Source organism: Pseudomonas sp. ML2-2023-6 (genome assembly GCF_037055265.1).
Classification (GTDB): Bacteria; Pseudomonadota; Gammaproteobacteria; order Pseudomonadales; family Pseudomonadaceae; genus Aquipseudomonas; species Aquipseudomonas kulmbachensis.
Genome location: NZ_CP146347.1, coordinates 2759459 through 2817129, shown reverse-complemented (window position 1 = coordinate 2817129; position 57671 = coordinate 2759459). Strand labels below are relative to the sequence as shown.

Genomic DNA, 57671 nt, shown 5'->3' with positions numbered 1-57671 from the left:
GCGTTTGAGTGCCGCAGCAGAAACCACCAACATCGCGGCCGAGGCATCGCAGGTCTGACTGGAAACGGCGGCAGTGATCGAAGGGAATTCAGCGGACACCGGTTCCAGCTCGGCCATTTTTGCCAGGCTGGTATGGCGCGGAGTTTCGTCATCCCACACCCCTTCACAGGGCACAATTTCATTAACGAAGCGGCGGCTGGCCATGGCATCCAGTGCCCGGCGATGGCTTTCCAGAGCGTACGCTTCCATCTGCTGGCGGCTGATATTCCAGTGATCGGCGATACGCTGAGCGGCATAGAACTGGTTCACTGGCTGGTCGCCAAAACGCGCTTTCCAGCCTTTGCTGCCCGAGAACGGATCGCTGAACCCCAGCGGTTGGCCGGCCAGCATCGCCGAGGAAATCGGGATCTGGGTCATGGTCTGAACACCGCCGACGGCGATCACATCCTGGGTACCACTCATCACCGCTTGCGCGGCAAAGTGCAGCGCCTGCTGCGATGAGCCGCACTGGCGGTCAATGGTGGTGCCGGGAACGTTGAGCGGCAAACCGGCGGCCAGCCAGCTGGTGCGGGCGATATCCCCTGCCTGAGAGCCGATGGCATCAACGCAGCCAAAGATCACGTCGTCGTATTCGTCGGCCGGGATCTGGTTACGCTCTACCAACGCCTTGAGCACATGGGCGCCCAGATCAATCGCATGGACATGGGCCAGACCACCCTTGCGCTTGCCGGTAGGGCTGCGCAACGCGTCCACAATATAGGCTTCGGGCATCAGTCAATCCTCAAACGTGTAGCCGGGGCCCAAAGGCGCCGCGCCACTCAATACATACTCGGCCACACGGGTCTTGTGCAGCGCACGGTCGCCCCAGGCGTTGTCCAGTGCCCAGGCGCGTTTCATAAACATTTGCAGGTCGACTTCCCAGGTGTAACCCATCGCGCCATGCACCTGAATGCCGTGGCGAGCCGCCAGCCAGCTGGCTTCGCAACTGGCCAGACGCGCTTGGGACACCCACACCCCGGCATTCGGTTCGTTGTGCGCCAAGGCATAAGCGGCGCGGTACAGCACCGGTTTGGCGAATTCCAGCTGAGTGGCGACGTCAGCCAGGTGATGCTTGACCGCCTGAAAACTGCCTATCGGCTTGCCGAACTGCTTGCGCTGGGCGGCGTAGTCCACCGACAGATCGAGCATGCGCTGAGCCAGCCCGAGCAGTTGCCCAGCTACCGACAGTGCGCCACGGTTGAGGGTCTGCGCCCACAGCTCGCGGCCCTGCTCGCCCTGCGCCACCAGGGTCGCAGCACTCGGTTGCCAGCTGACCTGCGCCAGACGGCGCGAGGCATCCAGGCTGCCGTGCCCTTGCACATCCACCTGGCTACGCGGTACGGCATGGACTTCATCGCCGTGGGCCAACAGCAACAGGTCGGCATGACCGGCGTCAGCCACCAGCGGATTGACCGGGTGGCCGATGGCGACCCGCAAGCTGCCATCGGCAATGCGCTCCAGCCATTCGCCGCGCTGGGCAACGCTGTGGGGCAAGCCGGCGATCAGGGCGCTGGCAACATAGGCGGTGTCGGCCAGCGAATCGGGAATGGCGTAGTAACCTAGCTCCTGGGTCATCAAGGCCCAGGCCACATCGTCCATGCCCAGGCCACCAAAGGCCTCAGGAATCGACAACGCGGTAAGGCCTTGCTCGGCAATCTTGTTACGCAAATCCGGAGAGCGGCCGACGTCGGTTTCCCAGATTTCACGAAGCATTTCCGGCGCGGCTTCGGTCATCAAAAAGCGGCTGATGGCTTCGCGAAAAGTTTGCTGGTCATCGGTAAAGGTAAAGTCCATCCCCGGCCTCACTTCGGCAGACCGAGCATGCGCTCGGCAATGATATTGCGCTGGATCTCGTTAGTACCGGCGTAGATGGGCCCGGCCTGAGCAAACAGAAAACCTTCCAGCCAGTCGTGGCCGTCTGCCGATTTACCGGTCAACTCGCCACTGGCACCCAGGATGCGCATGGCGGTTTCGTGCATGCGCAAATCGAGTTCCGACCAGATAATTTTGTTGGTGCTCGACTCGGCGCCAATCTGCGCTCCACGGCTCAGGCGGCCCACGGTGTGATAGGCGGACAAGGCGTAGGCTTGCGCATCCATCCAAGCCTTGCACACCGCGTCGCCCAAGCTCGGGTCACGGTCGGCACTGGCGCGGTTGGCCTGGTACAACTCCACCAACTTGCGCGCCGTGTACTGAAAGCGCGCCGGGGAGCGCAGTAGCAAACCACGCTCAAAACCGGCAGTGGCCATTGCCACATGCCAGCCCTGCCCTTCATCGCCGATGCGATTTTCCAGGGGAATGCGCACGTCATCGAAGAACACTTCGGCGAACGCATCCTTGCCGTTCAAGGCCTTGATCGGGCGCACTGTGACCCCCGGCGCGTTGAGCGGCACCATCACAAACGACAATCCGTGGTGACGGCTTGAAGCTGGATCGCTGCGAAACAGGCCAAACAACCAATCGGCAAAGATGGCTCGGGTCGACCAGGTTTTCTGGCCGTTGAGCAGGTAGCCGTCGCCATCGCGGGTGGCCTTGCTGGTGATCGCGGCCATGTCGGAACCAGCGTTGGGTTCGGACCAGCCTTGGGCCCACATGTCGGCGCTGGCCGCCATGCGTGGCAGAAAGCGTTTTTTCTGTGCCTCGGTGCCAAACTCCATCAGGGTCGGGCCGAGCAATAACTGGCCGTTCTGGTTGACCCGCATCGGCGCGCCAGCACCGTAATATTCTTCTTCGAAAATCAGCCACTCAATCAGATCGCAGCCGCGTCCACCCAACTCGGTGGGCCACATCACCATCGACAGGCGACTTTCGAACAACTTGGCTTCCCACTGGCGATGCTGTTCAAAGCCTTCGCGGGTGTCGTAGCTGGCCAGCGGCTCAGGCGGCAGGTTCGCCGCCAGCCATTGCCGGACCTCCTGACGGAAGGCCTTTTGCTTGGGCGAGTAAGTCAGTTCCATGGTCGGCTCCTCAGAACCTGGCGTCGCGTTTTTCAACGAACGCGCGGCGAGTTTCGGCGGAGTCCGCACTGGTATAGGCCTGCAGGGTAAAGCCCTGTTCCCAGCGGTATTTGTCTTCAAGGTTGCCGTCTTCGATGCCGTTCAACGCTTCTTTGGCGATGCGGATCATGGCCGGGCTTTTCGCTGCGATCTTGTGAGCGATTTGCAGCGCGGTTTCGCGCAGTTGCTCACGGGGCACCACGCGCTCGATAAAGCCGTACTGCTGCGCTTCAACTGCGCCAATCTTGTCGCCGGTAAAGAACAGATAGCGGACTTTTTGCACCGGAAACAAACGCTGCAAATGCGCACCGCCGCCCATGGCGCCACGGTCGACTTCCGGCAGGGCAAAGGTGGCGCAGTCGGAAGCCACGACAATATCGGCGGCACCGGTAATGCCAATCCCGCCACCCAGCACAAAGCCATGGACTGCGACGATGACCGGCACCGGGTTGCGATGCACAGCCTTGAAAGTGGCGTAGTTGCCCGCGTTGACCTTGACGATCAGTTCCGGGTGAGCGTCCAGTTCCTTGATATCGACACCTGCACAAAAGCCGCGGCCTTCGGCCCGGATCACGATCACTCGCACCTCAGGGTCCAGGCCAAGCGCTTCGAGGGTGTGCGCCAGGTCCAGCCACTCCTGGCTGTTGAGGGCATTGACTGGCGGCCTGTCGATCACCAGTTCAGCGACGCCTGCGTCGATACTGGTGTGAAATGCGGTATGAGTTGCGCTGTTCACATGTGCTCCCGGGTTGGCAAAGGCATGGGAGCAGTATGGGAACGCGCCGGGGGTGGCTCATCGTCCGTTGAGACTAAAGCTTGCAGGAGCTGCACCCCCCTGTAGCAGTTGACGAGTAGAACGAGGCTACGTCCGGCTGCGCAGCAGTCGCAAACCCGGTCAGCGCGATGTATCTGAAACACCCAAGCTGAATGGTTTTACGACTGCTACGCAGCCGGACGTAGCCTCGCTTCGCGAGTCAACTGCTACAGGGTAGCCAGTCTTGGTTATCCATCCCCATCCACAATGGCTCTGGCAGTGTTGTTGAGCAGATCATGTACGCGCTGGATCTCTACCGGGCTCCAATACCTCTGGTGCAATTGCAGCGCGTGACGCAGGTTGTGCATCGCCTCATGAATCTCTGCCGGCCGTTCCTGGCCCAACAACGAACGTCGGCTGACTTCAATACGCATATGCACACCATTAAGGGCGACCGCCTGTTGGCCGAGATATAAACGTCCCGTCCCGGTAATGCTGTAATTTTTTTTATCACCCTCAATAGCAACTTCTACCAGTTTCCCGGCCTCAAGAAAGGCCAAGGCCGGGTATATCACCCCGGGGCTGGGGCTGTAGGCGCCGTCGAACAACCCTTCAATTTGCTGGATCAGGTCATAGCCATGACGAGGATGTTCGCCAATCAACTCCAGCAATAACAATTTCAAATCACCTGATGCAAAAATCCGGGGGTTACGTGCAGCACGCTCACGGGCCGAGTTCCTGACCACAATAGTGGGTTTATCTGCGTCTGTAGCTTGAGAATAATGCTCGTTCATTTTTCTGACATCCCAAAGCGAAAAATAGAAACTTAAACCATAACTCAAATTGTGACTAAAACACCGTTGTACAACTACTGAAACAGATAAGAGCCAAAATAGAAAAGATACAACTTACAAACCAAATATGGACATAACTTATCACCCAAAATAACGCACAGCTCACACAGCGAGCAGAGATACATCTCACACAACACCTGAAAATATGGCTTACATAAAAATAGAAAAAGTACCCCTCCAGTTTGACCTTTAAAGTAGAAACAGCCAATCACGTGATAATCAGTCCTCGCAGTAGAAAACACAGCGCTACATGACGTAGGAAATCCCCTTCAAAACTGAAGGCATAAAACCACAAAACAAGTAGGACTTTGCTATGTTATTCATAATGCGATCAAGCAATACTTCTCCTCGCTTTGACAGCCCACCTACTTCACAAGATAACCAAGACAATCTTGCAGACGGCCAAGCATTCAACACATCGACAACCGGCCACTATAAAGTTCCGGCTCAGCACTGAAGGACTGGAATACCACGTCCTCAACACATATAAACAGGTAATAATCATGTTCAAGAAAGCAATCGCAACTTCCCTCGTCACCCTGGCTATCGGTTCTTCAAGTGCATGGGCTGCAAATGATGCCACCACCGCTATCAACATCACGGCTTCTATTCCAACCGAAGTGTTCCACGTCTTGCCGGTAAACCCTGACTTCGGCAGGGCCGAAGTGATGAACTACAACCTGCAAACAGGTCTGTTGTCTACCCTGCGCCAGTCATACAACATCAAGAACACCGCCGGTTCGATCAAGGCCTATATCGATGGCGGTCCAGTCGCGCTGTCCAATGGTACTGCCGCCAACAACATTGCACTGACCACCACCTTCAACGGTACAACACTGACTGCTGCTCCGCAGCAAGTACTCGCCAGCGGCACTATAGCCACTGCAGGCACCTCGGCTGATCTGGTAATCACTCCTGCAGCGCCTGGCAATGGCGTGTCGGGCGACTTCAGCGCCGCATACACCGTTGTATTCGACAACGTGCCAACCCTCTGATCCAGGCCTGTAATTGATGTAACGCAACAGGTATCGCGTTCGGTCAGTTCAGGCTGGCCGAACGCTTCTTACTACCTTTACTGCCTGCTATCGAGTATTTCGATTATGTTCCCGATGACTCCCATCGCGGCGGCGCTTGCCCTTCTGATTGGTACAACTGCAGTTGCAGCCTCTGAAACCAATGGCACCACGCCCCGTAGTTTATTGGCTCAGGCCAAAGGCTTGCCTGCGGACTTTGAAGAACACTTTTTCGATGTTCCATTGGCAGTGCAAGTCGAGCGCGATGGGCAACTATTGGGCGAAGCAATGATCGTACTTTCCCGTGACGATCGATTAACACTTATTGACTTTACCAACCACGACGGCAGCACCCTCCCGGTCGCCGAACGTGATACATGGTCTGACTACCTTAAACAGGGCGTCAAACTGGGCAACTGCTCTGCCAACTGCCCCGAACAATTGCTGGCAGTTCACTACAACCTTGAAAACTCTCTGGTCTCGCTGCTGACTGAAAACGCCGAGCGTGAAAACCAGCAGAGCATGTACTACGACCTGCCAGAAGACGGCAGCCGTGGCCTGATTGTGCGCAATCAACTGAATATCAACGGCGGCCAGGAAGAAAACCTCAACGGTCGCTTCGGCCTGGAAGCCAGCAGCAGCTTGGGTAATTGGACCCAAGGGATAAATCTGCAACTGTCACGTATTGGTGGCCCGGACGACACCAAGCTTTATCATGCAGTGCATGAGGCCTATACCCAACGTGAGTTCGAGGGCAGCTTTTTTCGCCTCGGTTATTTCACCCCCAGCTCCGAAGGCCTGACCCGCCAGGTTCGCACCTTCGGCGCCAGCCCCGATACCGCGTTGGGCGTGATGTACGGCAGCTCTGACAGCCTGGCCATCGACATGGCCAAACCCAGCATTTACCCCATCCACATCACGGCAAACCGTGAAGGTGCGGTAGAGATTTACCGCAATGGCCTGCTGATCAACACGCAACCCGTACAGGCTGGCCTGCAAAACATCGATACCCGCTCCCTGCCAGGCGGTATTTATGAAGTGGAAGTGCGCCTTGTCGAAGACGGCAAGACCACCAGTACCACTTCGGAACTGGTGTACAAGCCCAATAACTGGCGCAACCACGATCAGCGCTGGCGCTACAACCTGTTTGCCGGGCGTGAGACTAAACTTTTGAGCAACTTCGAAGATCAGTCCAAGGGGGACATGACTGGCGGAGCCTCGCTCAACTACCTGCTGCATCCACGCGTGGTGCTGGGCCTGTCCGGGCGTCAGGTCAAAGGCAATATGCAAGTGGGAACCTCCGTCGACTGGACGCTGGCCAACAACGCCAGCGTGTACGCCAACGTCTATCAAACCCAAAACTACGGCACCGGTGTCGATGTGAACGCGCTTTACAGCTACGGCACCGGCAGCCTGGTGTTCAATCACAACCGTAGCTGGCTCGACACACGTAACACCTACGAAACCCTGGCGGATGGTACGCGCCTGCGCAAACGCACTGCTTATGTTGGCCAGAACAGCAATTCGTCGATCTCGATGAACCACCGTCTCAGCCCCAAAAACAGCCTGAATGCCCGTCTTTCTTACGCGGATGGCTATACCAAGGGCCATGGTATTGACTTGGGTTGGGCGCAAACGACCCATTTGTTCGGCAGTGATGGCAACTGGCGGCTATCGGTCTTTGATCGACCTGCCAGCTCGAGCAGTGGTGCCAACCGTAACCGCGGGGTCGACTTATCTGTCAGCCTGGCACTTGGCGGTCCGGGCGAAAAATGGTCCGCCAGCCTCGGTTCACGCAGCTCCCGCGACGGTGGACGCGACAACAACGGCTCGCTGACCTATAACAAAACCTTGAAACATCACCTGCTGCAAAGCGTCTCGGCCACGGCAACCACCGACACTTACGGTGTCGGCTTGTCCGGCCGCGCGAGCGTCCAGACCAACACGCTCAATGGCGACGGCTTTGTGCAACGCTCCTCGTATAACGGCAAGTTCACCGGTGGCCTGAACCTGGACAGCACTGTCGCAGTCGGGGGCGGTAAAGCGGTGATGGCCAGTGAATACAGTGGTCGCGGCGCGGGCATGATTGTCGATGTGCAATCCGATGTCGACGGCATCACCTTGCGCGCCGATGACTTGAGTGGCAGCAGCACAATACTGCGACCGGGGCGCAACTTTATCCCGCTCACAGCGTATAAAAACAGCGCGGTAAGTTTCGACTTTGAAGGGACTGACGTCCCGGCTGCCACCATTCAACCCGCTCGCAGCCGCTACCACCTGAACAAGGGCGGCGTGGACTATCGCACCATCAGTGTGGTGCAAACCGTAACCGTACTCGGCCGTTTGCTCGACCCCAAAGGCGACCCACTCAAGGGCCATCACATCATCAACCACGCCAGCCGGGGCATTAGCGAAGTGGACGGGTTCTTCTCGATGGAAATGAATGCCCGCACACCAACCCTGGAAGTGCGCAAGGATGACCAGTTGCTGTGCCAGTTCCGGATTGACGCCAAGAACACCACAAAAGAGAAAGACGTTTTGCAAATCGGCGATTTACGTTGCCATCCCGATACGTTGGCAGACATGAAGAACAACCCGCAAATAGCCGGGTGAAAAAGCCAGAAAGCAAATCTATACACATTATTTACTGCACCTATATTCACAGTGAGATTAAACAATGAAACACATCTATTCAATTATTGGTCTTTGGCTGGTTTCACTCAGTGCCCTTGCGGGCCCCAACATTAATGTCGGCACCGTCTATGACTATATGGACGGCGATAAAAGCACCTATCTGAAGCGTGTATTCAATGGCGGCACCAGCACTGCATTTGTGCGGATCAAGATCATGGAGATTGTTTACAAGGCTGACGGTTCAAGTGAAGAAGTGCCACTAAAAACCCAGGCAGGCAGTGTGCGTGACGGTTTGATGGCCAGCCCGGCGCGCTTGATTGTGCCCGCAAAAGGCACCCAGGGTTCACGTTTGTTGTTTATGGGCAACCGCGATAAAGAGCGCTATTTTCGCGTACGTTTTGTCCCGGTAGTGCCTGAAAAAGAAGATGAATTTGCCTTGAACCAGGACCAAACCGACAACTACAAAAAGACCCTGTCTGCCGGGGTCAATATATTGGCGGGCTATGGCACGGTATTTTTTGTGCGCCCCAAGGCAACCCACATTGATACGCGTATCGAAGACAGCAAAGGCAAGTACTCGCTCAACAACAAAGGCAACACCGTGGTCGTGGCCGATGAATTCAAGGATTGCTCGGGCAAGGATTTACAAGACTGCAAGCCTGTCACCAAAAACCATATTTTGCCGGGTCGTACATTCAGTTTCATTAAAGAGCCCGGTCGCCATTATCGCTTTATGCTGATCGAAGCCGATAAACAAAAAAACATTGAGGTTAAAGGCTAATGCACCGTCCTGCCTGCAAAATCTCATACCTGGCTGTCGCGGCAAGCTTGGCACTCTGGATGCAGGCAGGATTTGCAGCACGCGAAGAACACACGTTTGAAGTCAGTGTCAGCATCCCGACTCTGGATTTCTATGTATTGCCCGTGGATCCGGGATTTCTGGAACGCGAGCAGCGAATGAACTGGGATCTGGGCCGCGAGTTTCTTCACCCCTTGCGCGCATCATTCGATGTGCGCAACGCCAGCGGCGGCATCGCCGCACGCTTGGGTCATGAGCCAGCGTTGTCCAATGGGCGCGATGAGATCGAACTTAGCGTGATTTTAAACAACCACCCGCTCACACCGATCAACACCGTAATCGTGCCCGAAAGCGAAGCAAGAAACGGTTCCAGAGTCCCATTGCGAATCGAGGCGATCAAGCCTCAAGACGGATTCAAGGCGGGTGAGTATTACGGCAGTGTGCAGATCATATTTGATGCTCTAGCTCCGGTACGTTAACAGAAAACCGCCAAATACTATGGCATCTGAACTGCCACGTAAAATCCGGGCAGCCTAAACAGCAAAGATACAAACAGACCTAAGTCGCGGTATTAAAGTGAACATAACACTGACTACCTCAAAAAATAGTGCTCGGCCTTGGCTGATGGGGAGCAACTGGGGTCACCCCTCCTTTGAACTGTGTATACAGCGGCGTTGGGTTTTACTCACCCAACAGTTATGGCTTCTTCTGGAAAACACCAGTCCAGGCACCTTGCCGAAAACAGGCTAAAATGGCTCGGCAGTTTCTCGTAAACAGTTGGGTGTTACGACAGAGCAGTTATTCAAGTCCACGCATTAGGTTGAAAACAAGCCGTCCACCTTGCACTTCGAAATCAAAAAACAGCATGTTGAAGAAATGTTGTCCGCGCAAGGCAAGTACAAAGGGCAATATCACCGTCGTCTGGGACTCCGAAGTCTGACGCGAAGTATTCATATGGACTAGTCCAGCTCAGGGATTGCACCCGCGCTGCACGCTTTCATGCTGGTGCCTCGATCCGTATGACTACGATGAGGCCTACATGGAGCTTGCCCTGACTGACGAGCAGCGAATGATTCAAACGTCTGCCGAGCGTTTTTTGACCCAGGTTGCCAGCTCCAGCGCCGTGCGCACGGCAATGGCCAGCGAGCGCGGGTACGACGCCGAGACATGGACGCGAATGGCTCAGGAGTTGTATTGGCCAGCACTGGCGATCCCCGAAGTGTATGGCGGGCTCGGGCTGGGCTTTGTCGAGGTCTGCCTGTTACAGGAACAATTGGGCCGACGTCTGCTGCCAAGCCCATTTTTTGCCACGTGCAGCCTGGCCACCCCTGCCCTGCTGCTTAGCCGCAATGAACCACTCAAGGAGCGCTGGCTGCCGTTGATCGCCGCTGGGGAAATTCGCGCCAGCCTGGCTTTCACCAGCGCGCCGCGCTGGGACGACAGCGGCGTGCAGGTGTATGCGCAAAGCCACTCAGGTGGGTATCGCCTCAACGGCGAGTATCGCTATGTAATTGACGGCGCCGACTGCGATCTGTTGATCATTGCCACCCGTACCCCGGGGAGCGTCGGTGAAGCCGGTATCCGTTTGTTTGCGATATCTGCCGACACACCCGGGATCCAGCGCCATTGGCAACCCACACTGGACCAGACTCGCCGCCTGGCCACCCTCACCTTGACCGACGTGGTCGTCTACGACGAACAGTTGCTCAGCGAGCCCGGACAGGGCTGGCCAATGCTGCGCGATGTGCTGCATATCGCCTGTATCGGCCTGGCGGCTGAACAGACCGGTGGCGCTCAGCAGTCGCTGGACATCACCTTGAGCTACATCAGCCAGCGCGAGCAGTTTGGCCGTCGCATTGCCAGCTTTCAGGCAATCAAGCATCGCTGTGCCGACCTGATGCTGGCAATCGAATGCGCCCGCTCAGCCAGTTACTACGCAGCCTGCATCGCCGACGAGTGCCTGAATATCGACGGTGATCCGAGTGCCCGGCAACAACTGGGTGAAGCTGGCGCCACGGCAAAAATTTTCGCCAGCGAAGGTTTTTTTCAGTGCGCGGCAGAATCCATCCAGCTGCATGGCGGCGTGGGTTTCACCTGGGAATACGACCCGCATCTGTACTTCAAGCGGGCACGGGCCAATGAGCAGATGCTCGGCACCCCGGCGTTTCATCGCGAACAATTGGCCAGACAGATTTTCGGAGAGCGCACATGAATATCGACTTTAGCGCGACAGACGAGCAGTTTCGCCAGCAGGTAGCCCAGTGGATGCACCAGCACCTGACGGGCGAGTTTGCCGCTCTGCGCTTTCGTGGTGGTCCGGGGGATGAAGACTTTTCTCCAGAGCTGCGTAAGCTCTGGGAGCAGCAACTGGCTCAAGGCCGTTGGATCGGTGCTGGCTGGGCTGCCGAGCATGGTGGTCGTGGCCTGAGTATCAACCAGCAAGTGATTTTCTTTGAGGAGTATGCCCGGGCGGGAGGTCCGGGACGCATGGGACATATTGGCGAAGGGCTGGTCGGGCCGACGATTGCCGCTTTCGGCACCCGAGAGCAGCAACTGCGTTTTTTGCCACCCATACTGGCCGGGCAACACTTCTGGTGCCAAGGCTACTCCGAGCCGGGGGCCGGCTCGGACCTGGCTAATATCAAGACTCGGGCCAACCTGGATGACGCCAGCGGACACTGGTTAATCAGCGGGCAAAAGGTCTGGACCTCGCTGGCCCATGAGTCGGACTGGTGCTTTGTGCTGGCACGGACCGAGCCGGGCAGTGTCGGCCATCGTGGCCTGTCGTTTCTGCTGGTCGAGATGGACCAGCCGGGTATCCGGGTACAACCGATCCGGCAATTGACCGGCACCAGTGAGTTCAACGAGGTGTTTTTTGATCAGGCACGCGCTTCGGCAGACAACCTGATCGGCCAACCCGGCGACGGCTGGAAAATCGCCATGGCGTTGCTCGGGTTTGAGCGTGGGGTGTCGACCCTGGGCCAGCAGATGCAGTTTCAGAATGAACTGGACGAAGTGGTGCGAATCGCCAAGACCAACGGCGCGGCGCAAGACCCAGTCCTGCGCCAACGCATCGCCCAGGCATGGAGCGGCTTGCGGGTGTTGCGCTACAACTCGTTGCGCATGTTGTCCGGCGTTCAGGATGGCAGCCTGCGCCCTGAAGCGACGATCTACAAACTGGCCTGGTCGACCTGGCATGTCGAGTTGGGCAAGCTGGCGATGGATGTGCTTGGGCCTGAAGCTGAATTGCTGGCAGGCGCGCCCTATGAGCTGACGCGGTTGCAGGCGCTGTTCCTGTTTACCCGGGCAGACACTATTTACGGCGGCAGCAATGAGATCCAGCGCAACATCATTGCCGAACGGGCACTGGGGATGCCGCGCGAAGCGCGTTAGAACTGCCTGACCAATCGCAGCCTCGCGCTGCTCGACAGCGGCTACAGCCGCTGTCGAGCAGCGCGAGGCTGCGTCCGGCTAGGTAACCCGGTCTACATCCGGGTCAGAACGTGTACTTGCCGTTAAACGACAGATAGTCCCGATCCGCCATGGTCCGCCCCTGGGCAATATCTGCCGAACTCAAATACGCCACGTAGGTCAGGCCCAACTGAAAGTTGCCCAGGTATTTGAAATCGCCGCCCAGTGTCAGGCGTTTTTCAGCACGGCCCAGCCCGGAATAGGCGCTGCCATCGATGTTCTGGGTCCAGGTGGCCTTGGTGGTCAAGTCCCAGCCGTTAAACACGTTAGGGTGATCGAAGTACGCACCGATCCCCAACAGGCTGGAGCCCCGGGTCTGGCCGTCATACACGTATTTGTTGAAGGTGCCGTCCGTGCCCGCGCCGCCACCGGTAATGGTCAGATCGTCCACACCCTGAATTCGCTGGTGCACCACTTCGGTCATCAACGTGGTCTGTTGCGCCATAAACGTCGGCCCGATCATATACACCGCGTTCAGGTTGCCTTGCCACACCTGGCCACGGGCCGGAGCGCCGTTGCTCAGGTAGACCGCCGCGCCGTCGCGATAGCTCAGGTCACCGGCAAACTGCACCGAATCACCCGCCTTGGTGGTGAAACTCACGCCGGTGAGCTTGATGTTGTCGAAGTAGCCCAGTTGGTAGCTTGGGCCATTGCCGTTGCCCCCCACTTTGCTCAGCGAGGAATAGTGGGTCTGCCCGGTAAAGTCGAAAAACAGCGACGGCACGCGGTCGTGGTAGCGGTAATGGAACAGGCCAATCTCGGTGTTTTGCGTCAGCCGGTAGCGGGTGCCAAGGCCCCACTCACCGCTGTTGCCGGGTTTGACCGAGCCGCCATAACCGACAGCTGCCGAGTCCGGCAGGTTGTTGACCACACCCGGAGCCAGACGAAAGAACTCGGCTCCGGGGCCAAAGGTGTCGCTGCCAAAGTAGTCACCCACCGGGTTTAGCTGGGTCTCTTCCCACTTGTATTGGTAGAACCCGAGCAAGGCCAGATCTTCGTTGACCGACCAGGAGCCCGATAGCTGCCCAACCGGCAGATAAGCATCCTTGGCTTCGGTTCCCGGCACGTTGAACTTGGTCGCGTCTACCGGTGCCTGGCCCTGGCTGATGTTGGGCCAGAACAGGCTCTCGCCCCACGCCACCAGATGCCGACCGGCCTTGAGCGACAGGTACTGGTCGTCATTGACGGTGAAGTCGCCATACACGTAGGCATCCAGCAACCGCGCCTTGCTCCCGCTGAGTTTGCGCGTGTCCTGGCTGAAGTCGTTGTAGCGTCCGGTTTTGTTCACCGTGTCTGGCGAGTCGTTGTCGTTGCGCTGGTGGTAGACCTCGTCATAGAAATGACTGCCGCGCACCACCGCGCCGAGGTTGTCGTGCTTGAGCATCAACTCGCCAAACACGCTAACCCGGTTGTTGATCAATGAGCCGCGCTTGAAGTTGCGCGTGGCATCGTCGTAGTTGATGTTGTTGAGGTATTCATGATCAGGCTTTTCGGTTCGCATCGAAGCCGTGTAGTTCACGGTCAGTGATGAGTCGAGTGTGGTGTCTTCGCCCAGCTCGATGGTTGGAGCAGCCAGCGCCAGGGTACTGAGCCCCGACAGCAAACCGGTGCCCACAAAACGTGTGTACTGCTTAAACATGCCATGCTCCTTTTTATTCTTGTTTTTGCTCCGCCCAGCGCTCTGCGCACAGGTCAGGGCCTGTGGCAGAGCGCCAAGCGGAGTCAGGGCGTTACAGGTTTACTTGCCGGCCCGGCGTGCCGCTTCGGGACCAAAGTCACCCGCAGCAAAACCGCCTTTGTTCAGCACATAGCCGTTACGTTGTTCGTTGATCAGGTTGAAGGCCAGGTAGCTGCCTGCGTTCAGATCGTGATACAGGCCAACACCGGCCTGCCAGGTCTGGGTTTCCGGGGCGTAGAAGTAATTGACCATCGAGGTGCGCCACAGCTCGCCACGGTTGTCATAGTTGTCGCCCATGATCGGGAACCAACTGTCTTCGTCGATATACATCGTGCGTTTGCCGTACAGATGGCGGTTGCCGGGCTTGAGCACACCCTCGAGTACCCACACGCGGTGCAATTCGTAACGCATGTTGTCCGGGTTGATATGACCGGGGGTCAACATGCTGGCGTACTTTAGATCACTGGCGTGCAGCCGCGCAGTGTTATAGGGGATATACAGCTCTTTTTTACCGACGATATTCCAGTTATAGCGCTGGGCCGAGCCGTTGAATATCCGCACTTCGTCGACGGTGATCGAGCCTCCCGAGCCTGGAAATGCCATATCAAAACCGTAACCCGGTGACTGGCGAACGCGGCGTGTGCCGGGGTCGTAGCGCCAGCTCTGGCGCGGCTCGGTCTTGTCGTTCCAGTACTCGGTTCCGGTGTTGATTTCGCCCTTGTCGCGCTGGGGCAGCAGGGTTTCGTTGAGATAGAACGAGGAGTTGCCGACAGTCTCGCCAATTTTGCCCGGTTCCAGCCCCGGTGCCATGTTGCGCGAGTGCACCCGCCCCCAGTTGATATTTCCGTCCTTGAGCACATAGGCGTTGTCCGAAGTGTATTCCTCGGTCCAGGCGCGCACGGTAAACAGCGATGCATTTTTCAGCAGTTCAATACCGTTTTGCGGGATCGGGAAGGCAACCCCGCCGGTGCGTGCGACTACGCCTTCACCGTCGTCGACCAGCTTGGCCACCGAAGCGTTTTCCAGGGTGGCCTTGCACACCGTGTCAGAGAAACGGAAGTCGCGGTGCGACGGGTATATGGGCATGCGAAAGGTCTGTGGGTACAGCTTGAACAAGGCTTTCTGCCCTTCGGACAGGTGCGCGCCGTACTGGCTCAGGTTTTGCGCGGTAATCACAAACAGCGGCTTTTCGTTGGGATAAGGGTCGATTGGATGCTTGCCCGTGCCCTCGAACTTCATCCCCGGCGCGGCACCCAGCCATTGGCCGCCAAATGCTGGGATGGTGCCTTCGGCATTGCCTTCCTTCTGGGCACCGACGCAGGTCAAATCCTTGCCCAGTCGGGCGATCTGATCGGCGGGGGCCTGGGCCAAAGTCAGCCCGCTGTAACCGTGCAAAACGAGGGCGACTGACAGCCAGCCGCCCATATGAGTGATACGTCGCATGGAGTTCTCCTTGTTGTTATTAGATTCAAACTTCACGAACGCTGCGCGTCCGATCACAGCCTGCGGCAGCGGCTACAGATTTTTGTGCATGGGGTTGATTGCTGAAGTTGAACCAGGCGGCCAGCGCCGGGAGCAGGAAGATCGCGCCCAGTACGTTGACCATAAACATGAAGGCCAGCAGCAGGCCCATATCGGCCTGGAACTTGAGCGGCGCAAATACCCAGGTGCACACCCCCAGTGACATGGTGAGCGCGGTAAACACCGCCGCCGTGCCGCGCTGGCACATGGCGCGGTAGAAGGCTTCGCGAAGGTCTTGCCCCTCGGCCATTTCATGCTCGATGCGCTCGTACAGGTAGATCCCGTAGTCCACCCCTACCCCCACGCCCAGCGCCATCACCGGCAGGGTCGCCACTTTGAGGCCGATGCCCAGCAATGCCATCAGCGCATTGCACAGCACGGCAACGATCGCCAGCGGTACCAGAATGCACAGCACTGCACGCAGAGAGCGAAAGGTCAGCAGGCAAAACAGCGCCACGGAGATGAACAGCGCCGCGAGCATCACTACTTCGGCGTGCTTGACCGCTTCGTTGGACGCGGCCATGACGCCGATATTGCCGCCGGCTAATTTGAACTCCACGCCCGGCACCTGAATCCCGGCGATCACGCGTTTGGCTTCGTCCAGCACGTGGGCCACGGTGGTGCCTTCGTGATCGGTCAAAAACACCAGAACTTGCATCTGCTGGCAGCCGTCAGTCACCAGCCCCGAGTCCGGCGAATAGGCATAGGCGCCCTGCTGCAAGCCCTGGGCTGAACCTGGAATTGCCGCCCAGCGCGGGTTACCTTCGTTGTTACCCGCAATCACTTGCTTGCTCATGCCCGCCACGCTTTGCACCGACTGCACGCCGGGGACTTCGCGCATCTTGAAATCGAAGGTTTCCACCGCCCGCATAACGGCCGGATCCAGACAGGCTTCGCTGCGATCACGAATAGTCAGAAACACCGACAGCACGTCGAGGCCGATGGAGTAATGGCTGATGATTTTCTGGTTGTCCTGGTTGTAGCGCGAATCGGCGCGCAGTTCCGGCGCACCCGAGCCGATATCGCCAGTGGCCAGCTCACGGGCCTTGATCGCACCCACCGCCAGCAGCACCAGGCTGATGGCGAACACCCAAAGTGCCGGCCCCGGCGTGGCCAACGCCGAAAGACGCCACCACAGCGGGTGGCGCTGGTTCAACAACTGCGCCTGAGCCCTCATCAAGCGCGGCTCAAGGCGCAGATGAGCGATGATCAGCGGCAACATGATTTTGTTGGTGATGATCATCAGCATCACACCGATGCAGGCCGTGACGCCCAGTTCGTGAACGATGGGAATATCGATCAGCATGATGACCCCGAAGCCCAGGGCGTTCATCAGCAATGCCAGGGCACCGGGTATAAAAATCTTGCTGAATGCCGCCTTCGCCGCTGTCACCGAGTCACTGCCCGCCAGTACTTCCTGCTTCCAGGCATTGGTCATTTGCACCGCGTGGGATACACCAATCGAGAAAATCAGGAACGGCACCAGAATCGACATCGGATCGATTCCCAGGCCCAGCAATGGCAGCAAACCGAGCAACCAGATCACCGGCAGCAAGGCGACAAACAGCGCCACCAGGGTCAGGCGCAACGAACGTGAATACACCCATAGCAACGCCCCGGTGATCAGGAACGCAATGGCGAAAAAGCCCATTACCGTATTCAGTCCCTCGACCACATCGCCTACCAGTTTGGCAAAGCCGACAATGTTGATTTCGATATCGGCGCTGCTGTATTTGGCGCGGATATCTTCCAGGCGCTGGGCGATTTGCACATAACTCACCGGCTGCCCGGTCTTGGGATCAATGTCCTGCAGGTCGGCGCGCACCATTGCCGATTTCAGATCATTGGCCAGCAAGCGGCCGACCTGCCCCGAGCGTGCGGCATTACTGCGTACTTGCTGCAAGTCTTCAGCGGTTGCGGCGTATTGCGGCGGCACGACCAGATCACCGACGTAGCCGTCTTCGGTGATTTCGATATAGCGCACGTTGGGGGTGAACAGCGAGGTCACGCTGGGGCGGCTGACCCCGGAAATAAAGAACACATCGTCCGTGACCTGTTGCAGGGTCTGCAGGAATTCGGGGTTGTAGATATCGCCCTGGCCTTTCCAGTGCACGCTCACCAGCAGGCGATTGGCGCCGGTAAAGATCCGGCTGAAATCCAGAAAATTGACCATGTAAGCATGGCGCACGGGGATCTGTTTGTTGAATCCGGGGTCCAGCCGTACCTGGGTGGCGCTGTAGCCCAGAGCCAGGGTCACCAACAGAAAAAAGCCGAGCAAGCCTTTACGCTGCGCCATTAATAGCTCGGCGCAGTTGCTTACAAAGCGCTGCATGGGCGAGAGCTTGAGTGGGCCAGTCATCAGCAGCCACACACAGCAGATAAAAAGACGATTGCGCCCATGCCCGCGGTCCCTCGCACACTTGTTAGAAGTGATCACGATAATCAAACGGCCTGCCACCCGGAACATCGTCCATAGGGGCTAGGCTGTTTGAGGGAGGGCCTGCGGCGTTGTAGATACTCTGTTGCGGGTCAAGCCCCTTGTGGGAGCGAGCCTGCTCGCGAAGTCATTCGCGAGCAGGCTCGCTCGCACGCTTGAAGTATCCCTGTCACTGAGGAGCGCAGCGGCTACAAATAATGGGTCACTCTTTACTGGCCTTGAAGGTCAACTCGCCCTTGGGCCACTTGGCGGCTTTGGCGGTCACGGCTTTCAAGGTTTTGCTCAAACCTTCGGTGAGCTGTTCCTTGGCCGCGAAGATCAACATCACGGTCTGGCCTTCCTTGAACACGATGCCTTCACCCAGAGGCGAGCTGACATAGGCGTATTCACCAATCCCGTAGACAGTCATCTTGATGTCACGAAATTTTATTTCGAACTTGCCACCTTCTCGGCTGGGCAAGACTGCTGCGCGAAAGTGATCGCCGACCTTGAGCCCAAGGCCCGGTTTGTCGTCTACCACCAGCGCTGATTCAGTATCGATTTCAGCGATGTAAATACCTTCTGCGGTTTGCTCGGTGACGTACACGAAACGGGACTGGAACAGTTTGACCAACCGTGCCCGCAAATCACCCAGAACAAACAACGCATGCATTTCCAAATTGCTGACTGCCAACGAAAAACCCTCGAAACTAAAAGTGGAGCTACCAGAACAAATGACAGGCAGCAGAAAAAAGGCCTCAGCCCACTTGATAAGAAAACCGGATACAACCCAGAGTCAGGAGTGACATAAAACAACAAGACTAACGAGCGCCGCAGATGGATGGGCGTCAAGCCGGGCCTGCATCAGTGAAAACCGGCTAAAAAATACCGTCGGGGCGCCATTCTAACGGCTCACACCTGAAGTTGGGTATACACATCCACTTCTGTGTCAGGTATTCGATGTTTTTTTACTTCGTTTGGGCCCTGTTCAACAGGGCTTTCGTCGCCCGGTTCAGTTAACTGCGCCGCTCAGAGGCAACAACTGCCATACTTGCAAAAAAATCGACCTGGCCCATGACGCCGGGTTGTCTGGGCTTCATTACCTCGAAGGGAAAGTGACACGTGACGGAATTTGATATTGGCGAATTTTTTATCCGCGGCGAGTCCAAAGAAGTCGACGGTGAGTTTCAGGCAGTGATTGTGATGCGGGCCAAGCCACCGCTGAAAACGGTTACCTACCATCAGGTCGAAAAAGACCGCTGGTTCAAGACCGCCGAGCAAGCTGAAACTGCAGCCAAAAGCTCTGCACAAGAGCTAAAACTTGCGGTGGACGCTGGCGCCCTCAACGCTTAAATCCCGATCACCTTCAACTAGCGCCATCCGAGCCCATATCAAGCACGCTGAGCCCGAACCTGCATTGCGCAATGGTCGGCGTTCAGCTGCGCGAGCCAGGCTGCCTGACACTCTTCAGCCTCCGGGCGGCTGGAAAATGCCGTACCGCGCTGCTCACCATTGACCAGTACTACCCAGCAGACCTTCTGCCCCATGGCACGCAAGCCAGCGGGTACACCACTGCCGATCATCACGGCGACATCAACCTGGTTAGACATGATGGTGACTCCACCTATTTAGTTAGTTACCTAACGATGTCGACCATCTTAGAGCGTTAGCGCCGCCGGAAAAAGCTATGTAATGCATAGATCCATTGCATCAGCGGTAACAATATCTCCCTCGCGCCGGTTTAAACCGGTGCCTTCTGCTCGTACACCGAGCGCCCGCCCTCTTGCGGTATATTGAAGAAAGCCTTGTCCAGCACGCCAAGCCCTTCGCCCACATTGGCATTCCAGTTGGCTGACTGGTGGACGTAACGCTGGCGCAGCAAACGCTCTTCGCCAGCACTCAAACGAATGCGCCCCTGGCGCACCTGAACCTCAAGCTGCGCAGCGATAGGCAGTAGTTCATCGGGTAGCCCGGCCTGTGCATCGGTCAATTTGCCGAAGGGCACACCCTGCTCGCATGCCAGCCCGTGCATGATGCGCAGGTACACCCGCGACAGCTGCCCCTGAACCCGACGTTGCATAAAGACTGCGGCCTGTACGCGTTTCATGGGATCTTGGCGGCTGCCCTCGGGCTGTTCGCGGGTGCGTATCTCTAAAAAGGCGTCCGGGTCCTTTGGGTCAATCAGATCTTCGGCCTGCCAGGCCAGCAGCTGTGCCTGTGTCAACTTCCAGGTCTGGGTGGCTTTGATCGAAGTCGACGGGCTGACCAGATTGCTCTGCCTGCGGGTCAAAAATACCTGTTCCTGCGTTTCATCCGGATAGCCACCGCCCACATCGGCATGAGCACCGGGCACCGCAATATCCATCGGCCATTGTGGCGCGATTCGACTCAACGAAAAATTGCGCCGCTGCTCATCACGCGCATTCAATTGCACCACTTGCTGGGCGCATTTTGGCCCAAGGTACAGATTGAGGCCCGGGTTGACCTCGTCACCCACATCCCCCAAGTCCTCCAGCCCGCCCATCGCCGCGACAGTATCGAACAGCCCCACAAACTGGATCTCGCACTCAAACTCGGGCGCCAGTTGGAATTGTGTTTTAAATGCGATGCTGTGCACTTGATTGGCAAAGTGCCGGGCCGCCGCCGCACCGCGACTGAAGCCAAAAAGATCCAGTTGCAAACGTGTAATCGAACCAGGCGCCTCAAGGCTCACAAAGTGCCTCATGCACTCGATCAACTGTGCTTGGGCCTGATCGGCCTTGCCCAATACTCCGGTACGTCCACGGCCGTAGGTCAGGCCTGGAAAAGCAGTATCGGCTGCCCCCGTGGTAGTGCCTATGCCACTGACATACAGCGCCGCCAGCGCCTGGCCGTTACCATCAAACGCCTTCTGCGCGGGGTAGCACTGGTACAGCTTGGCTATATTGGTCGCCACACCGGCATAACTGCTACCGGTATCGACCACCAGACCTTGAGCCTGCCTGGCTTGCCCGGACAGAATATTGAACGCGTTATTGGCCGTACCATCGAAAAAAATACCGACACGCAGCACGCGCCCCGTAATGTTTGAGTGTCTCATGACACTGGTCCTCGATTAATTCAGCCTCGCGCAAACACGCCGTGCCAAATATAAGGGGACACAACCGGAACATTCAGCTCAACGTCTAGTTTAAATTTTAGCGGGGATTACAGCGGGGTGTATGGCTGCAGTACGAACGACCGCGAACCCGTCAAGCTGCCGGAACCGCATGGCGCGGCTCCGGCAAGGTCAGGCGCTTAGGCCTGACGCTGGTGCTTGTCGATTTGCTCGTGACGCTCTTGAGCTTCGATGCAGTACTTGGTGGTAGGGCTGATCAGCAGGCGCTTAAGGCCAATTGCATCGCCGCTGTCATCGCACCAGCCGAAGCTGTCATCCTTGATACGTTCCAGAGCCTGTTCCAACTGAGGCAGCATGCGCTGGTCGCGGTCAATTGCGTTCACCAGCCAGGTGCGCTCTTCCTCAACCGAAGCGGCGTCCGCAGGGTCGGCCGGAGTGTCCAGGCTCTCGATCGCGATGCGGTTCTGCTCAATACGCGCGTGGGTTTCGACCTTCATGTTTTGCAACAGCTCACTGAAAAAAGCATGTTGCTCGGCATTCATGTAGTCATCCGCCGGCATGGCCAGCAACTTATCCTTTGTCATTGATTTCTCTATAAAAAATACGTGCATTAAGGCGAATTAGGGAGCGTCCTGACCGTTCTTCATCCCAACCAGTTAGGTGCCATCTATTTCAAGCGCCACCCGGCACTCAATTTACGAGGGGCGGCAGTCTAAGGCCGACTTATCGACTCAGCAACCGAAAACACACCTATTTGTCCAGCAAAACCTGAAAAGTGATGAAAAACATGCCTGGCGGGGGTTAATGGAGTGCGTTTATAGCAAGAAATTCAATGCCCAGGCTGAAAATGAGCACACCAGGTGCAAAGACCTGGTGTGTGTATGGAGCTGTTCCGCTTTAGGATTGTGCAGGCCGCGGGCCAAGGCTCAGTCTTGTAGGTACTCAATGACCGGGGCCATGCAGCTGATCTGCGGGGCGCGCTCAATCATCTCGCCGGGCAAGCACCACGGATAATCGAGACTTTGCAGCCAGTTCATGACCGGCTCCAACTCCTGGGGTGGACACACCTGCATGTGTTCGATCGTGATGCGCAGTTGCTCTACGAGCCCCGATTGCGGTTCAAAACACCAGTGATATTCCCCGCACCCTATGCGCAGCTCGCCAGTCTCTTTAACAGACATCCCCACCAGCCATTTGCAGTCATGGGTAACGGCCTCTGCCGAGGGAGGCTCACCCAGGCAGAACGTATAGACGTTTTCATAACTCTGGCCAAAGCGTCGTACCAGCACATCAGCGATGCCTGCTCGGCCGCTGACCTGAGGGGGAAATGAAATGGTTCCTGTATGCACAACCATTTCAAGGGTTGCATCCGGAGTGAAGGATTGGCGCAGAAGGTCAGGCCGGTTTGCATCCTTGGCAAAAATGTACTTCTCAATCGATCGAGCGGTGTTCGACATTTTGGATGAGTCCTGGAAGTCGGGTTTTATGTGCGCGCAAATTCATGAACTGTAAAACGGTGCCAAGAAACGCCACTGCACCGGCACAGATCGCCAGCGTCCAACCTGGCATGTTCAACAGCAATAGAAAACCTCCTGCACCGGCACCTGCTGCGCTTCCCAGGTAAAGGGCAGATTCGTTCAAGGCAACGGCCAAATTACCATCGCCATTTCGCTCCCGCGCCGAGATCAATTCGTTGTTTTGGGGAACCTGCAAGGCCCATCCCACGCCACCCCATATCGCTATAGGAATCATGGCCAACCAGGGCGATACGGCGGCGGCCACTGGCAATGCCAATAGTGAAACGGTCAACACCAGCATGATGATAAATATCAGCACTGGCCCCTCAGTCCGCTCAACCAGCGGAGCAATCAAGAAGCTTCCCGCCACGCCACCAAGACCCCAGACCCAGAGATAGGGGGTCACGTTGTCGACTTTTGCATAACTGGGATCAGTTATAAACGGGACGATGAAGGTATACATCCCAAGACTGGACGCTGCGGCTAACAGCGAGACCATCAGGATGCTCACCACTTTTCTGTTTTCCAGCAGCAGGAGTTTGCTACGGATTGTCATCTGCGGCCCGGCAGGCAGATCGGGTAGTTTGATCAGCAATCCCAGCCATGAGCCAGCCCCTAGCAAGGCAATGAGCCACAGAGCGGCCTGCCACCCTGACTGCTCAGCGAGCAGCAGGCTTAAAGGGACACCCAGAACGGTCCCACTGGCCATTCCGGCCATGATGATAGCAATCGCTCGACCGCGCCTGTGTGGTTCAGAGACCGTCGCACAAGCCGTGATTCCGGTTGCCAGATAAACACCGGCCCCAAGCCCGGCAAATGCACGACATACCAGCAGCACGGCAAAGTCATCAACGACAGTGCTGGCCACATTAGCCAAAACAAAAAAACCTAGGGCGGACAACAACCCGAACCTCTGCCGGTGCGCAGGTAAAAGAGCAACACACACAGGTGACCCGATGCCATACGCCAAAGCGAACACTGTCACCAATTGAGCCGCTGCTGCCACAGATACGCTAAAGGACTGCTCAATCATGGGTACCAGGCCAGCCGTAACAAAGGACGCCATGCCCAGCGCGAAAGCGCCGAGGGCAATCCAGTAGACCGATGAGGGTGTAGTGCTGTGCATGAGAATCCTCCTTGACGAAATCAGGGCAGCGCATGCATTGCGCACACCCTCAACTTGGCGAATTCTTTAGCATGCTAATAATTGTTACAATATCTACCATTTATACTGTTACTAGGAGCAACTGGATAATGGCAAGGACACTGGAGCGTACCCGGGAGGAGCTGGCGGCATTTTTGCGTAGTCGCCGGGAACGAATTTCACCCGAACAGGCAGGCTTACCCGCCAGCGGGCGAAGAAGAACGCCGGGCCTGCGGCGCGAGGAAGTCGCCGCGTTGGCCGGCGTCGGCCTGACCTGGTACACGTGGCTTGAGCAAGGCCGCGATATAGGGGTTTCCCCGGCGTTCCTCGACAGCCTTTGCCGCGTTTTGAAACTTGATGCAACGGAACGCAGGCACCTTTACCTGCTGACCTACCAGCGTGCACCGGCAGAACAGGCGCAAACATGGTGTGTCGTGCCAAAAGTCATCCATCGTTTGATGGCAGACATGCCTCTGCGCCCTGCTTACGTACTCAATCTGCGCTGGGATGTACTGGCATGGAACTCGGCCGCCGATAAAATCTTCAACTTTGCAGACAAACCTGCAGAACAACGCAACCTGCTGTGGATGCTCTTTACGGATGAGAAAATGCGTTCGCTATTGTGCTCCTGGGAGCAGCAAGCGATACAAATGCTCTCCAGTTTTCGCAGGGATTTTGCCCATGCTTCGGCACAAAGCGATATTGCTGAGCTGGTGCGCAGCCTCGAAAAAGTCAGTACCGACTTCAAACACTGGTGGAACAGACAGGATATCCAGGGGCCCTGCCAAGGCATCAGGCACTTTGATATTCCTTCATTTGGAAATATCTCGTTTGAGCACACCACTTTGACGATTGACGCCGACAGACACTTGCATCTGGCTTACTACGCGCCCTGCCTGGAAGAACCGGCCCAGAGCGCATTTGAAGGATGGCTGCAAGGCAAAGCCGACTAGAAACCACGCATCTACTGGAATCGAAAGTGCCTTATGGTCACCCATGAGGCAGGTGGTGACAGCGCGCGCATATAGTATTTCCACTTTTAAACACTGATGTAAATGTCAGTAAGAAACCACTACATACAAAGTGCGCTTACATCCATATATCTGCGTGAATCCACGACCTCTAATACCTCACCAGTTACATCGAAAAAACCTACAATCTTCTCCGTAAATCTTATCCATAGCAGCGTATTTCCTGACAATACTGCTCTGTTTTGGCACTTTACAATCACTGGCGCAAAACCTAGATCACAAGCCAAGTAAATGGGCGATATGTCACCGCGTGTATCGCATTACAGGGCATTGGCGACAACGTCTTGCATCCATCCATACCCTTCATATATGGAGCTCAACGTGATGAGTAACGCCTTGATTGCCAATGCCGCCCCCTGCCCTGAGCAAACACCGTGTGTGCAGCCCCAGAGTTGCGCTGGGCATACCTGCATGCTGGAACTGTGCAAACTGCTGAAATTGCGCGATGCATTGATTGTACTAAAAGGCCCTCTGGCCAATAGCCCGGGCGCGCGCAGCTTTATCGAGCGGCGGCTCTTGAACAACGAGGTTTATGAGCGCGTATTGGGCAAACTCGCGCCAGACAAGCCCGGCCAGTACGGACGCTTATCTGCTCACGGCGGCAAACATCAAAAATAATGCACTTAACCAGCATTATTATGCATTTGCGGATTGATTCTACACTGGGCAGACTGCACACGTTCCTCCCCCAAATGAAGGAACATTTTCAAGGGCTTGTCGGGAATCCCGCCAAGCCTTTTTTTATCTGCCTCGCCCTCAAAACCGGATTTTCCTGACCATGCAAACCCGCTGGATCAGCCGCCTATTGCCTGCGGCTACGAACACTCGTCCCTCCGAATGGAGCCGCGCCGCCATTGGCGTATCCCTTGGCACGCTGTTCAGTGTCTGGGTATGCAGTCTGTTTTTCGGCCTGCCCGTGGCCATGCATTTGATTGGCCCGCTGGGGGCTTCAGCCATTTTGCTGTTTGCAGTGTCTTCAGGGGCACTGGCGCAACCCTGGTCGATAGTCGGCGGCTACCTGTGCGCAACGGTGGTGTCGTTGTGCGTGGTGTACGTGTTTGGACGTAACCTGGACAGCGCCTGCCTGGCAGTCGGCATTGCCCTGCTGTGCATGTGCCTGCTGCGCTGCCTGCACCCGCCTGCCGGGGCGCTGGCGTTGCTGGTGGTGTTGGCTGATCCGGACAGCGCCAGCCTGGGCTGGGGCATGCTGGCCCCGGTAATGCTCAGCGCGGTGTGCATGCTGCTCGCGGCGTTGGCCTATAACAATCTGACCCGCGTGGGTTACCCGAAAAAACCGGCTGAACCAAACCCGCTGGCGAGCTCTGCCCAGTCCCCCGTGGACCCGAACATTACCGCCGAAGACTTGCAAAACGCACTGCAACAAATGGATGCTTTTATAGACGTGACCCCCGAAGACCTTGAAGCGCTGATTCGAGCCAGCGAGCAATATGCGCGTCAACGCAGTATCGGCGAAGTATTCGCCCACAATGGCTGACCTGCACGCCGGGCACGCTTCGATAAGCAGCCAACTCCTGCTAGGGTTACTTATGTAACCTGGGCAGAAGATGTTTAAACACATGTTTGCCCAGGGCCCGTCATCCGACAGTGTTCAAGGCGCGCAATGCTCAAAACCATTGAATCAGAGATCTCCAAACAAGCTGCGCCACCTGCCTTGCAAGCCGAATTTGCTCAACACGACTTCGAAAAACTGCGCAATTTTTGCCGCCTGACTTATATCACCAGCATTGCCATCTGGTTGCTGTTCAACCTGATTATCAGCTTCAAGGGCGGCCAGGGTTTTACGGCTCTGTCCTTGCTGTTTATTGGCGTGATGGCAGCACTCACCACCATCCTTGGCTTTATTCGCAATTACCGGCATTTCGACGTGCTGAACGTGATGTTCGTCGCGGTCATTACCCTGGGTTTGCGCCTGGTCACCTTTGGTCTGCCGGCCGAAACACAGCCCATCTGGCTGGCACTCGCCTGCGCGAGCGTCCTTTACAACGCCTCGATCCTGCCTCTGAGCCGCTGGGCATTCCTTGGTGTTGCCGCGATTACTTGCCTGACTCTTAATCCTTTTCTGATGACCCAAGCGTCGGTCATGGACCTGCGCGGTCTGTTGATTCTGTGCTTCTGCGCTTTTTTGTGCAGCGTGACGATTTACAGTTTTTTCAAATTGCGTCGGGTCAAGTTGCACAACTACATCATGTCCAAGCGGCTGGCGGTCCAGGCCTATGTCGATGCCCTGACCGAAATCCCCAACCGCCGATCATTTATGCTCCAGGCAGGTCATGCATTGCTGACCCAGCCGCGGGTGCAGGATCACTACCTGGCGATGATCGACATCGACAACTTCAAGAAGGTAAATGATCAATATGGCCATGATATCGGCGATGAAGTGCTCAAGCGCACCGCTGCCAGCATCAAGGCAGTGATGGCTGACCATGAGTACGCACGATTGGGAGGGGAAGAGTTTGCCGTGTACCTGTCAGGGGTAAGGCGCAGCGACGTCGAAGCACTGATGGACAGCTTGTGTAGCCGGGTGCGCGAGGACCTCGCTGAGCATCCCGTGACCGTCAGTATTGGCCTGGCCCGGGTTACCGATACAGACACCCTGAACCAGGCTTTGGCCAATGCCGACAAGGCGCTGTATGAATCCAAAAAAACGGGCAAGGACAGGTTCAGTTTTTACTAGGCTCGACCTGTGGGAGCGAGCCTGCTCGCGAAGGCATCACCACGGTTTGTTGCAGAGACCGCATTGTCTGCATCGCGAGCAGGCTCGTTCCCACAAAGGCAGGGTTTATTGTTCCTGGGCGTTCAGGTCGGTCTTGCCATCCCACCCGCCGCCCAGCGCCGCTATCAACTGCACGCTGGCAATCAGGCGGCTTTGCAACAGGTTGAGCACGCTGCGCTCAGTGGTCAGGGCGGTGGTTTGTACCGAGACTACGTCCAGATAGGCAATCAACCCGGCTTTGTACTGGTTGTTGGTCAGACGCAACGACTCCCGGGCCGATTCCAGTGCCTGCTCCTGCACCACCGACTCATCGCCCAGCACCTTCAATTGCACCATGTAGTTTTCCACTTCACGCAAACCGTCAAGCACGGTTTGGCGATACTTGGCCACGGTCTGGTCATACGCGGCCTCGTTACGATCGACTTCGGCCGAACGCTGACCGCCATCGAACAGCGGCAACGAGATTTTCGGCCCCACCGACCAGAAGCGGTTTGGCACGCTGATCCAGTCCTGATACTGGCTGCTGCTGTAGCCGCCCGACAGGCTCAGGCTGAAATCCGGGTAGTAAGCCGCCTTGGCCACGCCGATATTGGCGTTGGCGGCGATCACCGAGCGCTCTGCAGAGGCAATGTCAGGACGCCGCTCCAGCAATTGCGAAGGCAGGTTGACCGGGATCATCGGCAACTTGGGCACGTCTTTGATTTCAGCCAGATTAAAGCCCGACGGGGCCTGACCGGTAAGCACCGCAATCGCGTTTTCAAACTGGGCTCGTTGCCAGATCAGATCGATCAGGTTGGCCTGGGTATTGCGCAACTGGGTTTGTGCCTGGGCCACCGCATCCTTGCCGGAGATTCCCGCGCGGTACTGGTTTTCGCTCATTTTCAATGAACGCTGATACGCCTCGACCGTGGCCTCCAACAAGCGTTTCTGCTCATCAATCACCCGTAATTGCAGGTAATTCTGTACCAGTTCCGACTGCTGACTCAGACGCATCGCGGCCAAATCGGCCAAGCTGGCTTCGGCGCTCGCCTCGTTGGCTTCAAGGCCTCGGCGCAACTTGCCCCACACATCAGCTTCCCAGCTCACCCCGACCTGAGCGTTCAAGGTGTCACGAATGCCGCTGCTGGAGCTGGTCAAACTTGAATTGGAACTGCCGGTACCCTGACTGGAGCGGGTTTTACCCACGCTCAAATCGGCGCTCGGCAAAAAAGCCCCACGCGCACTGCGCACCAATGCCTGAGCCTGACGAAACTGGGCTTCGGACTGCGCAATGGTCTGGTTGGAACTGTTGAGTTTTTCAACCAGCCCGTTGAGCTGCTGGTCGCCATACAGCTCCCACCAGGCGCCACGGGCCAGGGAGTCGCTCGGATTGGCCTGAGTCCAGCCAGCGGCCTGTTTGTACTCAAGCGGGGCCGACGTTTGCGGGCGCTGGTAGTCCGGACCAATCGCACAGGCACTGAGCAACACAGCGGACAGCGCCAGGCCCAGCAGGCGCGAGCCACGGGCCAACTGCCAACGTTGGGACGACAGAGCCGGGGCAAGGGTAAGCAAACGAGAGGTCATAGCGGAGTTTCCAGAGCAGCATCAGTGCGCACGCCACGCCACTTGTTGAAACGATGGCGTAAGCGGTCGAGATAGAGGTAAACCACCGGGGTGGTGTAAAGGGTCAGGATCTGGCTGAAAATAAGGCCGCCGATAATGGTAAGACCCAGCGGCTGGCGCATTTCAGCACCTTCTGCGCTGCTCAGCATCAGCGGCAAGGCACCGAGAATGGCCGCCAGAGTAGTCATCAGAATCGGCCTTAAACGCTGCAGGCACGCACTGCGGATCGACTCTTGCGGGTCAAGGCCCGAGTGGCGTTCCAGTTGCAGCGCCAGATCGATCATCAAGATCGCGTTTTTCTTCACCACACCGATCAGCAGAAACAGACCGAGCAGCGAGATCAGACTGAACTCACCCCCTGTGAGGTAGATGCTCAACAGCGCACCCACCCCGGCCGACGGCAAGGTCGAAAGAATGGTCAACGGATGGATATAACTCTCATACAAAATCCCCAGCACCAGATACACCGCCACCAGCGCACCCAAAATCATGAACGGCTGGCTTTTTTGCGTGGCGGCGAAGGCATCGCCCGTACCGGCCATTTTCGCAATCACTTCTTCCGGCAAACCGAGTTTGGCGATGGCCCGTTCAATAGCTGCGGTACCCTGCTCCATGGTCACGCCGGGGGCCATATCAAACGCGATAGACTCCGAGGCGAACTGGCCTTCGTGCGAGACACGGTCGTTCTGCAGGCTGTTTTCGTAGTGAGCAATCGTCGACAACGGAATCCGCTGGCCATCGGCGGTAATCACCTGCACCTGGTTCAGGGTTTCGGGGTCCTGGGCGTACTTTGGGTTGACCTCCATCACCACCTGGTATTGGTTCAGGCTGTCGTAGATGGTGGAAATCTGTCGCTGGCTGTAGGCGTTATTGAGCACCGCGGTGACCATGTCCATGTCCACCCCCAAGCGCTTGGCCTGATCGCGGTCGACCACCAGCGTGACTTGTTGCGCACCGCGTCCTTCACGGGCATCGATGGCGGTCAGTTCCGGCAACGCCTTGAGCGCAGCCACCACTTTCGGGTACCAGATACGCAATTGGGCGAGATCACCGCTTTGCAGAATGTAGGAGTATTGCGAGCTGGTCTGATCACGCCCGCCGCCAAACTGCAGGTCCTGGTCAGCCATCAGCATCAGCCGCCCGCCCGGCACTTTCGGCATGTTCTCGCGCAAGCGCTCAATGACCTTTTGCGCCGACACCTTGCGTTCTGAAATCGGCTTTAGGCGCACGATCATGAACGCGTTGTTGGTGCCGCCGTTACCGCCAATAAAGCCGGCCACGCTTTCGACTGCAGGGTCGGCCAGCACCGCCTTGCGGAAGATTTCCATCTTCGGCTGCATCACGCTGAACGACAGGCCATCATCACCGCGAACAAAACCGATCAGTTGCCCGGTGTCCTGCTGCGGCATAAAGGTTTTGGGCACCACTACATACAACGCAACGTTGACGCCGATGGTCAGCAGCAGGCTGAACAGCGTCAGCCGCTTGTGCCGCAATACCCAATCCAGGCTGCGGGCATAGCCGCTGACCATGCGCTCGTTAAGCCGTATGCTCCAGCGTTGCATGGCGTTTTCGGTGCCCGGCACATGGGGTTTAAGCCAGCGCGCACAAAGCATCGGGGTCAGGGTCAGCGACACTACCAGCGATACTACTATCGAGGCTGCCAGGGTGATGGAAAACTCGCGAAACAGGCTCTCGACAATCCCGCCCATAAACAGAATCGACAGGAACACCGCCACCAGCGAGACGTTCATCGAGAGCAAGGTGAAACCGACTTCCTTGGCACCCAGGTACGCCGCTTTCATCGGCGCAATTCCCGCATCGATATGCCGCGAGATGTTCTCCAGCACCACGATGGCGTCATCCACCACCAGCCCGGTAGCCAGAATAAGAGCCATCAGCGACAGGTTGTTCAGCGAGAACCCGTACAGGTACATGATCGCGAAAGTACCGACCAATGAAACCGGCACTGCCAGGGTCGGGATCAGCGACGCACGTAAATTGCCGAGAAACAGGAACACCACCAGAATCACCAGCGCCACGGCAATCAGCAGGGTCATCTCGGCTTCGTGCAGCGTGGCCTTGATCACCGGCGAGCGGTCCATTGCCAGGTTCAGCTGGACGCTGGCTGGCAGTACTGCCTGCAGCGCGGGCAACTGGGCCTTGATCGCGTTTACGGTTTCAATGATGTTGGCCCCGGCCTGGCGGTTGACCACCAGCAATACCGCGGCATCGTTATTGAAGAAACCACTGTTGTAGCGGTCTTCAACGCTGTCCTTGACCTTGGCTACGTGGCTCAGACGCAGCGCCGCACCATCCTGGTAGCGGATGATCAGCGGCTCGTAGTCCTTGGCTTTTTCCAACTGGTCGTTGGCCTGGATCTGCCAGTTGCGCTCACCGTCGGACACCGCGCCCTTGGGGCGACGAACGTTGGCATTGGCAATGGTGTTGCGCACATCATCCAGCGAAACGCCGTACTGGTTGAGCAACTGCGGCTCCAGCTCAATGCGTACGGCGGGCAGCGAGCTGCCGCCAATCTGCACTTCGCCCACACCGGGCACCTGGGACAGGCTTTGCGAGAGGATGGTCGAGGCCAGATCGTAAAGCTGCCCCTTGGATAGCACCTCGGAGGTCAGCGACAGCACCATGATCGGTGCTTGAGACGGGTTGATTTTTTTGTAGGTGGGCATGCTTTTCATGCCGCTAGGCAGCAGGTTGCGCGAAGCGTTGATCGCCGCTTGCACTTCCCGCGCAGCACCGTTGATATCGCGGTCCTGATCGAACTGCAAAATCACTCGGGTCGAACCCTGGCTCGAGTTGCTGCTCATGGTGTTGACCCCGGCAATCGCACCGAACGATCGCTCCAGCGGCGTGGCCACGGTAGACGCCATTACCTCGGGGCTGGCTCCCGGCAAACTGGCCGAGACCACGATCACCGGGAAGTCCATTTGCGGCAGCGGCGACACCGGCAGCAAACCGAAGCTCACACCGCCCAGCAACATGATTGCAAGGCTCAGGAGCATGGTGGCTACCGGGCGCTTGATAAACGGGCCGGACAGATTCATAGCGACGCCTGCTTGGCCTGGGCAGGAGCACCGCGCCAGCGGCGGCCCAGACGATCGAAATACAGGTAGATCACCGGAGTTGTAAACAGGGTCAGTACCTGGCTCACCAGCAAACCGCCGACCATTACCAGACCCAATGGCTGACGTAATTCCGCCCCGGAACCGGTGGCCAGCATCAGCGGCACCGCCCCGAACAGCGCGGCCAGGGTGGTCATCAGAATCGGTCGGAAGCGCAGCAGCGCCGCCTGATAAATTGCCTGCTCGGGCGCCATGCCCTGATTGCGTTCAGCATCGAGCGCGAAGTCGATCATCATGATCGCGTTTTTCTTCACGATACCGATCAGCAGGATGATGCCAATAATCGCAATCATCCCCAGGTCATTGCCGCTGAGGATCAACGCCAGCAAGGCACCGACCGCCGCCGACGGCAGGGTTGAAAGGATTGTGATCGGGTGAATGTAACTCTCATAGAGCACACCGAGCACGATATACATGGTCACTACCGCCGCAAGAATCAGCAGCAAGGTGCTCGACAGAGATGCCTGGAACGCTTGCGCCGCGCCCTGGAACTCGGTTTTGACCCCCAACGGCATGCCGATATCTTTTTGCACCTGATCAATCAGCTCGACCGCCTGCCCCAGTGCCACACCGGGAGCCAGGTTGAACGAGACCATCACCGAGGGGAACTGGCCGATATGGGAAATAGCCAGTTGCGCCTGACGCTCTTCGACCCTGGCCAGGCTCGACAACCGTACCTGGCCGCCATCGGTGGTTTTCACGTGGATCTGGTCGAGGGCTTGCGGCCCAATTTTCTCGCCGTCCTTGGCCTGCAATACCACACGGTACTGGCTGGCTTGGGTGTAGATGGTCGAGATCTGGCGCTGGCCAAACGCGTCATACAAGGCGTCGGTGATATTGGCCACCGACACCCCAAGACGCGAGGCTGCATCGCGGTCAATCACCAGATACACCTGCAAGCCCTTGTCTTGCAGATCGCTGGCCACATCGACCAGTTCAGGCTGGTTGGACAGCGCCGTGACCAGTTTTTGGCTCCAGGTGCTGAGCATCTCGGCATCCGGTGAAGACAGACTGAACTGGTACTGGGTACGGCTCACGCGGTCTTCGATGGTTAAATCCTGCACCGGCTGCATAAACAGGCGAATCCCCGTCAGCTTGTCCAGTTGCGGTTGCAAACGTGCAATCACCTCGGAGGCACTTTCGTTGCGCTCGCTGTGGGGCTTGAGGTTGATCAGCATGCGCCCGCTGTTGAGCGTCGGGTTATCACCGTCCACGCCGATATACGACGACAGGCTTTCAACATCCGGGTCCTGCAGGATGATCTTGCCCAGCTCCTGCTGACGCAGGCTCATGGCGCTGAAGGAAATCGATTGCGGCGCTTCGGAGATGCCCTGGATGACCCCGGTGTCCTGCACCGGGAAAAACCCCTTGGGCACCACCATGTACAAGAATACGGTCAAGCCCAGTGTGCCGATGGCCACCAGCAGGGTCAGCGGCTGGTGCTTGAGTACCCACTGCAACATGCGCCCGTATTCGGCGATCATCCAGTCGATAAAGGCGCCGCTGGCGCGGTAGAAGCGCCCCTGTTCTTCGGGCTTGGGTTCGGCCTTGAGCAGGCGGGCGCACATCATCGGGGTCAGGGTCAACGAGACCACCAGCGAGATCAGGATCGCCACCGCCAGGGTAATCGCAAACTCGCGGAACAACCGCCCTACCACGTCGGCCATAAACAGCAGCGGGATCAATACCGCAATCAGCGACAGGGTCAGCGAGATCAGGGTGAAGCCGATCTGTTTGGCGCCCTTGAGCGCCGCCTGCATCGGGCTGTCGCCTTCCTCGATATAGCGCGAGATGTTCTCCAGCATGACGATGGCGTCATCCACCACAAAACCGGTGGCAATGGTCAGAGCCATCAGCGTCAGGTTGTTGATCGAGAAGCCAGCCAGATACATCACCCCGAATGTACCCACCAGCGACAGCGGTACGGCAATCGAGGGGATGATGGTCGCGCTGGCTCGGCGCAGAAACAGGAATGTCACCATCACTACCAACGCAATGGCGATCAGCAATTCGTGCTGCACATCACGCACCGAGGCGCGGATGGTTTGCGTACGGTCGGTCAGCACCGTGACGTCGATGCCAGCCGGCAGGTTGTCGGTGATGCTCGGCAACAGCGCCTTGATCCGGTCCACTACCTCAATCACGTTGGCACCGGGCTGGCGCTGGATATTGAGCAATACCGCCTGGTTTTCGTTGGCCCAGGCCGCGAGACGTTCGTTCTCGGCACCGTCGACAATTTCGGCCACGTCCTTGAGCCGCAACGGTGCACCGTTGTTATAGGCGAGGATCAGTTGGGCGTATTCCTCGGGGGTTTTCAGCTGGTCGTTAGCGTCCAGCATCGACACCCGGGTCGGGCCGTCAAAGTTACCCTTGGGCTGATTGACGTTGGATGCGCCAATCAGGGTGCGCACATCCGCCAGGTTCAGGCCATTGGCGGCCAGTGCCTCGGGGTTGACCTTGATCCGCACCGCCTGACGCTGACCGCCCGCGATACTGACCATGCCGACGCCACTGATCTGGGCAATTTTTTGCGCCATGCGCGTATCGACCAGATCATTGAGCTTGGGCAGCAGCATGGTTTTGGAGGTGATCGCCAGGGTCAGCACCGGGGTATCCGCCGGGTTGACCTTGTTGTACACCGGTGGTGCCGGCAAATCCTTGGGCAGCAGGTTGCTGGCAGCGTTGATCGCGGCCTGTACCTGTTGCTCGGCCACATCCATGTTGATGTCGAGATTAAAGCGCAGGGTCAGTACCGATGCGCCACCGGAACTGGTCGAGGCCATTTGCGTCAGGCCCGGCATTTGCCCGAACTGACGTTCAAGCGGCGCGGTCACGGCGCTGGTCATGACATCCGGGCTGGCTCCGGGATACAGCGTCATCACGCGAATGGTCGGGTAGTCGACCTGAGGCAGGGCCGACACTGGCAGCAAGCGATAAGCGATGATCCCGGATAACACGATGGCCAGCATGCACAGCGTGGTTGCGACCGGGCGCAGGATAAACAGCCGCGACAGATTCATTCGCGGGCCTTGGTCTTGGCTTTGTCAGAGGCTGGGGCTGCATCGGTGTCAGAGCCGCCATCGAGCACTTGCCCGGCTGCAGTTGCAGGCACTTCGACGCTGTCGTTGACCACTTCCACCGCGCCACCATCGCGCAAGCGATCAGTGCCTTCGAGCACCACACGATCACCCGGTGCCAGGCCATCTTCGATCACTGTTACGTCGCCATCGGTGACGCCCACTTTGACGGTGCGAATCTTGACTTTGTTGTCGCCATCCATTGCATACACGAACGAGCCGTTGGTGCCGTACTGAATGGCTGCCGTCGGCGCCAGCACCACGTTTTTCAGAGTGTCAGCCAACAGGCGCACATTGACGAACTGGTTGGGGAACAGCGCCTGATCGCGGTTCTCGAACAGTGCCTTGAACTTCAAGGTGCCGGTGGTGATATCGATCTGGTTGTCGATGCTGCTCAATACGCCCACCGCCAGCTCTTTGGTGTCACCACGGTTCCAGGCCTGCACCGGCATTTTGGCGCCGCTGCGATAGCGCTCAAGCACCAGCGCCAGGTTGGTCTCGGGCAAGGTGAAACTGACCACGATCGGCTCGGTCTGGGTGATCACCACCAGCGCTGTAGTGTCATTGGCCGCCACCAGGTTACCGACATCCAGTTGGCGCAAGCCCACACGACCAGCGATGGGGGCGCGGATTTTGGTGAATTCCAGATTCAGCTTGGCATCGTTGACCGCAGCCTGATTGGTCTTGACCGTGCCCTGATATTGGCTGACCAATGCTTCGGCGGTGTCGAGGGTTTGCTTGGCAATACTGTCTTCGGCGTACAGGCCGCGATAGCGCTGCACATCGACCTGAGCGTTTTTCAGTTGCGCCTGATTCTGCAGCAGCGTGCCTTCTGCTTGCAGCAACGCATTCTGATAGCTGCGCGGGTCGATTTCAGCCAGCAGTTCGCCAGCTTTGACCATTTGCCCTTCCTTGAAGTTGATCTTGACCAACTCCCCTGCCACACGACTGCGCACGTTGATGGTGTTGAGTGCCGTCACAGTCCCCAGCGCCTTGAAGTACACCGGAAAATCACCCTGCGTCACTTGCGACACTCGAACCGGCACAGGCTGAGTCGAACCGCCAAACCCGGGACGCATCATCCCCGAGCGACCGGTGTGCCCGGCAGGCTGATCGGTCACGGCCTTTTTCGAGGCGGACGGCCATAGCCACCAGCACAGACCAACGACGATCAGCAAGGCCAGCAGGCCAAACAGCCAGAAACGGGATTTGTGGGAAACAGAGGATTGCATGGAATGATCAACCATTAGCGCGAGCGATAATTTTCAGGAAGCCGAACGATAAGCAGTGCAGACCGTTATGAAAAGGTTCTTTACCGGGTATTTACGTTATAGAGCCTCTGTAGCCCCTTTTGGTATTACCTGAGTCCATGTTGTGGGAGCGAGCCTGCTCGCGAAAATATCAAGAGCCCCGCCATAATTCCGGCAACATTCGCCTTCGTTAACCACCTTCGCGAGCAGGCTCGCTCCCACAGTTTTGCAATCAATACAAAGTAGAACGCAAAAAAAACGGCCTGACACTTTGGGTGCCAGGCCGCTTTTGGTCTTGCGGTACGACTTACTTCAAAACAGCCAGCGCTGCTTCGTAGTTTGGCTCTTCAGCGATTTCTTTAACCAGTTCGCTGTGCAGCACATTGTCGTTTTCGTCCAGTACTACGACAGCGCGAGCAGTCAGGCCAGCCAGCGGGCCATCTGCGATTGCCACGCCGTAGTTCTCGATGAACTCACGGCCGCGCAGGGTCGACAGGTTTTGTACGTTTTCCAGACCTTCAGCGCCGCAGAAGCGTGCTTGGGCGAATGGCAGGTCAGCCGAGATGCACAGCACAACGGTGTTGGCCAGTTCGTTGGCATGAGCGTTGAACGTGCGCACGGAGGTCGCGCAAGTCGGGGTATCAACGCTTGGGAAGATGTTCAGCACTTTACGCTTACCGGCAAAGCTCGCCAGTGTTACATCGGACAAATTACCTGCAACCAGCGAAAACGCCGGCGCCTTGGAACCTACTGCAGGCAGTTCGCCGTTGACTTGAACAGGGTTGCCTTTAAGCGTCACTTGAGCCATGAACGATGTCCTTTTTGACAGGTTGTTGAAGAGGCCGAAGTTAAACATGAATCAGGCAGGCTGACCTATGGGCTGAACATAAAATCTCATGTTTACCATTACAAAAAGATTGCTCCTACAAAGCCGCCGCCACTGCATGCCATAACGATACAGGCTGCAACTTTCTGTGTAGCCGTACTCAAAACGGTCATAAATACCGGCAGTGTACAGGCCAACTGCTAGCGTTAACGGTCAGTATCCAAGGAACAGGACTGCCATGCCCATCACACGCCTCGCCTCGCCTCAGGATTGTTGCTGTCACTTGTTCTGTGCCCTGCTGCTGACGCACTGGCCGATAACGCCGAGACCGCCAACAAAAGCAACAACCCGCTGAGCCTCGCTCCGGGAATCAATCTTCAGGACTATTACACGCCGCAGGTCTACGACAGCAATATCCACACCAATGACGCCCTGTTGCGAGGCGCCCTGCCCGTGGCGCCCAATGACTTTATCGGCGTACCACAACTGCTGCGCGTCACGCTGCCGATCAGTACCCGGCCCAATCCCCACAGCGGCTACAGCACCGGGATTGGCGACCTCAACCTGTTCGATATATTCCTGCTCAAAACCGAAGGTGTGCAGCTTGGCATCGGCCCGCAAATCACCGCGCCAACCGCCGAACATGACGAACTGGGCACCGGCAAGTGGCAAGCCGGCCTGGCCGCTATTGCCATCGACGCCTCACCACGCGGCCTGCTGGGTGCGCTGGTGCAGTACCAAAGCTCGTTCGCCGGTGACAGCGACCGCCAGCATGTTGAAAGCGCCACCTTTCAGCCATTTATCATCCACAACCTGCCCAAGGGCTGGTACTTGCGCTCCACAGGCACCTGGACCTACGACCTGAAAAGCAACACGCACTACATCCCCATCGGCTTGGGCGTGGGCAAAGCCTGGAAAGCCGGAAGCAACATTCTCAACGCCTTCGTTGAACCGCAATGGACTGTGGAGCGCAAGGGTGACGACCTGCCCCAGTTCACGCTGTTTGCCGGGATCAACGTCACTTTCGGTAAATAGTTGCAGGCGCAGCAACGGGAGCGAGCAGGCTCGCTCCCACAAGTACCGCGCGGTTACTTTTTCAGCTTCAAATACGACTGATGCATGTCCGATGCCCAGCTATCGATGACCTTTTTCACGTCATCGGCCCTCATCACCTGGCTGTCGTTACTCAACGGCTTGCCGATGCCTTTGCGAACCACTTGGGCAACCACATCCTGACTTTGCCCGTCGATAAACACGGCCTCAGTGGCCAACTGGGTTTCCTGATCACGGATCCCCGACGCCGTGCTCACAGCCGCCGCAACCAGCGCTACCGGAATGTACTCATAAGGTGCCAGGCTCTCGGTCTCGCTGCTGACCGCAGTGATGGCTGCCCGCACCACAATCACCCCTGGGCCTGGGCCACTGGCCAGCGGTAGTGATTTGCTCATTTCACGTTTCAGCGCCTGATCATAGTAGCTGGTGATGCCATTCAAAGTGCTCTGCGGGATTTTCTCCGTAGGCTTGGGTGCCGGGTACAGCTGGGTCGGCTCGATATAAACGCTGGTGTATTGGTTGATCTTGAGCTGAGGGTCAACCCAACGCATCACTTCTGCACCAGACGGCGACTTGCCTTCTTTAAGGCGGCTGTAATCTTTTAAAAAGCCGGAGTACTCATCCGGTTGCTGGACCTTGCTCGCACAACCGACCATCCCGATTGAGGCGATGCACAACGTACCGATCATTAAGCCAAGCTTCATGCTGTAACTCCTGTAGGGGACGCAACCGTAAGAACGCGCCATATAGGTATAGCCAAGCATTGGAGAATCGCCGCAGAACCAGGTTTTATCCGACGTTGAATGTGATAGAGCACGCAATACACATGGGCCCGAGCCCTACAGCTCAGTTGCTTTTAAATTATTGAAAACCAATTAAAACCAGATCAGTTAAGAAAATTCTCGATTAAACCTGAGATAAAATCTGATCCGTATTAATTATGATTTTCTGAATCTGTTTTGTTTTGCTCAAGCTTCCTAAAGTTCACCCTGCGCCAGACCACGAGGCCTGGCAGGACTTTGAACCGTGGAAGACTTGAGCATGAGCACAGCACTAAACGGGCAGGCCTATAACTATAAGGTTGTCCGCCAATTCGCCATCATGACCGTGGTCTGGGGTGTTATCGGCATGGCCATGGGCGTGTGGATCGCCTCACAACTGGCCTGGCCACAGATGAACCTCGACCTGCCCTGGACCACATTCGGCCGCCTGCGACCGCTGCACACCAGTCTGGTGATTTTCGGCTTTGCCGGCAGCGCGCAATTCGCCGCCAGCTACTACGCCGTGCAGCGTACCTGCCAGGTGCGGCTGTTCTCTGACAGGCTCGCAGCCTTTACTTTCTGGGGCTGGCAGTCAGTGATTGTGATCATGCTGGTCACCCTGCCCCTGGGCTACACCACGACCAAGGAGTACGCCGAAATCGAGTTCACCGGCGCGGTCTGGATGACCGTGGTCTGGGTGGCCTACGCCATCGTCTTTTTCACCACCGTGGTGCGGCGCAAAACAAAGCATATTTATGTCGGCAACTGGTTTTTCGGCGCTTTTATTCTGGTGATCGCCATGCTCCACGTGGTCAACCACCTGGCAATCCCCGTGGACTGGTTCAAATCTTATCCGGTGTACTCCGGCGCCACCGATGCCATGGTGCAGTGGTGGTATGGGCATAACGCTGTAGGCTTCTTCCTGACAACCGGCTTTCTCGGGATGATGTACTACTTCGTGCCCAAGCAAGTCGGTAAGCCGATTTACTCCTATCGCCTGTCCATCGTGCATTTTTGGGCGCTGATCACCCTGTATATCTGGGCAGGCCCGCACCACCTGCACTACACCGCCCTCCCGGACTGGGCTCAGTCGCTGGGCATGGCGATGTCGATCATTCTGCTGGCACCCAGCTGGGGCGGCATGATCAACGGCATGATGACCCTCTCGGGCGCTTGGCATAAGTTGCGCACCGACCCGATCCTGCGCTTTCTGGTGCTGTCGCTGGCGTTCTACGGCATGTCGACCTTTGAAGGCCCGATGATGGCGATCAAGACCGTCAACGCCCTCTCCCACTATACCGACTGGACCATCGGCCACGTTCACGCCGGGGCATTGGGCTGGGTAGCGATGATCACCTTCGGTGCGCTGTACCACATGATCCCGAAAATCTTCGGCCGCGAGCAGATGTACAGCACTGCCCTGATCAACCTGCACTTCTGGCTGGCCACCATCGGCACGGTGCTCTACATCGCCTCGATGTGGGTCAACGGCATCACCCAGGGCCTGATGTGGCGTGCAATCAACGATGACGGCACGCTGACCTACTCGTTTGTCGAGTCGTTGCAGGCCAGTCACCCTGGCTTCGTCGTGCGCCTTGTGGGCGGGCTGTTCTTCCTCTGCGGCATGCTGCTGATGGCCTGGAACGTATGGCGCACGGTGCGCGTGGCCAACTTCAAACAGGCCGAACTGAGCGCCCAGATCGCCTGACCCCGTTGCAGCGCATGCCGCAGGCGTGCGCTGCACTCAGCAAGGAGCCTTGCCATGCTCGAAATAGCCCTCAACTGTGCCGCCGTAATCAGCCTCTACTTTGCGGTCGGCTGGTGCCTGAAGCATAAAACCGCAAAGGATATAGACGAGGCCAGCCTGATCCCCTTTGCCGACGACCCGGAAGTGGCACGCCGGGTTGAGCTGGCCACCGGCAAAACCGTCAATGCTGTGCAGATCAGCGAACCAGAGCCGCGCAAGCCAGGATGGGGCAAGCTGGAACTCTGAAATCCAGGTAATGGCACTACGACAGATTAAATCTGTTCCATTGGTTGCATCGAGAAGGTATTCAACGGCATTCTTCGTTCAACGAACTATTGATCGACGACGCAATCAATCTGTACTGCCATTAATACCTTTTCGACAGAGACGCTCATGACTTCCAAGCTGGAACAACTCAAGCAGTTCACCACCGTGGTCGCAGACACCGGCGACCTCGACGCGATTACCCGTCTCAAACCTGTGGATGCAACCACCAATCCGTCGCTGCTGCTCAAGGCTGCAGCGATGCCCGGTTATGCCGAGCTGCTGCAAAACGCCATCAGCCACGCCAAGGGCAATGTGGGCCTGGCCTGCGATCATTTCGCGGTATCGGTAGGTAGCGGTATCTTGAAAGTGATACCGGGGCGCATTTCGACTGAAGTCGACGCCCGTCTATCGTTTGACGAGCCGGCCCTGCTGAACAAAGCCAACCAGTTGATCGAGCTTTACGACAAGGCTGGTGTAGGCCGCGACCGCGTCCTGATCAAGCTCGCCTCGACCTGGGAAGGCATCCGCGCTGCCGAGAAACTGGAAAAGGACGGTATTCAAACCAACCTGACCCTGCTGTTCTCGTTCGCCCAGGCCGCTGCCTGTGCCGATGCCGGGGTATTTTTGATCTCGCCGTTCGTAGGTCGGATTTACGACTGGTACAAGAAGTCCACCGGCACCGACTACACCGGTTCCGATGATCCGGGCGTGCAGTCCGTGACCCGTATCTACAACTACTACAAGGCCAATGCCTACAACACCGTGGTAATGGGCGCCAGCTTCCGCAACCTCAACCAGATCGAGCAACTGGCTGGCTGCGACCGCCTGACCATCAGCCCGGACTTGCTGGAAAAACTGGCTCTGGACGACGGTAAACTGGAGCGCAAACTGGCTCCAGGCCACGCGGGCGAACCGCGTCTGAACCTGAACGAAGCGCAATTCCGCTGGGCCTCCAACGAAGATGCAATGGCCACTGAGAAACTGGCCGAGGGCATTCGCCAGTTCGCCCGTGACCAGGAAAAACTAGAGGCGTTGTTGTCGGGTAAATAACCCACAACCTGTAGCGCGCTTGCTCGCGATTGATCGAGAGCAAGCACGCTCCCAGAAAGCCTCTTCAGAAACGGTACTTCATCCCCAGCATCAGATTGCGTGGAGCGCCGTAGTAATAATTTCGCCCATCCGCAACACCATCAATCGCTGTTGCTCAGTGAACAGCACATCAGCAGCACTGTCGGTATCGCGCAAGCGCCGCCGCAGCCAGTTCAACAGCCAACCGTGGTGATCGCAGCTAGGGTAAGTTCGACGGGGATGGCGACACGGGAACCCTCGGACGTGCTGGCAGCACACTGCGAATAGGAATGGGTCGCAATCATATTCGCAGCACTGGCCAGACTCAAGCCTTGGGCGGCTTGAGCTGGACAATCACCGAAGTGTCGCCGCGCAGAACGGCGGCGACCGGGGCAAGCATCAAGGGATCAGCGAGTACACCAGCGACGAAATCGCGATCAGGCCCACAACAGTTACAAACACGTTGGAGATCTGCCCCGAATACTGACGCATGGCGGGCACCCGGCGGATCGCGTACATGGGCATCAGGAACAGAATGGCAGCAATCACCGGCCCGCCCATGGTTTCGATCATGCCCAGGATGCTTGGGTTAAGCGTTGCCACGGCCCAGCACACCACCAGCATGAAAGCAGCGGTCATGCGGTCGAGGTTTTTCGCGCCTGGGCGCTTGCCGGTTTTCAGTACCAGACCTTTAAGGCCTTCGCTGGCGCCGATGTAGTGGCCCAGGAATGACTTGGCAATGGCCACGAACGCAATCAGCGGCGCGGCAAATGCAATGGTCGGGTTGCTGAAGTGGTTGGCCAGGTAGGACAGGATCGACAGGTTCTGGGCCTTGGCTTCGGCCAGTTGTTCAGGCGACAGCGTGAGCACACAGCTGAAGACAAAGAACAGCACCATCACCACCATCAGCAGATGGGCGCGGGACAGGATCTGCGAGCTGCGCTCGTCGGCGTTCGAACCGTAACGGCGCTTTTGATCTACGGCGAAAGCCGAGATGATCGGTGAATGGTTAAAGGAGAACACCATCACCGGAATCGCCAACCACAAGGTGTGCAATAAAGCCGAAGGCTCCGGCAGCGTGCTTGCGGTACTCAGAATGCCGCCATTCCAGTGCGGGATCAGAAACACCGCCAAAAACAGCAATGCAACGATAAACGGGTAGACCATCATGCTCATGGCCTTCACGATCACTTGTTCGCCGCAGCGCACAACGATCAGCAAGCCCAGAATCAGCACCAGCGACAGGATGGCCCGTGGTGGTGGCGTGATATGCAATTGATTAAGCATAAAACTGCCGACGGTGTTGGTCAGCGCTACGCTATAAATCAGCAAAATAGGGAAAATGGCCAGGAAATACAGCAGTGTAATCACTGCACCGGCGCGCAGGCCGAAATGTTCTTCTACCACGTCAGTGATATCTGAGCCTTCGCGACCGGAGAGAACGAATCGGGTCAAGCCACGGTGGGCGTAAAAGGTCATCGGGAACGCCAGCAGCGCCAGAATCAATAACGGCCAAAAGCCGCCAAGCCCAGCGTTGATTGGCAAAAACAAAGTACCTGCGCCAATCGCTGTGCCAAACAGGCCCAGCATCCAGGTGGTGTCATGACGGTTCCAGCGACTCAGGGTCGCTGGGGTCTCGTCGAAGCGTTCGTCAACGCTGTTAGCCTGGTCATTCATCCGGTCGAATCTCCGCTAGCCGGTCGTTACCACGCAGCCGGGGCGGACAAGAAACACCTTGCTGACATCGCCCCAGCCATAAGAGGGGCGCGATTGTCCGGGATTAGACATAAGAAGCAAAGGTTTAGCTGAGCAATGGTCGAAAATGATGTCACGCTGCAAAGCAATACCTCGACACCTGTTGATACACTATTACTGTCAAAACTTGCCAAAAAGGCCCGATATCCATGCACTTTGCTCGCCGTTTACCTGTTTTTATCGGCTTATGCCTGCTCGCTGCGCTGCCCGTGGCCAACGCCGAAGGGCTGATGATTACCTGGCCCGCAGACTGGGAAGTGCAAGCCGTACCGCCTGCGACTGACGACACCAGCGTGCGCCAGCGAGCAGTGAAGAACGACGCCAATGGCGATCCGCAGATGGTCATGGAGCTGACCCAGTCGACCCTGGCACCTGAACACAAGGTAAATATGGAGGCGGTTTTGTTGCAGATGCGCAAAACCCTGCAACAGAACTTCGCCAAAGGCGGATACCAGAGTGCATGCAGCAAAATCCGCAGCAGCACGCTGGGCGGCCTGGATGCGCTGGAAACCACCTGCAAGATCACTCAGAACGGTAACCACGTCATCACTCAGACACTGGTAGCCGCCACTCAGGGCAACAGCGCTTACGCGCTTTCCTACGCGGGCCCCGCAGACGGTTACAAGGCCAACGAGCCAGAGGTGAAAGGTATTCGCGCCAGCTTGCGGCTGGGCCAATAAGCGGAGCACGCTGAACCTGACACAATTGTCATCTTGCCATCAGTTGCCTGACAGTCCCTATCGCTCAAGCTGACACTTTTTTCGTAAAGAGGAACTCGATGAAAACTCCATTGCGCCTTGCCGCTCTCTCGGCCCTGCTGTTGGCCTCAATGGCTCAAGCCGCCGAACAACTGACCATTGATGTGCATCGTGATGCCAACTGTGGCTGCTGCAAAGCCTGGATTTCTCACCTTGAAACCAATGGCTTCAAGGTCAATGACCATGTGGAAGCCGATATGAGCAGCGTGAAACAGCGCCTCGGCGTCCAGCCGCGACTGGCTTCGTGCCATACCGGAGTGATCGACGGCAAATTCGTTGAAGGCCATGTACCCGCCGAACAAGTGGTTGCCCTGACCAAGCGCAATGACATCAAAGGGATTGCCGTACCGGGCATGCCCATGGGCTCACCCGGAATGGAAATGGGTGATCGCAAGGACGCGTACCAGGTGATCGGCCTGCGCAACGACGGTAAAGACCAGGTGATTGCCGAGTACCCCGGCAACTGAGATTTCAGTACCGAGCGCACTGCAATGGTGCGCTCGCCCTGTTATTGAAATCCTCTGGAGCATTGAGTGCACTGTAGCCGCTGACGAGGAGCGAGGGCTGCGAGCTTTTTTGTCCCGTTCGCAAGATCAAGAGCTCGCAGCCTTCGGTCCTCGTCAGCGGCTACCAAAAAGTCCAGAGCTGCGCGACGTATTGACATAACAGTGACACACATCATGTGGTAGAAAATTTATTACAACAAATATGCCCTTGTCCTACAAAAGTTCCGACTCCCACCTAGCACCTTGACCTATCTCTCCTACACTTAACGCTGTCGTGTGTACGGCGTTTTAACGTCGTATTTATATAAGTGAATCTTTAGCGCCCGTGATAGGTCAATTTCAAACAGGGTCGTCGCTTTTGGTGCATTCCTTGCAGTGCCTTATTTACCTTCTGGGCTTTTACGCAGGCGGGATGTGGCGGATCAGCAAGTGAGGACGTACCGGCCGGGTGGCCGTTAGGGATCAATAAATACAACGGGAGAGATTCATGATCAGTGCTGCTGCGCCAAATCAAGCAGAACGTCTGCACCCGCAAGTTATTAATGAGCTGATTTCATTGTCAGGCCTGGCCCCTGCCGGGAAGCCCGTGCAGGTACTGCCGAGCGCTAATCCCAATAAAAAGAAAGTGCTGTTTGTCACCTCCGAACTGGCCGATCTGGTGAAAACCGGCGGCCTGGGCGATGTGTCTGCCGCGCTGCCACGGGCCATGCATCATTTACATGATGTGCGGGTGTTGATTCCCGGCTACCCACAAGTACTCAACAGCGACAACCCGATCCATATCATCGGCGAACTCGGTGGGCATGCAGCCCTGCCCGCCTGCAAGATCGGGCGCATGGACTTGAAGGACGGCCTGGTCATCTATGTACTGATTTGCCCCGAGCTGTATGAACGCGAAGGCACCCCATATGGCGCCAATAACGGCCGTGACTGGCCCGACAACCATATTCGCTTCGCCCGCCTGGGCCTGGCCGCGGCCGATATTGCGGCCAACCTGGCGCAGATTCATTGGCAGCCAGACCTGGTCCACGCCCACGACTGGCCTGCCGGGCTGGCCCCGGCTTATATGCATTGGCGCGGTCAGCGCACGCCAACGCTATTCACCATTCACAACCTGGCCTACCAGGGCGTATTCAGCCGGGCCTGCTGCCCGGAGCTGGGTATTCCGCACCATGCCCTGCAACAGGACGGCATGGAGTTCTATGGCAAGTTGTCGTTCCTCAAGGCCGGCATGGCCTATGCCAGCCACATCACCACGGTCAGTGCCACCTATGCCGCAGAGATCACCACTCCGGCCTTCGGTTGCGGCCTGGATGGCTTTTTAGCCAGCAAAACCCAGCAAGGGCTGCTGAGCGGTATCCCTAATGGCATTGATGAAAGCTGGGAAGCCACAACCGACCCGCATCTGATTGCCCCGTTCGGCATCGGCGACTGGGACGCCAAAGCCCTGAACACCGCCCATGTACGCAGCCTGTTTGAACTCAAACCCTCCAAAGGGCCGCTGTTCGCCGTGGTTTCGCGGCTGGTGTACCAAAAAGGCCTGGACCTGACCGAAGCCGTGGCCGCTTTTATCGTGGCATCGGGCGGACAGATCTGCATCATCGGTCGCGGCGAGCCGGAGGAGGAACAGGCCATGCGTGAACTGGCCCTGCGTTTCCCCGGTCAGATCGGGGTACGTATCGGCTTCAATGAAACCGACGCTCGGCGCATGTTCGCGGGCAGCGATTTCCTGTTGATGCCATCGCGCTATGAACCCTGCGGCCTGAGCCAAATGTACGCACAACGCTTCGGTTCACTGCCGGTAGCACGCAACACCGGTGGTCTGGCCGATACCATCGAAAATGGCGTTACCGGGTTTTTGTTCGATGAATCCACCGTGGCCAGTTACGAGCAGGCTCTGAAGCGAGCATTCAAGGTCTTCAGCTACCCCGCGCTGTTTAACGCCATGCGTTGCCGCGCGATGGCAGCACCCTTCAACTGGTGCAAGGCGGTGGAACCCTACGCCGAGCTTTATGAACAACTGGTTGCCAAGTCACTGCTTCGCAGCGTGTCACCTTGAGCAATACCACCTGCGGATCTGCCTGACGTCCGATCATCTATCGCCACCAAGGGAACCGCCAATGAGTGAAGCGCAACTTGAAGTACTCGCTGGCCGAGCCGGGCTGGCCGTTGACTGGATCGATGCCAACGGTCAGCCACAAAGGGTTCAACCAAGCGCACTGGAAGCCATTCTGGCGGGCTTGGGCTTACCTGCCGACAGCGCCGAAGCTATCGAAACCAGCCTGCTGAATTTGCAGTTGGAACAACAGAACAAACGGCTGCCGCCATTACTGACCGCAGATGTGGGCAAGGCGCTGGATTTGTCTCGTTATTTCCACCCTCACAGCCAGTGCGTCGTGCAGTTGGAAAACGGTGACTCCCTGGCGATCCAGCTGGATGCCGACGCGGTACTGCCGGGCATGATTCCCATTGGTTACCACCGGGTGCAACTGGACGATCAGCATTTCACCCTCGCCGTAGCCCCGGCCAAATGTTTCAGCATTGCCGATGCCCTGCATCAGGCAGCACCCCGTGCCTGGGGCCTAAGTGCTCAGCTGTATTCGCTGCATCGCCAAGGCGATGGTGGCTTTGGCGATACCCAGGCACTGGAAACCCTGCTGCGGGCGGCCGGTGAGCGCGGCGCGGATGCCTTGGCAATCAGCCCCCTGCACGCCATGTTCAGCAGCGCGCCCAAGCATTACAGCCCGTATTCACCGTCCAGCCGTCTGTTCCTCAACAGCCTGTATGCCGCACCCGCCAGCATTCTGGGTGAAGAGGCGCTAAACAGGGCCATCGACGCTACGGGCCTGAAAGAAGAATTGCAGCGCCTGGAGCAATTGCCCCTGATTGACTGGCCAGCCGTGACCCGGGCCAAACAGACACTGCTGCGCCAGCTCTACAATGACTTTTCCCGGGGCGAACATCCGCGCATGGACGACTTCGAGCGCTTTCGCGAACTGGGAGGCGAGGCACTGGAAAACCACTGCCGCTTCGAAGCCTTGCAAGAGCGCTGCGTGGCCGAGCATCACAGCCTCGATTGGCGCGACTGGCCAGAGCAATGGCGCAACCCCGACAGCCCGGCATTGCTGCACTTTGCCGAAGAGCACCAGCAGGTCATTGCGTATTACGCCTTTTGTCAGTGGCTGATCGCCCGCTGCCTGGCTCATGCACAAACCACGGCACGATCCAGCGGCATGGCTATCGGCCTGATCGCCGATCTGGCCGTGGGCGCTGATGGCGCAGGTAGCCAGGCATGGTGCAGACAGGACGAAATGCTGGCGCAACTGACCGTAGGCGCCCCACCCGATCAACTCAACCGCGCAGGCCAGGGCTGGGGGATTTCCGCGTTTTCACCTGAAGGCCTGAAACGTAACGGCTTCCGTGCCTTTATCGAAATGTTACGCGCTAACTTTGCCCACGCTGGCGGGCTGCGCATTGACCATGTACTGGGTTTGCAACGCTTATGGGTAATCCCCCTGGGGGCACCGTCCAGCGAAGGGGCGTATTTGTATTACCCGGTCGATGACCTGCTGCGCCTGGTCACCCTCGAATCTGTACGCCATCAAGCCATCGTGCTCGGCGAAGACCTCGGCACGGTGCCGGACGGGCTGCGCGAAAAACTCAGCGAGCGGGCGATCCTCGGGATTCGCGTGCTGCTGTTCGAGCAAGACTACGGCGCCCGCTTCAAACCCATTCTGGACTGGCCGGACTATGCACTGGCCACCACCAGCACCCACGATCTACCCACTCTCAATGGCTGGCTGTGCGGACGCGATATCGACTGGAATGAACGCCTGGGGTTGATCGACCCTGTGGCTGCGCACCGCTGGCGGGAAAATCGCCAACACGAGTGCAAAGGTCTGGACCGGGCCTTGCGCCAGGACCCGCAAAACTTTCAGGAAGAAACCCAGGGCAACGCCCCGACACTGGACGCCAGTATCCGTTTTCTGGGGCACACCCGTGCACCATTGGTGCTGCTACCGATCGAGGACGCCCTTGGCCTTGAGGAGCAAGCCAACTTGCCAGGCACCGTCAGCGGCCACCCCAACTGGTGCCGACGCTTGCCGGGCGACTGCAACACGTTGCTGGATGCGATCGACGCCACGCGACGCTTCGAATTGCTGGCCTGTGCCCGCCAGCAAGCCCATGAACGAGATCGATAATTGCCCTACCACCCAAGGAGCTTTGCCATGAGTAACGACGACAAACATATTCGTGAGTTTGCCTACCAGATCTGGGAATCCGAGGGTCGGCCTGATGGCCAGCAGGAGCGTCACTGGGAAATGGCTCACAAACTGGCGCAGGCACAGGCACTGGCTCCATCCAAAACAGCACCACGGGCTACCAAAGCCAAGTCACCGGCTAAACCTGTCGCAGAGAAAAAGCCCCGGGCACCGCGCAAACCTGCTTCATCTTGAGCACAAAGCCCCACCTGTGGGAGCGGGCGTGCTCGCGATTCAAACACCTTGGTTGAGCAGGTTGACCGGGTTGTTGCAATCGCGAGCAAGCTCGCTCCCACAGGCCATTTACGTCTTCAATTGCGGTTGTGCAGGAGCAGGTCATGAGTAAACGTACGTCAGCACCTTTTACTGGCGACCCTTTGCGCATCCGCGAAGGCCGACCCTTCCCCTTGGGCGCTACGTGGGACGGATTAGGCGTCAACTTCGCCCTGTTTTCCGCCAATGCCAGCAAAGTCGTATTGTGCCTGTTCGACGCAGCCGGTGAGGTTGAACTGGAGCGGATCGAATTACCCGAGTACACCGACGAGATCTTTCACGGCTATCTGCCAAACGCACACCCCGGACAGATTTACGGCTACCGCGTGTATGGCCCCTACGACCCTGCCAACGGTCATCGTTTTAACCACCATAAATTGCTGATCGACCCCTATGCCAAACAGTTGGTTGGGGAACTTAAATGGTCCGAAGCCCTGTTTGGCTACACCGTCGGCCATCCGGATGCCGACCTGAGCTTTGATGAGCGCGACAGCGCGCCATTTGTGCCCAAGTGCAAGGTGATAGACCCGGCGCACACCTGGGGGCAGGATCATCGGCTGGCCGTGCCGTGGGACCGTACGATTTTTTATGAAACCCATGTGCGCGGCATCAGTATGCGCCACCCCGCCGTACCGGATGAGGTGCGCGGCACCTTTGCCGGCCTGATGGTCGATGAGGTGGTCGAACACATGACCAGCCTCGGCGTGACCAGTATCGAGCTGCTGCCGGTGCACGCATTCGTCAACGACCAGCATCTGCTGCAAAAAGGCATGACCAACTACTGGGGCTACAACAGCATCGGTTTTTTCGCCCCGGACCCGCGCTACCTGGCCAGCGGCAAGATAGCCGAGTTCAAGGAAATGGTCGCGCGCCTGCACAAGGCCGGGCTGGAGGTGATTCTGGATGTGGTCTACAACCACACGGCCGAAGGCAACGAGCTGGGCCCTACCCTGTCCATGCGCGGCATCGATAACGCCTCGTACTATCGGCTGATGCCTGAAGACAAGCGCTTTTACATCAATGATTCCGGCACCGGTAACACGCTCGACCTGAGCCACCCGTGCGTCCTGCAGATGGTCACCGATTCACTGCGCTACTGGGCGCGCGAAATGCACGTCGATGGCTTCCGCTTTGACCTGGCGACCATTCTGGGGCGCTACCACGACGGCTTTAGCCAGCGTCACAGCTTTTTGGTGGCTTGCCGTCAGGACCCACTGTTGCGTCGGGTGAAAATGATCGCCGAACCCTGGGACTGCGGCCCCGGGGGCTATCAGGTCGGCGGTTTCCCGCCCGGCTGGGCGGAATGGAACGACCGTTTTCGCGATACCGTACGCGCTTTCTGGAAGGGTGACGAAGGCCAACTGGCCGACTTTGCCGGGCGCATGACCGGCTCGGCCGACCTGTTCAACCACCGTGGCCGCAGACCCTATGCTTCGGTCAATTTTGTTACCGCCCATGACGGTTTCACCTTGCACGACCTGGTGTCATACAACGACAAGCACAACGAAGCCAACGACGAAAACAACCAGGACGGCAGTAATAACAATATTTCGTGGAACCACGGGATCGAAGGGCCCACTGACGATCCCGAGATCAATGCGTTGCGCCAGCGCCAGATGCGCAACTTCATGGCCACCCTGCTCCTGGCTCAGGGCACGCCGATGCTGGTCGCGGGCGACGAATTCGCCCGCACCCAGCACGGCAACAATAATGCCTACTGCCAGGACAGCGAAATCGGCTGGGTCAACTGGGAACTGGACAAGCCCGGCAAATCCCTGCTGGCGTTTGTCAAACGCCTGATCAAGCTGCGCATGCAGTACCCCATCTTGCGTCGCGGCCTGTTTCTGATTGGCCACTCCAGCGAGACGCCTGGAGTCAGTGACGTGACCTGGCTGGCAGCGGATGGCGAGGAGATGACCACCGAGCAGTGGCAAGACAGCCAAGCCCGCTGCCTGGGCATGCTGCTGGATGGTCGAGCGCAGGTCTCCGGGGTACAACGGGCCGGAGCCGACGCCACCTTGCTGATCGTGGTCAACGCGAGCCACGACACAATCAACTTCAACCTGCCCAAAGTCCCCCAGGGCATCAGTTGGTCATGCAAGCTCGACACCACCGACCCGTCAATCAAAGGGCCACAGCACCTGCCGTTCAACAAGGCCTACAGCGTCACCGGTCGCTCACTGGTGTTGTTTGAACTGCAACGACCTGAGGTGTCGTGACTATATTGATAAGCATCAAGTACGCCCCCATAAAAAGCGGCAAGCTGCAAACCCTGAACTTGCCGCTTTGAAACTGCCCCTGACAGAGGAGTGACCATGCCCACTGATGATGTTGTCGGCAACACGCTTTCATCTGCTACCACGGCAACAGCACCTGCTGTCCATCAAATCAAGGTGCTGACGGTCAATACGCACAAGGGATTCACTGTATTCAATCGACGCTTCATCCTCCCCGAACTGCGCGAGGCCGTGCGCAGCACCGGTGCTGATCTGGTGTTTCTGCAGGAAGTGCTTGGCGAACACGAGAAACACGCATCCCGCTACGAGGACTGGCCAGAAACCTCGCAATACGAATTCCTCGCCGACAGCATGTGGAGCGACTTCGCCTACGGCCGTAACGCCGTGTATACCAATGGCCATCACGGTAATGCCTTGCTGTCCAAGTACCCGATCAAGGCCTCGCGCAATCTGGATATTTCCATCACCGGCCCCGAGCGGCGCGGCCTGCTGCATTGCGAGCTGGACGTTCCCGGCCACGACAATGTGCATGCCATTTGCGTGCATTTGAGCCTGTTGGAAAGCCACCGACAGCTACAAATCGTACTGCTTAATCAGTTGCTCAAATCCCTGCCGCCCAATGAGCCGGTGATCATTGCAGGCGACTTCAACGACTGGAAACAGCAAGGCAATGCCGCCCTGCGCCAACGCGACGATCTGCATGAAGTGTTTGAGCGGCATCACGGGCAGTTGGCCAAAACCTACCCGGCGCGCTGGCCGCTGCTGCGTCTGGACCGCATCTACTTGCGCAACGCCAGCAGCCACAATCCCGAAATCCTCGGCAACAAGCCCTGGACGCATTTATCCGATCATTTGCCGCTGGCGGTTGAGGTGCATTTGTAATATTGAGGCGACCTTTACCCCGCCACCGGCCGCAATATCAACACCCCCAACGGCGGCAGGTTCAAGGCCAGAGACGAACCCTGCCCGTGACTGGGCAGCTCCTCGGTCACCACCCCGCCGCCATTGCCATAATCGGAACCGGCATAGACGGCCGAATCACTATTGATCACCTCCTGCCAGGTGCCGGCCAGCGGCACCCCGATGCGATAACCCGCACGCGGCACCGGGGTAAAGTTGGCCACCACCAGTAATGGCGAACCGTCCTTGCTCCAGCGTAACCAGGCGTAAACACTGTTGGCCGCGTCATCACCAATCAACCACTGGAACCCTTGTGCCACGTCATCCTGCTCATGCAGCGCAGGTTGCTCGCGATACAAACGGTTCAAATCGCCAACCAGTTTCTGTACGCCCCGGTGCTCGGGGTATTGCAGCAAATACCAGTCCAGTTGCTGATCGTGGTTCCACTCGCGCCATTGGCCGAACTCACAGCCCATAAACAGCAGTTTCTTGCCCGGATGCGCCCACATAAAGCTCAGGTAAGCGCGCAAGTTGGCGAATTTTTGCCAACGATCGCCGGGCATCTTGTCGATCAGCGAGTGCTTGCCGTGCACCACTTCATCATGGGAAATCGGCAGGATAAAACGCTCGGTCCAGGCGTACACCAGGCCAAAGCTCAGCTCGTTGTGATGGTGCGCACGGTATACCGGGTCTTGCTGGATGTAGTGCAGCGAATCGTGCATCCAGCCCATGTTCCATTTATACGAAAACCCCAGGCCGCCCTGATCGGTACCTTGACTGACACCCGGCCAGGCCGTGGATTCTTCGGCAATCACCAGCGCGCCGGGGACTTCATGGGCAACCACGTCATTGAGATGGCGCAGAAACTCGATGGCCTCGAGGTTTTCCCGCCCCCCATAACGATTGGGCACCCATTCGCCGGATTTACGCGAGTAGTCGCGGTACAACATGGATGCCACCGCATCGACCCGCAGCCCGTCGATATGGAAGTGTTTGAGCCAGTGCAGGGCCGAGGCCAGCATAAAGCCATGCACTTCGGTGCGCCCCAGATTGTAAATCAGCGTGTTCCAGTCCTGATGAAACCCTTCAAGCGGGTTCGCATATTCATACAACGCCGTGCCATCAAATTGCGCCAGCCCGTGGGTATCGTTGGGGAAATGCGCTGGCACCCAATCCAGAATCACGCCGATACCGGCAACATGGCAGGCATTGACGAACGCGGCAAAATCATCGGGCGAGCCAAAACGCGCCGTTGGGGCAAATTGCGACAAGGGTTGATAGCCCCAGGAACCACCAAACGGGTGCTCCATGATCGGCATCAGCTCGATATGCGTGAAGCCCAGTTGCTGCACATACGGAATCAAGCGTTCTGCCAGCTCAGGCCAGGTGTACTGGCGTGCTATTTCGCCAACATCATCAACCTCACACTGCCAGGAGCCCACATGCAGCTCGTAGATGGACAGCGGCGCATCATGGCGCTGAAGCTGCGCACGCGCTTGCATCCAGTCGCCGTCCTGCCAGTCGATGCTCAGGGGCGAAGCCACTTTTGACGCGGTATCAGGTGGCAACTGCGTGGCCAGCGCCACAGGGTCGGCCTTGAGCGGCAATATCCCTTGGGCGCCAAGAATCTCATACTTGTACGCTTCACCTGCCTGCAAGCGTGGCACAAACAGTTCCCATACCCCGCTCGGATGGCGCAAGCGCATCGGATGGCGGCGCCCGTCCCAGCCATTGAAATCACCGACTACCGATACCCGCCGCGCATTCGGCGCCCATACCGCAAAGCGCACACCGGGCACGCCATCGACCTCGATCAATTGCGCGCCAAAGCAGCTGCTCAGGTCGCGATGATTACCTTCGGCAAACAGGTACAGATCCATTTCACCCAGCAACGGGCCAAAACTGTAGGGATCTTCGCTGGTCTGCACAGCATTGCCCCAGTCAACCTGCAGCAGATACCCCCGCGCCTGGGGAAAATGCCCCACATAAAGACCGGGCACCTGCGAATCATCAAGGCGGCCAAGGACTTCACCGCCATCACGGGCGACCACGTTGACACTGACCGCACCCGGTAAAAAAGCCCGGATATACTGCCCGTCCTCGCCATCCCCATGAGGTCCCAATACCGAAAACGGATCGGGATGCTCTGCCCGGGTCAGCGCCTCGATATCCGAGATGTCGGGTAACGATGAGTCCTTCCCTTTACCCGTTTGCTTGCTCGAATCCATGCTGCTCTCCATCCGGTAAAGGTTACGCATGACCCAGCACGCGTTTTAGCCATCGACTTGAGCCGTGTCCTGCAACCCACAGACAGAGCAAAGACTAGCTGTTGTCAGACAATCTGTATCGTTTGATGACTCCCCAATGACCGACAAAAAAACTTGGGGCAGAACCCTGCACACTGCACTGTTTTCGCACAATAACAGTGCAATGTGTTGCTTTGAGGTCACGCGCACACCCGCAGGTACAGGCTGAAAAGGGTTGATGGGGGCCGCTGCAGGTATCAATGCAAAACACATGCACAGATTGCCCTTGTGAAGGTTAACTTCAGTGATTCGCTAATTTACTTGACCTTAATCAGCCTCAATCCGACACACCTGGGTTACAGGCGTAAAAGCCCAATAAAGCCGTGGCGTTGCCAGGGGTGCAGCCTATTGTCGCAGGCAGCCCTTGGAAACCATCTGATCCGGTTTTAATTCAAATAACTGAGTCTGTTATGCAAACAGTTCGCTGGGCATAGTGCGCATGCCTGATGGAGGCTGATGAGCGAAAGACCATGAGCGAACAAATTCCCGTCCAGATACTTGAATCATTTGAGGCTTCTCGACCAAGAGCCGCAAAAATCAAAAACAAGTCCAGCGACAACGTGATCCATACCCGCAGCTTCACTGGCCTGTTCCGCACCTTGCGAATAGTGGGTACAGGCCTGTTGTTTTTACTGTTCTTCGGCACGGTCTGGCTGACGTGGGATGGCCGTCAGGCGGTCCTGTGGGATTTGTCTGAAAGCAAATTTCATATCTTTGGTGCGACGTTCTGGCCGCAGGACTTCATCCTGTTGTCGGCATTGCTGATCATTGCCGCCTTTGGCCTGTTTGCGATCACGGTGTTTGCAGGACGGGTGTGGTGTGGCTACACCTGCCCGCAAAGCTCGTGGACCTGGCTGTTTATGTGGTGCGAAAAGATCACCGAAGGTGACAGAAACCAACGCATAAAACTGCAAGCCGCCCCCTGGCGCCTAAACAAAATCCTGCGTCGCAGCGCCAAGCACACGCTGTGGATCGCCATCAGCGTGCTGACTGCGCTGACCTTCGTGGGTTACTTCACGCCGGTCAGGCCGTTGGCCACTGAGCTGCTGACCCTCGAAATAGCCGGTATCAGCCTGTTCTGGATCATGTTTTTCACCGGCGCCACCTACATCAGCGCCGGCTGGCTACGTGAAGCGGTGTGCATGCATATGTGCCCGTATGCACGATTCCAGAGCGTGATGTTCGATAAAGACACCCTGGCTATTTCCTATGACGTGGCCCGTGGCGAAAACCGGGGCCCGCGCAAACGCGGGGTGGAACCCAAACAGGCAGAACTGGGCGATTGCATCGACTGCTATATGTGCGTGCAGGTGTGTCCGACCGGGATCGATATCCGCGATGGCTTGCAGATGGAATGTATCGGTTGCGCTGCCTGCATCGATGCCTGCGACTCGGTGATGGAAAAAATGGGTTATGCGCCAGGCCTGGTGCGCTACACCTCGGAACACGAGTTGCAGGGCGGCAAGACTCACTTGCTGCGCCCACGCCTGATTGGCTACGCCGTGGTGCTGGTAGTCATGATCGGAGCGCTGGTGGTGGCCCTGAACCAGCGCACTATGGTGTCACTGGATGTGATCAAGGACCGCGGTCTGTTCCGCGAAAACAGCCAGGGCCAGATCGAAAACATCTATAGCCTTAAAATCATCAACAAGACCCAGGAGCCGCAGCACTATCGGGTATCGTTGCAAGACAGCGAGGACTTCCAGTTGCAGGGTAAAACCGAGCTGACCCTGGCCCCCGGCGAAATTGTCGATGTGCCGGTATCTGTCGCCCTGCTGGCCGACAGGCCGAAAAGCAGCTCACAAACCATCGAGTTTGTGGTTACCGACACCGATGAGCCGAATGTACGCAGTGTGGCGAAAAGCCGTTTTGTTGCCCCCTTGAATCGTTAGACTGCACATTTTCTGGGTGGGAGCGGGCTTGCTCGCGATAGGATCACTGCGGCTTATCAGAAACACCGCAGTGCCTGTATCGCGAGCAAGCCCGCTCCCACAATCACAGCAAGCAGTGCCGCAAGCCCCTTCGGACCGAGCCTTACCCAATGAAACGCTACGAAAAATTCGCCGACGATATTGCCGAACTGATCCGCACCGGGGTGCTCGGCCCCGGTCAGCGCGTGCCTTCGGTGCGCTATGCCAGTCAGACCTATGGCGTCAGCCCCTCTACAGTGTTTCAAGCCTAT

Annotated in this window: 46 protein-coding genes (2 of these 46 running past the window's edge); 24 read left to right on the top strand and 22 right to left on the bottom strand. The window is 57.5% G+C overall.

Translation table 11 applies throughout. From position 1 onward, the window contains the following. The 5 genes from V6L79_RS12920 to V6L79_RS12900 form a co-directional block, all read right to left on the bottom strand. Positions 1-771, bottom strand: the 5' portion of a protein-coding gene (locus V6L79_RS12920; protein ID WP_338578886.1) for an acetyl-CoA C-acetyltransferase. The gene continues 381 nt to the left of window position 1, outside the view; 771 of the gene's 1152 nt are visible here — the first part of the coding sequence; its start codon is at positions 769-771; the stop codon falls past the left edge of the window. Between the two features lie 3 nt (positions 772-774). After that, positions 775-1833: an acyl-CoA dehydrogenase family protein gene (locus V6L79_RS12915; protein WP_261741889.1), complete on the bottom strand. Its 1059-nt coding sequence runs from the start codon at positions 1831-1833 to the stop codon at positions 775-777. Positions 1834-1841: 8 nt separating this feature from the next. Beyond that, entirely contained in the window at positions 1842-2996 is a 1155-nt protein-coding gene (locus tag V6L79_RS12910; RefSeq protein ID WP_321837647.1) for an acyl-CoA dehydrogenase family protein, read from the bottom strand. Positions 2997-3006: 10 nt separating this feature from the next. Then, positions 3007-3771 (bottom strand): enoyl-CoA hydratase family protein, encoded by a 765-nt coding sequence (locus tag V6L79_RS12905; protein ID WP_261741887.1) that lies wholly within the window; start codon positions 3769-3771, stop codon positions 3007-3009. Between the two features lie 266 nt (positions 3772-4037). Next, entirely contained in the window at positions 4038-4583 is a 546-nt protein-coding gene (locus tag V6L79_RS12900; protein ID WP_261741886.1) for a PadR family transcriptional regulator, read from the bottom strand. A gap of 563 nt (positions 4584-5146) precedes the next feature. Between V6L79_RS12900 and V6L79_RS12895 the strand changes: the two genes are divergently transcribed. From V6L79_RS12895 to V6L79_RS12870, 6 genes are all read left to right on the top strand, one after another. Further along, positions 5147-5638, top strand: a complete 492-nt coding sequence (locus V6L79_RS12895; protein WP_261741885.1) for a CS1 type fimbrial major subunit — start codon at positions 5147-5149, stop codon at positions 5636-5638. Between the two features lie 105 nt (positions 5639-5743). Next, positions 5744-8269 carry a TcfC E-set like domain-containing protein gene (locus V6L79_RS12890; RefSeq protein WP_338578885.1) on the top strand — a complete coding sequence of 842 codons (2526 nt, stop codon included), beginning with the start codon at positions 5744-5746 and terminating at the stop codon, positions 8267-8269. A 64-nt stretch (positions 8270-8333) separates the two neighbouring features. Then, positions 8334-9071, top strand: a complete 738-nt coding sequence (locus V6L79_RS12885) for a molecular chaperone (RefSeq protein WP_338578884.1) — start codon at positions 8334-8336, stop codon at positions 9069-9071. Further along, positions 9071-9568 carry a fimbrial protein gene (locus V6L79_RS12880; protein ID WP_261741882.1) on the top strand — a complete coding sequence of 166 codons (498 nt, stop codon included), beginning with the start codon at positions 9071-9073 and terminating at the stop codon, positions 9566-9568. The genes V6L79_RS12885 and V6L79_RS12880 overlap by 1 nt, the downstream gene beginning before the upstream one ends. 560 nt (positions 9569-10128) lie before the next feature. Further along, positions 10129-11301, top strand: a complete 1173-nt coding sequence (locus V6L79_RS12875; protein ID WP_321836211.1) for an acyl-CoA dehydrogenase family protein — start codon at positions 10129-10131, stop codon at positions 11299-11301. Further along, entirely contained in the window at positions 11298-12482 is a 1185-nt protein-coding gene (locus tag V6L79_RS12870) for an acyl-CoA dehydrogenase family protein (RefSeq protein ID WP_321836210.1), read from the top strand. The genes V6L79_RS12875 and V6L79_RS12870 overlap by 4 nt, the downstream gene beginning before the upstream one ends. A 103-nt stretch (positions 12483-12585) precedes the next feature. Here V6L79_RS12870 and V6L79_RS12865 read toward each other — a convergent pair whose 3' ends face one another. The 4 genes from V6L79_RS12865 to V6L79_RS12850 all read right to left on the bottom strand — a co-directional run bounded on the left by V6L79_RS12865 (position 12586) and on the right by V6L79_RS12850 (position 18869). Continuing rightward, positions 12586-14199 (bottom strand): DUF1302 domain-containing protein, encoded by a 1614-nt coding sequence (locus V6L79_RS12865; RefSeq protein WP_261741879.1) that lies wholly within the window; start codon positions 14197-14199, stop codon positions 12586-12588. 99 nt (positions 14200-14298) lie between these two features. Beyond that, on the bottom strand, positions 14299-15681 hold the full coding sequence (locus V6L79_RS12860; RefSeq protein ID WP_321836208.1) for a DUF1329 domain-containing protein: 1383 nt from the start codon (positions 15679-15681) through the stop codon (positions 14299-14301). Positions 15682-15706: 25 nt separating this feature from the next. Further along, positions 15707-18091 (bottom strand): efflux RND transporter permease subunit, encoded by a 2385-nt coding sequence (locus V6L79_RS12855; protein WP_321836498.1) that lies wholly within the window; start codon positions 18089-18091, stop codon positions 15707-15709. 307 nt (positions 18092-18398) lie between these two features. Next, positions 18399-18869, bottom strand: coding sequence for a hypothetical protein (locus V6L79_RS12850; RefSeq protein ID WP_261741877.1), 471 nt, complete (start codon positions 18867-18869; stop codon positions 18399-18401). 428 nt (positions 18870-19297) lie between these two features. Here V6L79_RS12850 and V6L79_RS12845 point away from each other — a divergent pair, with 428 nt between their 5' ends. After that, on the top strand, positions 19298-19528 hold the full coding sequence (locus tag V6L79_RS12845; protein ID WP_261741876.1) for a hypothetical protein: 231 nt from the start codon (positions 19298-19300) through the stop codon (positions 19526-19528). Positions 19529-19566: 38 nt separating this feature from the next. On the opposite strand, the gene V6L79_RS12840 is transcribed toward V6L79_RS12845, so the two are convergent. The 5 genes from V6L79_RS12840 to V6L79_RS12820 all read right to left on the bottom strand — a co-directional run bounded on the left by V6L79_RS12840 (position 19567) and on the right by V6L79_RS12820 (position 23915). Beyond that, positions 19567-19785: a hypothetical protein gene (locus V6L79_RS12840; RefSeq protein ID WP_261741875.1), complete on the bottom strand. Its 219-nt coding sequence runs from the start codon at positions 19783-19785 to the stop codon at positions 19567-19569. Positions 19786-19916: 131 nt separating this feature from the next. Then, on the bottom strand, positions 19917-21254 hold the full coding sequence (locus V6L79_RS12835) for a DUF2235 domain-containing protein (RefSeq protein WP_338578883.1): 1338 nt from the start codon (positions 21252-21254) through the stop codon (positions 19917-19919). 197 nt (positions 21255-21451) lie between these two features. Then, positions 21452-21856, bottom strand: a complete 405-nt coding sequence (locus V6L79_RS12830; RefSeq protein ID WP_261741873.1) for a TraR/DksA C4-type zinc finger protein — start codon at positions 21854-21856, stop codon at positions 21452-21454. A 342-nt stretch (positions 21857-22198) separates the two neighbouring features. Then, positions 22199-22729, bottom strand: coding sequence for a hypothetical protein (locus tag V6L79_RS12825; protein ID WP_321836206.1), 531 nt, complete (start codon positions 22727-22729; stop codon positions 22199-22201). Then, positions 22704-23915 (bottom strand): MFS transporter, encoded by a 1212-nt coding sequence (locus V6L79_RS12820; protein WP_261741871.1) that lies wholly within the window; start codon positions 23913-23915, stop codon positions 22704-22706. The genes V6L79_RS12825 and V6L79_RS12820 overlap by 26 nt, the downstream gene beginning before the upstream one ends. Positions 23916-24043: 128 nt before the next feature. Between V6L79_RS12820 and V6L79_RS12815 the strand changes: the two genes are divergently transcribed. The 4 genes from V6L79_RS12815 to V6L79_RS12800 all read left to right on the top strand — a co-directional run bounded on the left by V6L79_RS12815 (position 24044) and on the right by V6L79_RS12800 (position 27659). Next, entirely contained in the window at positions 24044-24886 is an 843-nt protein-coding gene (locus V6L79_RS12815) for a helix-turn-helix transcriptional regulator (RefSeq protein ID WP_338580314.1), read from the top strand. Positions 24887-25288: 402 nt separating this feature from the next. After that, a complete protein-coding gene (locus tag V6L79_RS12810) occupies positions 25289-25582 on the top strand; it encodes a hypothetical protein (RefSeq protein WP_261741870.1) in 294 nt (97 codons plus the stop codon). Positions 25583-25742: 160 nt separating this feature from the next. Continuing rightward, positions 25743-26459, top strand: coding sequence for an HPP family protein (locus V6L79_RS12805; protein ID WP_338578882.1), 717 nt, complete (start codon positions 25743-25745; stop codon positions 26457-26459). Between the two features lie 126 nt (positions 26460-26585). Continuing rightward, positions 26586-27659 carry a GGDEF domain-containing protein gene (locus tag V6L79_RS12800; RefSeq protein ID WP_321836203.1) on the top strand — a complete coding sequence of 358 codons (1074 nt, stop codon included), beginning with the start codon at positions 26586-26588 and terminating at the stop codon, positions 27657-27659. A 105-nt stretch (positions 27660-27764) separates the two neighbouring features. Here the strand turns inward: V6L79_RS12800 and V6L79_RS12795 are convergent, their stop codons facing one another. From V6L79_RS12795 to tpx, 5 genes are all read right to left on the bottom strand, one after another. Beyond that, entirely contained in the window at positions 27765-29261 is a 1497-nt protein-coding gene (locus V6L79_RS12795) for an efflux transporter outer membrane subunit (protein ID WP_261741867.1), read from the bottom strand. Then, positions 29258-32365 carry an efflux RND transporter permease subunit gene (locus V6L79_RS12790; protein ID WP_261741866.1) on the bottom strand — a complete coding sequence of 1036 codons (3108 nt, stop codon included), beginning with the start codon at positions 32363-32365 and terminating at the stop codon, positions 29258-29260. Before V6L79_RS12790 ends, V6L79_RS12795 begins: the two co-directional genes overlap by 4 nt. Further along, positions 32362-35463 carry an MdtB/MuxB family multidrug efflux RND transporter permease subunit gene (locus V6L79_RS12785; protein ID WP_321837632.1) on the bottom strand — a complete coding sequence of 1034 codons (3102 nt, stop codon included), beginning with the start codon at positions 35461-35463 and terminating at the stop codon, positions 32362-32364. Before V6L79_RS12785 ends, V6L79_RS12790 begins: the two co-directional genes overlap by 4 nt. Next, positions 35460-36767 (bottom strand): MdtA/MuxA family multidrug efflux RND transporter periplasmic adaptor subunit, encoded by a 1308-nt coding sequence (locus tag V6L79_RS12780; RefSeq protein ID WP_321836201.1) that lies wholly within the window; start codon positions 36765-36767, stop codon positions 35460-35462. The genes V6L79_RS12785 and V6L79_RS12780 overlap by 4 nt, the downstream gene beginning before the upstream one ends. Positions 36768-37077: 310 nt before the next feature. Then, a complete protein-coding gene (tpx, locus tag V6L79_RS12775) occupies positions 37078-37578 on the bottom strand; it encodes a thiol peroxidase (RefSeq protein WP_338578881.1) in 501 nt (166 codons plus the stop codon). Positions 37579-37866: 288 nt separating this feature from the next. Between tpx and V6L79_RS12770 the strand changes: the two genes are divergently transcribed. Beyond that, on the top strand, positions 37867-38631 hold the full coding sequence (locus V6L79_RS12770; RefSeq protein ID WP_338578880.1) for a hypothetical protein: 765 nt from the start codon (positions 37867-37869) through the stop codon (positions 38629-38631). A gap of 53 nt (positions 38632-38684) precedes the next feature. Here V6L79_RS12770 and V6L79_RS12765 read toward each other — a convergent pair whose 3' ends face one another. After that, a complete protein-coding gene (locus V6L79_RS12765) occupies positions 38685-39353 on the bottom strand; it encodes a DUF3313 domain-containing protein (RefSeq protein WP_261741862.1) in 669 nt (222 codons plus the stop codon). A gap of 337 nt (positions 39354-39690) precedes the next feature. Here V6L79_RS12765 and ccoN point away from each other — a divergent pair, with 337 nt between their 5' ends. From ccoN to tal, 3 genes are all read left to right on the top strand, one after another. After that, positions 39691-41118, top strand: coding sequence for a cytochrome-c oxidase, cbb3-type subunit I (ccoN, locus tag V6L79_RS12760; RefSeq protein WP_321836200.1), 1428 nt, complete (start codon positions 39691-39693; stop codon positions 41116-41118). A gap of 54 nt (positions 41119-41172) precedes the next feature. After that, positions 41173-41403: a hypothetical protein gene (locus V6L79_RS12755; protein ID WP_338578879.1), complete on the top strand. Its 231-nt coding sequence runs from the start codon at positions 41173-41175 to the stop codon at positions 41401-41403. A 147-nt stretch (positions 41404-41550) separates the two neighbouring features. Further along, the gene (tal, locus tag V6L79_RS12750; protein WP_321836198.1) at positions 41551-42474 is read left to right on the top strand and encodes a transaldolase; all 924 of its coding nucleotides are present in this window, start codon (positions 41551-41553) and stop codon (positions 42472-42474) included. Positions 42475-42891: 417 nt separating this feature from the next. On the opposite strand, the gene V6L79_RS12745 is transcribed toward tal, so the two are convergent. Further along, entirely contained in the window at positions 42892-44169 is a 1278-nt protein-coding gene (locus V6L79_RS12745; protein ID WP_261741859.1) for a serine/threonine transporter, read from the bottom strand. 227 nt (positions 44170-44396) lie between these two features. Here V6L79_RS12745 and V6L79_RS12740 point away from each other — a divergent pair, with 227 nt between their 5' ends. The 7 genes from V6L79_RS12740 to V6L79_RS12710 all read left to right on the top strand — a co-directional run bounded on the left by V6L79_RS12740 (position 44397) and on the right by V6L79_RS12710 (position 53165). Next, complete coding sequence (locus tag V6L79_RS12740) at positions 44397-44927, top strand: DUF4946 domain-containing protein (RefSeq protein WP_261741858.1); 531 nt, start codon at positions 44397-44399, stop codon at positions 44925-44927. A gap of 98 nt (positions 44928-45025) precedes the next feature. Beyond that, the gene (locus tag V6L79_RS12735) at positions 45026-45472 is read left to right on the top strand and encodes a DUF411 domain-containing protein (protein WP_338578878.1); all 447 of its coding nucleotides are present in this window, start codon (positions 45026-45028) and stop codon (positions 45470-45472) included. A 526-nt stretch (positions 45473-45998) separates the two neighbouring features. Beyond that, the gene (gene glgA, locus V6L79_RS12730; RefSeq protein ID WP_338578877.1) at positions 45999-47570 is read left to right on the top strand and encodes a glycogen synthase GlgA; all 1572 of its coding nucleotides are present in this window, start codon (positions 45999-46001) and stop codon (positions 47568-47570) included. A 61-nt stretch (positions 47571-47631) separates the two neighbouring features. Then, complete coding sequence (gene malQ, locus V6L79_RS12725) at positions 47632-49713, top strand: 4-alpha-glucanotransferase (protein ID WP_338578876.1); 2082 nt, start codon at positions 47632-47634, stop codon at positions 49711-49713. 27 nt (positions 49714-49740) lie between these two features. Next, entirely contained in the window at positions 49741-49968 is a 228-nt protein-coding gene (locus V6L79_RS12720; RefSeq protein WP_261741854.1) for a DUF2934 domain-containing protein, read from the top strand. A 143-nt stretch (positions 49969-50111) separates the two neighbouring features. After that, on the top strand, positions 50112-52265 hold the full coding sequence (gene glgX, locus V6L79_RS12715) for a glycogen debranching protein GlgX (protein WP_261741853.1): 2154 nt from the start codon (positions 50112-50114) through the stop codon (positions 52263-52265). Between the two features lie 96 nt (positions 52266-52361). Beyond that, positions 52362-53165, top strand: coding sequence for an endonuclease/exonuclease/phosphatase family protein (locus tag V6L79_RS12710; protein ID WP_261741852.1), 804 nt, complete (start codon positions 52362-52364; stop codon positions 53163-53165). A gap of 14 nt (positions 53166-53179) precedes the next feature. Here the strand turns inward: V6L79_RS12710 and glgB are convergent, their stop codons facing one another. Beyond that, entirely contained in the window at positions 53180-55411 is a 2232-nt protein-coding gene (gene glgB, locus V6L79_RS12705; RefSeq protein WP_338578875.1) for a 1,4-alpha-glucan branching protein GlgB, read from the bottom strand. 548 nt (positions 55412-55959) lie between these two features. Between glgB and ccoG the strand changes: the two genes are divergently transcribed. Together ccoG and mapR are read left to right on the top strand one after the other, a co-directional pair. Next, entirely contained in the window at positions 55960-57381 is a 1422-nt protein-coding gene (gene ccoG, locus V6L79_RS12700; protein ID WP_338578874.1) for a cytochrome c oxidase accessory protein CcoG, read from the top strand. A 149-nt stretch (positions 57382-57530) separates the two neighbouring features. Further along, positions 57531-57671 carry the start of a GntR family transcriptional regulator MpaR gene (gene mapR, locus V6L79_RS12695; RefSeq protein ID WP_261741849.1) on the top strand. 1272 nt of this gene lie beyond the right edge of the window, so only the first 141 of its 1413 coding nucleotides appear in the window; the start codon lies at positions 57531-57533; its stop codon lies beyond the right edge, outside the window.

What these genes read in the sequence shown, in the direction of transcription:
- V6L79_RS12915 (WP_261741889.1), bottom strand. Translation starts at nt 1,833, where the DNA reads ATGGACTTTACCTTTACCGATGACCAGCAAACTTTTCGCGAAGCCATC.
- V6L79_RS12910 (WP_321837647.1), bottom strand. Translation starts at nt 2,996, where the DNA reads ATGGAACTGACTTACTCGCCCAAGCAAAAGGCCTTCCGTCAGGAGGTC.
- V6L79_RS12900 (WP_261741886.1), bottom strand. Translation starts at nt 4,583, where the DNA reads ATGAACGAGCATTATTCTCAAGCTACAGACGCAGATAAACCCACTATT.
- V6L79_RS12895 (WP_261741885.1), top strand. Translation starts at nt 5,147, where the DNA reads ATGTTCAAGAAAGCAATCGCAACTTCCCTCGTCACCCTGGCTATCGGT.
- V6L79_RS12890 (WP_338578885.1), top strand. Translation starts at nt 5,744, where the DNA reads ATGTTCCCGATGACTCCCATCGCGGCGGCGCTTGCCCTTCTGATTGGT.
- V6L79_RS12885 (WP_338578884.1), top strand. Translation starts at nt 8,334, where the DNA reads ATGAAACACATCTATTCAATTATTGGTCTTTGGCTGGTTTCACTCAGT.
- V6L79_RS12880 (WP_261741882.1), top strand. Translation starts at nt 9,071, where the DNA reads ATGCACCGTCCTGCCTGCAAAATCTCATACCTGGCTGTCGCGGCAAGC.
- V6L79_RS12875 (WP_321836211.1), top strand. Translation starts at nt 10,129, where the DNA reads ATGGAGCTTGCCCTGACTGACGAGCAGCGAATGATTCAAACGTCTGCC.
- V6L79_RS12870 (WP_321836210.1), top strand. Translation starts at nt 11,298, where the DNA reads ATGAATATCGACTTTAGCGCGACAGACGAGCAGTTTCGCCAGCAGGTA.
- V6L79_RS12865 (WP_261741879.1), bottom strand. Translation starts at nt 14,199, where the DNA reads ATGTTTAAGCAGTACACACGTTTTGTGGGCACCGGTTTGCTGTCGGGG.
- V6L79_RS12860 (WP_321836208.1), bottom strand. Translation starts at nt 15,681, where the DNA reads ATGCGACGTATCACTCATATGGGCGGCTGGCTGTCAGTCGCCCTCGTT.
- V6L79_RS12855 (WP_321836498.1), bottom strand. Translation starts at nt 18,091, where the DNA reads ATGCAGCGCTTTGTAAGCAACTGCGCCGAGCTATTAATGGCGCAGCGT.
- V6L79_RS12840 (WP_261741875.1), bottom strand. Translation starts at nt 19,785, where the DNA reads ATGTCTAACCAGGTTGATGTCGCCGTGATGATCGGCAGTGGTGTACCC.
- V6L79_RS12835 (WP_338578883.1), bottom strand. Translation starts at nt 21,254, where the DNA reads ATGAGACACTCAAACATTACGGGGCGCGTGCTGCGTGTCGGTATTTTT.
- V6L79_RS12830 (WP_261741873.1), bottom strand. Translation starts at nt 21,856, where the DNA reads ATGACAAAGGATAAGTTGCTGGCCATGCCGGCGGATGACTACATGAAT.
- V6L79_RS12825 (WP_321836206.1), bottom strand. Translation starts at nt 22,729, where the DNA reads ATGTCGAACACCGCTCGATCGATTGAGAAGTACATTTTTGCCAAGGAT.
- V6L79_RS12820 (WP_261741871.1), bottom strand. Translation starts at nt 23,915, where the DNA reads ATGCACAGCACTACACCCTCATCGGTCTACTGGATTGCCCTCGGCGCT.
- V6L79_RS12815 (WP_338580314.1), top strand. Translation starts at nt 24,044, where the DNA reads ATGGCAAGGACACTGGAGCGTACCCGGGAGGAGCTGGCGGCATTTTTG.
- V6L79_RS12810 (WP_261741870.1), top strand. Translation starts at nt 25,289, where the DNA reads ATGAGTAACGCCTTGATTGCCAATGCCGCCCCCTGCCCTGAGCAAACA.
- V6L79_RS12805 (WP_338578882.1), top strand. Translation starts at nt 25,743, where the DNA reads ATGCAAACCCGCTGGATCAGCCGCCTATTGCCTGCGGCTACGAACACT.
- V6L79_RS12800 (WP_321836203.1), top strand. Translation starts at nt 26,586, where the DNA reads ATGCTCAAAACCATTGAATCAGAGATCTCCAAACAAGCTGCGCCACCT.
- V6L79_RS12795 (WP_261741867.1), bottom strand. Translation starts at nt 29,261, where the DNA reads ATGACCTCTCGTTTGCTTACCCTTGCCCCGGCTCTGTCGTCCCAACGT.
- V6L79_RS12790 (WP_261741866.1), bottom strand. Translation starts at nt 32,365, where the DNA reads ATGAATCTGTCCGGCCCGTTTATCAAGCGCCCGGTAGCCACCATGCTC.
- V6L79_RS12785 (WP_321837632.1), bottom strand. Translation starts at nt 35,463, where the DNA reads ATGAATCTGTCGCGGCTGTTTATCCTGCGCCCGGTCGCAACCACGCTG.
- V6L79_RS12780 (WP_321836201.1), bottom strand. Translation starts at nt 36,767, where the DNA reads ATGGTTGATCATTCCATGCAATCCTCTGTTTCCCACAAATCCCGTTTC.
- tpx (WP_338578881.1), bottom strand. Translation starts at nt 37,578, where the DNA reads ATGGCTCAAGTGACGCTTAAAGGCAACCCTGTTCAAGTCAACGGCGAA.
- V6L79_RS12765 (WP_261741862.1), bottom strand. Translation starts at nt 39,353, where the DNA reads ATGAAGCTTGGCTTAATGATCGGTACGTTGTGCATCGCCTCAATCGGG.
- ccoN (WP_321836200.1), top strand. Translation starts at nt 39,691, where the DNA reads ATGAGCACAGCACTAAACGGGCAGGCCTATAACTATAAGGTTGTCCGC.
- V6L79_RS12755 (WP_338578879.1), top strand. Translation starts at nt 41,173, where the DNA reads ATGCTCGAAATAGCCCTCAACTGTGCCGCCGTAATCAGCCTCTACTTT.
- tal (WP_321836198.1), top strand. Translation starts at nt 41,551, where the DNA reads ATGACTTCCAAGCTGGAACAACTCAAGCAGTTCACCACCGTGGTCGCA.
- V6L79_RS12745 (WP_261741859.1), bottom strand. Translation starts at nt 44,169, where the DNA reads ATGAATGACCAGGCTAACAGCGTTGACGAACGCTTCGACGAGACCCCA.
- V6L79_RS12740 (WP_261741858.1), top strand. Translation starts at nt 44,397, where the DNA reads ATGCACTTTGCTCGCCGTTTACCTGTTTTTATCGGCTTATGCCTGCTC.
- V6L79_RS12735 (WP_338578878.1), top strand. Translation starts at nt 45,026, where the DNA reads ATGAAAACTCCATTGCGCCTTGCCGCTCTCTCGGCCCTGCTGTTGGCC.
- glgA (WP_338578877.1), top strand. Translation starts at nt 45,999, where the DNA reads ATGATCAGTGCTGCTGCGCCAAATCAAGCAGAACGTCTGCACCCGCAA.
- malQ (WP_338578876.1), top strand. Translation starts at nt 47,632, where the DNA reads ATGAGTGAAGCGCAACTTGAAGTACTCGCTGGCCGAGCCGGGCTGGCC.
- V6L79_RS12720 (WP_261741854.1), top strand. Translation starts at nt 49,741, where the DNA reads ATGAGTAACGACGACAAACATATTCGTGAGTTTGCCTACCAGATCTGG.
- glgX (WP_261741853.1), top strand. Translation starts at nt 50,112, where the DNA reads ATGAGTAAACGTACGTCAGCACCTTTTACTGGCGACCCTTTGCGCATC.
- V6L79_RS12710 (WP_261741852.1), top strand. Translation starts at nt 52,362, where the DNA reads ATGCCCACTGATGATGTTGTCGGCAACACGCTTTCATCTGCTACCACG.
- glgB (WP_338578875.1), bottom strand. Translation starts at nt 55,411, where the DNA reads ATGGATTCGAGCAAGCAAACGGGTAAAGGGAAGGACTCATCGTTACCC.
- ccoG (WP_338578874.1), top strand. Translation starts at nt 55,960, where the DNA reads ATGAGCGAACAAATTCCCGTCCAGATACTTGAATCATTTGAGGCTTCT.